Here is a 57,172-nt window from a genome sequence, read left to right on the forward strand (position 1 = left end):
GCCGGCAGTCACGGGGAGGCGGATCTGCGCCGCGGCGAGCAGCTGGTCGAGTGCGCGCTCGACGTCTTCCTTCCAGCCGTGGTCGGAATCCAGTTCCAGCCGCAGCCGGGGGAAGCGATGATGCGGGGCCACCACTTCGAAACCGACCTCGGTGAGGAAATCGGCGTCGATCATGCAGGTTTCGGGGGTGCAGTGGGTCGCGGCGGCCGGATCCCGCAGCGGCGCCGCGATCCGTTCCATCAGCCGCATCGAGGACCCGAGACCGCGGTCGGCCAGCGAGTTGCTCGCCGGACCGTTGCGAATACCGAACGCCTCGATCGCGCGCACGCCACGACGCACCAGATCGGCCACCACGGCCTGAATCAGCCGATGGGCTACATCGGCCTCCTCGTAGGGGAATTCGGCCTGCAGCGTGGTCAGCAGGACCGCGTCCGGGCTCACGGGGGAGGTGGGGAACAGGGTCGACCGCGGCACGGCACTCGGGGGCGAGTACAGCGCGCAGCCGGCGATGTTGTTGTCGACATGCGCCAGCTGACCGCACGAGCCCCATTCGAGCATCACGGTCGAGAGCCAGGCTTCCTTCTCGAAGACCGGATCGCTGAAGGCGTGGGAGTCGGCAGCGACGGCAGGATCGAGCTCCCAGAACACACACCGCCGGGTGTGCGCCGGGAGCTGATCGAGTCGATCGAGAGTCAATGCTGTGACGCTGGTCGACACCGCTCTGCTCAGCCTCCAGCTGTCCGATTCATCCACGCTCACGCCACATCACTATCCACAGTAATGCCGCCTCTTTCAATTATGTAGAAAGGCTGGGAGTGCCCCGTCACAGTGACGTTTCAGGGCCGGATTGCTCCATCAGCGCCACAATGCGCTCGAGATCTTCGACGGAACCGAACTCGACAACGATCTTGCCTTTACGCTTCCCGAGGCTGACCGTGACCCGGGTGTCGTAGGAGCCCGACAACCGTTCGGCCACTTCCTGCAAACCCGGCATGTGGATCGGCTTACGTTTCGGCGCCGGGGGAGCGACCTCCGACGGATTGCGGTTCGCGAGCGTCACCGCTTCCTCGGTGGCCCGGACCGACAGTCCCTCGGCGACGATCCGCGCCGCCAGCACTTCCTGCGCATCGGCACCGGCATCCAAACCGAGCAGCGCCCTGGCGTGGCCGGCCGAGAGAACCCCGGCGGCCACCCGACGCTGCACGGGGATCGGCAGCTTCAGCAGTCGGATCATATTCGTCACCACCGGCCGGGAGCGACCGATTCGCGTGGCCAATTCCTCGTGGGTGACGTCGAATTCCTCGAGCAGCTGCTGATAGGCGGCCGCCTCTTCGAGCGGGTTCAGCTGCACGCGGTGGATGTTCTCCAGCAGCGCGTCGCGCAGCATCGCGCCGTCGTCGGTATCCCGGATGATCGCGGGGATCGTCGCCAGTCCGGCTTCCTGGCACGCGCGCCAGCGGCGCTCACCCATGACCAACTGGAACTTGTCGACGCCCGGTTCGACGCGACGCACCACGATCGGCTGCATCAGGCCGAACTCGCGAATCGAGTGCACCAGCTCCGCCAGCGCCTCTTCCTCGAAGACCTGACGCGGCTGCTTCGGATTCGGCTCGATCTGGTCGGCAGGCACCTCGCGGTAGACCGCGCCGCCGGGGGAGACGAGGTCTTCCTCGGGCTCGGGTTCGGCATCCGGAACGCGATGCAGGAACGCCTCGGCCGGCTGCGGGCCGATCGGGTTGATCCCGATCACGCTCGCCGCGGCACTGCTGAGACCCGGCGCCGTCGCTGCCGGACCCGTCGGGATCAGTGCGGCCAAGCCGCGCCCGAGACCGCCCTTTTTCGCCTGACTCATCGGCTACCGATCCCTTCTTCGTTCCAACTCACTACGACGCGTCCTGGCGGAGCTGGGCACGGGCGGCGAGCTCGCGCCCCGCGTCCAGGTAGCTCATCGCGCCGCGGGAGCCTGGATCATAATCGAGCACGGTCATGCCGTAGCCCGGTGCCTCCGAGACCTTCACGCTGCGCGGGATCATCGACTTGAGCACGACGTCGCCGAAGTGGTTGCGCACTTCCTCGGCCACCTGGTCGGCCAGTTTGGTGCGGCCGTCGTACATCGTCAGTAGCACGGTCGAGACGTGGAGTTCGGGATTGAGGTGCGCCTGCACCAGCCCGATATTGCGGAGCAGCTGGCCGACGCCCTCCAGTGCGTAGTACTCGCACTGGATCGGGATCAGCACTTCCTTGGCCGCCACGAGCGCGTTGACGGTGAGCAGGCCGAGGGAGGGTGGGCAGTCGATCAGGACGTAATCGATGTCGTAACCGGCGATGGCCGCCTCGTGGATCGCGGTCTTCAGACGACCTTCCCTGGCGACCATCGAGACCAGTTCGATCTCGGCGCCGGCGAGGTCGATCGTCGCCGGAACGCACAGCAGCCGTTCGCTGTGCGGGCTCTGCTGGATCGCGTCCTTGACGGCGACTTCGCCGATCAACAGCTCGTAGCTGGAAGGGACCCCGGAGTGATGCGCGACGCCCAGCGCCGTGCTCGCGTTGCCCTGCGGATCGAGATCGACGACAAGCACCGTCATACCCTGGTGCGCTAGTGCCGCAGCGAGATTGACCGTCGTCGTGGTTTTACCCACGCCGCCCTTCTGGTTGGCGATGGTGATGATCCGTTGCTCGCGGGGTTTCGGCACAGTGACCTTTCCTGGATGCAGAATCTGGCTGGCGCGTTGCGCTTCCGCCGCGATCGGGGTCTCGGCCGGGGAGATATTCCCGAAAGGAGTGTTCCCGAACGTCTCCGCGTCGAAGTTGCTGGAATCCAGCATCCCCGGGACCCGCGACGCTGTTTCCCGTGAAACATTCGCCGGACCGCTCGACATAGACTGCTCCTAACCCGAGAAACTTCAGATCACGTACTCCCGACCGAGCGTCGGCGCCGTGTCATCACAAACAAGTTCGGGGGCGTCCGGCCACATCCGCGGTGGCTCCCGGCGCGCACGCCCGACTGTGAACAGCTTGCCAGCCCCGCGACAGATAGGAAAGCTGAATCGCGGCACGCCGGGAAGGACACACCCAAGTTCGCGCAAATTGGTTTCCAGAGCGATGTTTCACGGGAAACACGGGGGAGCGGTCGCGTCGAAAAGGGTGGGCGATCAGCCTTCCGACCCGACACTCGACCCGTGATACCAGCTGTCCGAACGGTCCGCGCGATCGCCACCTACCGCGAACAGATCCTCGGCGAGCCACCGGCTTTCACCACCCCGAGTCATCGGCGTGGCACGACACGTGGCCGGTGCGTCAGCGCCGCACCGCGATACTCGACGTGCCGACGGTGGTCCTGTCGCTCCTGTCGGTTCGGTGGGACCGTGACGACGATGCCGTCGGCGGCATCGTCACCTACCGCGCCCGAGGCGCTCGAACCTTCGGCCGCCGCACTGGAACCGGCGACGGTCGTCGGCGAAGCCGAACTCTCCGACCAGCATCCGCTCCGGTAGCCATGGGCCATCCCGGCGACGCTTCGGGAAGCGCGGCCTGACTCAAGGGCTACCCGCCTCCGCTCAGACCGAACGCGACATCGTCGCCTGGCTCGCCGACCCAACCCTCCAGCGAGAGTCATTGCTCGGCGGCGAGACCAAATGATCACCACTAATCTCCCCGGCACCGCGCACAGCGTCCTCGATAAGCTGCCGTCGCTCATCGGCGATCTCGAATCATGTGGGGCCACCGACGACTGTCGTCCACGGCGACTCCACCGCCGACAACTGTCATGTGGCGGCGGAGCAGCTGTCCATCCTCGACTTCGCCGATGGCCACCACGGCCATCCCGCGATAGACGGACTCCGTCCCGCGATCTTCCTGTCAGCCGATCTCACTCGCCATTCCCGTGCCGCGTGGATCGACGCGTCGCAGTATCCGATCTCGGACAGGGATCCACACCGCGCCCCGCTTTGCGTCGAGCCACTGATGCGACTCAGCCACGCGCACCGCTATCAAGATTCCTCGGCGGGATCGAGCCGAGTGAGCGGATCCATCACGAGGGCAATCCGGTCGGCGAAATTCGACGGGCGATCGCCTACGCCAACCGCCGGTGACTGCGTCCGCGTTCCACGTGAAACATCCCGGGGAGCGGTGTGCCGCACCCTGTCGGAACCTCCGAAATTCTGTCCGATTCGGGCGCAGACCAAACCCCTCGGCCAATTTCGTCACGTTACGAAAGCGGAATTACCGCTTCCGTGCCTTCTTCTCCGCGCCCGCTGCCTTCCGGCCGGCCCGACGAGTCGGGCGCTCGGCGCGGGGGAGTAGTTCGGCGCTGATCACGAGAGTCGGGACTTCGACGATCCCGGCGCCGCAGCCGACGACGCGGAGATCGGTGGCGCCGTCGCGAATCAGTTCGGCACCATCGCGTTCGAGTTCCTCGGCGGCACTGGTTCCCTTGAGGGCGAGCATCCGGCCGTGGTCACGGAGCAGGGGGAGCGACCAGTGCGCGAGCTTGGCGAGCGGGGCGACCGCGCGCGAGGTGACGACGTCCGCGCCGCCGGCTTCCTTGATGACACCGGACTGCTCGGCGCGGCCGCGAACGACGGTGACGTTCTTGATACCGATCTCGTCGATGAACTCGCTCAGGAAGACCGTGCGACGCAGCAGCGGTTCCACGAGAGTGATGCGGAGATCCGGGCGGGCAATGGCCAGCGGAATGCCGGGGAGTCCCGCGCCGCTGCCGATGTCGACCACGGCCGCGCTCTCCTCGATCAGCTCGCCAACCACGGCGCAGTTGAGGATGTGACGCTCCCAGAGACGGGGGACTTCCCGCGGACCGATGAGGCCGCGTTCCACGCCGGCGGTGGCCAGTGCCGCGCAGTAGTGGCGGGCGAGGTCCAGGCGGTCGCCGAACACCCGCGCGGCGGCGGCAGGCGGTTCCAGCTCGGCGGACAGCGCACCCAGTTCTCGTTCCACGTGAAACATCCTTCCGAGTGGTGGTCGATCGCAAGAGGGCATGAATAAGGCCCCCGGTCCGAGACCGGAGGCCCTTTCATGGTCGCGGCGGTGTCAGCCTACTCGGGCACTACCACCACATGGCGATTCGGCTCGACACCTTCGCTCTCGCTCGCCACGCCCTCGATATCGGCGACGGCGTCGTGCACGATCTTGCGCTCGAACGGAGTCATCGCGGACAGCGCCTCGGGCTTGCCCGACTCGAGCACCCGCTTCGCGGCGGCGACGCCGAGCTCGCTCAGATCGGCGCGACGCTGCGCGCGCCAGCCGGCCACATCCAGCATCAGGCGGCTGCGAACGCCGGTCGCCTGCTGCACGGCCAGCCGGGTCAGCTCCTGCAGAGCGTCGAGGACTTCACCGTTGCGTCCGACGAGCTTGGTCAGATCACGGCCGCCGTCGATGCTCACGACGGCGCGATCGCCCTCGACATCGAGGTCGATATCGCCGTCGAAGTCGAGCACGTCCAGCAGCTGCTCGAGGTAGTCGCCCGCGATCTCGCCCTCTTCGATCAACGCTTCTTCGGCGTCGTTCACGACGTCAACAGTCGTCGCCACAGTGGCGTCCCCTCCGTCGGTCTCGGTCTCAACAGTCATTGGATTCCTCTATCTGATCGCCACTCAGCGCTTACGCTTCTGGTTCGCTCGGCCACGGTTACCCGGCCGCCGCTGGCCGCCCGGCCTGCGCTGACCGCCACCCTGCTTGGCGGTCTGCTTGGCGGTGCCGTTGGAGGCGGCGGTGCCGTTGGTCGACTGTGTGTCCTCGGCCGGGGCGTCCTGCTTCTTGCGGACGTCGACCGGCTTGACGCCGGGCTTGGGCGCGTTCTGCGCGCGCAGCTCCAGCTTCTTCGCCTTCTTCTCTTCTTCTTCCTTCTCCATGCGGCCGAACACCAGGTGCTGCTGACCGTAGGTCCAGATGTTGTTGGCCACCCAGTAGATCAGGATGCCGATCATCAGGAAGGGGCCACCGACCATCACGCCGAGCGGGAAGACCCACAGCGACAGCTTGTTCATGATGGCGGCCTGCGGGTTGGCGGCGGCTTCCGGTGTCTGCCGCTGCACCGAGGCGCGGGCGTTGAAGTGGGTCGCCACACCGGCGATCACCATCAGCGGAATCGCGACGAGCGCGATGCTCAGCCTGGTCGGCGTGCCACCCCACTCGGCGAAGGCTTCGAGCTCACTCTGCGGCGCGGTGATGAAGGCAGCGATCGGCGCACCGAAGATGCGGGCGCTCAGGAACGACTGCACGTCGGTCGCGCTGAAGATGTAGTTCGGCGTGTGCGCGTTGTCGTACGCGGACATACCCAGCTGGCCGAAGCCGTGACCGGTGCGGTTGAACGAGCGCAGCACGTGGAAGAGGCCAAGGAACACCGGCACCTGCACCAGGACCGGCAGACAGCCCATCAGCGGGTTGAAGCCGTGTTCCTTCTGCAGCTTCTGCATCTCCCGCGCCATGGTCTCGCGGTCGTTCTTGTACTTCTTCTGCAGCTCCTTGATCTGGGGCTGCAGTTCCTGCATCTGCTTGGTGGTGCGCACCTGCTTGACGAACGGCTTGTACAGCACGAGCCGCAGCGTGAAGACCAGGAACACCACGGCGAGGGCCCAGGTGAGCCCGCTGTCCGCTCCGAACACAAAGCCGAAGGCTTTGTGCCAGAACCACAGAATTGCGGATACCGGCCAATAGATGATGTCGAGCACGGCTCTAGGTACTCCCGTCGTTCGTATCGCCGATCAGCGCGGGCGATGACTTTGTGCAGGCATTCGACCCGCGCTCTGGCACGGGATCCCACCCTCCAGGGTGCCAGGGCGCGCATTTCGCGAGGCGCACGGCCGTCAGTGCCGACCCGACGAGCAGCCCGCGGGTGCGCAGAGCGGTCACCGCGTACTCGCTGCAGGTGGGGGTGAACCGGCAGATCGGCATCCGGGTGGGGGAGACATAGGTCCGGTACAGCTCGATCAGGAAGATCAGCGCGTTCGCGGGGAGCCGGGTGAGAGTCCTCATCGCCGCTCACCGGCCGGGGTGCGACCGAGCGCGGGCTCCGGTGCGGTACGCAAACCGAGCTTGCGTAGGCCGGAGCGCAGCTGGCGCAGCAACTCGGCGGAGTCGGCGGTGGCCGCGCCGGGCAGCGCCCGGATCACGACATCGGTACCGGCGGGCAGTTCGTCGACGACCTGGGCGCACATATGACGCAGGCGGCGGGCCACCCGGTGGCGAACCACCGCGTTTCCCACCGCCTTGCTCACAATCAGCCCGAACCGCGGACCGCCTACCCGGATCAGGGAATCGACGTCGGCGACATCGTCGTACGTGTGCGTAAGCGCGTGTACGACGAGATCTCGCCTCCCGATTCGCTGACCGCGGCGCACCGTGCGGGAGAATTCGGCACGGTGGTGCAACCGATACGGCTCAGGCAACACCCGAGCGTCCGACTACGCGCGATCAGGCAGTCAGTTCGGAACGGCCCTTACGGCGACGCGCCGAAACGATGGCGCGACCCGCACGGGTACGCATCCGGAGGCGGAAGCCGTGCACGCGCGCCCGACGACGGTTGTTCGGCTGGAACGTCCGCTTGCCCTTGGCCACGGTCAACACTCCTCGAGTTGGTGGGCACCTTTCGGCGCCCGAAGTTCTGTTCAATGATTCGGATGTCTGCGCAGCGGACCGCGGTCTACACGCAGAAAGCCTTGGCGATCGACGTGCAGCACACAGCCGCCACCGCGCCAAGGGGTGACTGTACGAGGGTACTGATACCGCTACGCAGGGTCAAACTCGGCCCCCAAGCACGTGCGCCAGGCACTTCGTCCAGATTACCGGACCCCGATCGGCCGACCCGAGCTGGGCCGGACCTGGCGCGACACGCCCGGGACGCACTGACGCAGCCGCGGACTTTTCGTGAGTTCGTCCACACCTCTGGCCTTCTGCGGCGGGGGCGGCTAACCTCTGTAGCCGGGGGATTGCTGAAGAACCGCAGGTCCAGCCCCATTCACTGCCACACGCTGGCAGATTCACTCTATCCCCAGGTTTGTCCACATCTGTGGATAATTGTGTGGAAAGACGGCCGGAGTGGCATATTCGTAGGGCCGACGGTGCCCGCGCCGCACTCGGAGATTCTGGGACCGCACGGCGTTCGAACCGGCTTCGGTTGTACGCAGGATTACTGGATTCCACCTGTTCACAGGTGGTTTGCTTGCGTGCGCCCGGCCGTGGGCCCCAACAACCGGTCCGGGGAGGACGCTGCATGGACGACGAGCAGAATGTGCTGGCCACAGTGTGGCCAGAGGTGGTTGCCGAGCTCACCACCGGCTCGGCCGACGGCGCCATTCCCGCGGTCAGCCGCGCGCAGCAGGCCTGGCTGAAACTGGTCAAACCGCTCACCGTCGCCCAGGGCTTCGCGTTGCTGTCGGTTCCGTCTTCGCTCGCGCAGGAGGCGATCGAGCGTGATCTGCGCGAACCCATCCTGCGCTCGCTGGGCCGTAGGCTCGGTCCGCAGGTCGAAGGATTGGGCGTGCGCATCGCCGCGCCGAGCCCGGCCGCGGGGGAGCGGGCGGGCAGTTCGCCGCGGCACGCCAGGATGACGAGCCGACCGGAGCGCCCGCGTGAGCAGGTGCGCCCGCCGAGCGGCTATCCCGGCCCCGATTTCAGTGTTCCCGACTACGCCGCGCGCGGTGAGTACGGTCGTCCCCGCTACGGCGCCGGCGAGTACCCCGCGGGCAACGGCGAGTACGGCAACGAGTACCAGGGCGGACAGGAATATCCGCCGACCGGTGATTACGGCAGCAGCTACGGCGGCCGCGAGTACCCCGCGCAGCCGGGCGAGTACGGCGAGCGCCCCGACTACGCCGGTCACCGGGAGTACCAGGCCGAGCCGGAGTACCGGCAGCCCGAGCCCGAGTATCAGCCGCAGCCGGAGTACCAGCAGCAGCCCGACTACGCGCCCGCTCCGGAATACGGGCAGGCACCGGAGTTCGCGGCCGAGCGCCCCGAGTTCCCCGGCACCGACTTCGAGCCGACGGCGGCGTACCCCGTCCCCGACTTCGCCAACGGTGAGTTCGGCGGTCGTGGCGAGTTCCGTGGCGCGCGCCCGGATCAGCGCCAGGCCGACGCCGCGCCGCCCGCCCGGCGCGAGCAGTCCGGTTCGCCCCGGCGTGAGCACATCCCGCCCGGCCAGGAATCGCTGTTCACTCCCGACCCGCCGCCGCAGCGCGCGCCGAGCCGGGGCCGTGGGCCGCAGCAGGACGAGCCGATCGCCGCGCGCGCCGAGGAAACCGCTGTCGAGCCGGCGCAGGAACCGCTGCGGCCGGGTACGCCGGGCGCCGAGCCCGCCGACGACGAGCCGGTGGTCGACGCCCGCAACAACTGGCCGACCTACTTCAACAAGTCGCCCGAGGCGTCCCCGCAGGCGTCGTCCTCGGCGAGCTTGAACGCCAAGTACACCTTCGAGACGTTCGTCATCGGCGCGTCCAACCGGTTCGCGCACGCCGCGGCGGTCGCCATCGCGGAAGCGCCGGCGCGGGCCTACAACCCGCTGTTCGTCTGGGGCGCTTCGGGTTTGGGCAAGACGCACCTGTTGCACGCGGCCGGGCACTACGCCCAACGGCTTTTCCCGGGCATGCGGGTGAAGTACGTGTCCACCGAGGAATTCACCAACGACTTCATCAACAGCCTGCGCGACGACCGCAAGGTCGCGTTCAAGCGGCGCTACCGCGAGACCGACATCCTGCTGGTCGACGACATCCAGTTCATCGAGGGCAAGGAAGGCATCCAGGAGGAGTTCTTCCACACCTTCAACACCCTGCACAACGCGAACAAGCAAATCGTCGTCTCCTCCGACCGGCCGCCCAAGCAGCTGGCGACCCTGGAGGAGCGGCTGCGGACGCGCTTCGAGTGGGGCCTGATCACCGATGTGCAGCCGCCCGAACTGGAGACCCGCATCGCGATCCTCCGTAAGAAGGCGCGGATGGACCGGCTCGATGTGCCGCACGACGTGCTCGAGCTGATCGCCAGCCGGGTGGAGCGCAATATCCGCGAGCTCGAGGGCGCGCTGATCCGGGTGACGGCCTTCGCCTCGCTCAACGGTCAGCCGCTGGATCTGTCGCTGGCCGAGGTCGTGCTGCGCGATCTGATGCCCGATACCGCGGCGCTGGAGATCAACGCGGCGACGATCATGGCCGTCACCGCCGAGTACTTCAATACGACGCTCGAGGAACTGACCGGGCCGGGCAAGGCCCGGCCGCTCGCGCAGGCCCGCCAGATCGCCATGTACCTGTGCCGTGAGCTCACCGACCTGTCGCTGCCCAAGATCGGGCAGGCCTTCGGTCGCGACCACACCACGGTGATGTACGCGGAGAAAAAGGTGCGCAAGGAGATGACCGAGCGGCGCCGGGTCTACGACCAGGTGCAAGAACTCACAGCCCGAATCAAACAGCGCTCCCGCTGATTTCATCCACACCCTAGAACACCGCCCTGACCTGGGGCGGTGTTCTTTTTTGCCCTGTGGATTCCTCGAGGAATCCCTGTGGAGTCCTCGAGGAATCCACCGGTTGTGCACCGGTTGGCGCACAGGGGCTGGGGAGCGATCTGGGGGTGTTCGCTCACAGGCAGTTGTCCACATCGTCCACAGCTGGATCCACTCACACCCCCACGGTCATGCCGACCTGCGACGTTGCCGGATCGGCCCTGTGGATTCCTCGAGGAATCCGTGTGGAGTCCTCGAGGAATCCACCTGGTTGCCACCACCCTGCCCCCGCGTGTGAACAACAGGGTGAATCCGGTGGAACAACTCGAGGACTACTCGAGGATGGAATTGGGACAACTTCGAGCGTCCACAGCCGCCCCCGGTTCATCCTCGAGACACCCCACGGCCATCCCCATGCCGACGTGCGCGCTGACCTGCGGATTCGGTCGAAGTCCACAGATTCCACAGTGCCTACTACTACTTCAGTTCTATTTCTTGAAGAGATCTCTTCAAAACAAGGTGTGTGGAAAGTCGGTCGGACAGGCTCAGCTCGGTCGGTGCTCCACTCACAAGCGGCAAGGAGGAGAAGGGGTGGGGTCGGCAGCGCTCGATCGGCAGGGAGGGTCGATGCGGACTTCCCGCGATGCCCGGGTACCGTTTGGTTGTCGGCTGGTTGTGCGAGACTCAGTGCGCGGCCGACGCAGCACCTCAACTCCGCTGAACACACCCGCACACGGATTCGAAACTCGGAGAGGACAAATCGGGCCATGGAGCTTGCGAACATGAAGTTTCGGGTCGCCCGAGAGGATTTCGCCGAGTCGGTGGCCTGGGTGGCGCGCAGCCTGCCCTCCCGTCCTCCTGTGCCTGTTCTGGGTGGTGTGCTGCTGGTGGCCGACGAGAACGGCCTGACGGTCTCCGGGTTCGACTACGAGGTCTCCGCGCAGATGCGGGTGGCCGCCGAGGTCGCCGGTCCCGGCCAGGTGCTGGTCTCGGGCCGGCTGCTCGCCGACATCACCAAGGCGCTGTCGAACAAGCCGGTCGATGTCTCCGTCGACGGCACCCGCGTGCTCATCGCCTGCGGTAGCGCCAAGTTCTCCCTGCCGACCATGCCGGTCGAGGACTATCCCCAGCTTCCCGAGGTGCCGCAGCAGACCGGTGAACTCGGTGTCGACGTGTTCGCCGAGGCGGTCGGCCAGGTCGCCGTCGCCGCGGGCCGCGACGACACACTCCCGATGCTCACCGGCATCCGCGTCGAGATCGAGGGCAACGACGTGGTGCTCGCCGCCACCGACCGTTTCCGCCTCGCCGTGCGTCACCTGCAGTGGCAGCCGACCCGCTCCGACATCGAGACCGCGGTGCTCATCCCCGCGCGCACGCTGTCCGAAGCCGCCAAGACCCTCGGCGCCACCGACGCGCCCGTGCAGCTCTCGCTGGGCAGCGGTGGCGGGGCCGACGGCCTGCTCGGCATCGTCAACGCGGGCCGCCGCACCACCACCCGCCTGCTCGACGCCGAATTCCCCAAGTTCCGCCAGTTGCTCCCCAAGGAGCACACCTCCATCGCCACGCTGCCCGTCGCCGCGCTGTCCGAGGCGATCAAGCGTGTCGCCCTGGTGGCCGAGCGTGGTGCCCAGGTGCGTCTGGAGTTCTCCACCGACGGCGTGCTGCTGTCCGCGGGTGGGGACGACGCGGGCCGCGCCGAGGAATGGCTGGAAGCCGATTTCCGCGGTGAGCCGCTGACCATCGCGTTCAACCCCGGCTACCTGACCGAAGGCCTGTCGGCGCTGCACACCGACCGGGTCACCTTCGGCTTCACCACGCCCAGCCGTCCCGCCGTCCTGCTGCCCGCCTCCGACGAGGAGCCCAAGGTGCTGGAGTCCGGTGCGTTCGCGGCGCTGGAGAGCCAGTACATCTACCTGTTGATGCCGGTCCGGCTGCCCGGCTGAGCCGCCCGCACGCGTAACCCGGCATGTTCATTCGTGCGCTGTCGGTCCGTGATTTCCGGTCGTGGGAACACGCCGAGCTCGAGTTGTCCCCAGGGCGCACGGTGCTGTTGGGGGCCAACGGCAACGGCAAGACCAACCTGCTCGAGGCGATCGGCTACCTGGCGACCCTCGGCTCGCACCGGGTCTCCGCCGACGCCCCGCTGATCCGGATGGGCGCGACGCAGGCCAGGATCGGCGCGACCGTGGTCAATCTTGGCCGCGAACTGCGCGTCGACGTCGAGCTCAAGCAGGGCAGTGCCAATCGTGCCCAGATCAATCGTTCGCCGGTGCGCCGGTCGCGGGAGATCCTGGGGATTCTGCAGACCGTGCTGTTCGCGCCGGAGGATCTGGCGCTGGTGCGCGGCGACCCGGGGGAGCGCAGACGGTTCCTCGACGAGTTGTGCACAGCCCGGCTGCCCAGGCTCGCCGGCGTGCGCGCCGACTACGACAAGGTGCTGCGGCAGCGCTCGGCCCTGTTGAAAACCGCTGGGCGCCATGTGCGTTCGCGTGCGGATCTGAGCACGCTCGACGTGTGGGACGGCCACCTGGCCGAGCACGCCTCGGTGCTGCTGGCGCAGCGATTACGGCTGGTCCACGACCTGTATCCGTATCTGGCACAGTCTTATCGGTCGATCGCGCCCGAATCACGGCCCGCGGCAATCGCTTACCGGTCGGGGTACCTGCCGCCGGAACTGCTCGACCCGGCCAGGGAGCCCGCGGCCGACGATGTGGAGCAGCTGCGCGAGATCGTGTTGCGTGAGTTGTCCACAGCCAGGAGCAGGGAGCTGGAGCGCGGGGTGTGCCTGGTCGGCCCGCACCGCGACGACCTCGACCTGCTCCTCGGCAGCGCGCCCGCCAAGGGATTCGCCAGTCACGGTGAGTCCTGGTCGTTCGCGCTGGCGCTGCGGCTGGCCTCGTTCGAGTTGCTGCGCAGTGCGGGCACCGAGCCGGTGCTGCTGCTCGACGACGTGTTCGCCGAGCTGGATCGGCGCAGGCGGACCGCGCTGGCCGAGGTCGCCGCCGGCGCGGAGCAGGTGCTCATCACCGCCGCGGTGGCCGAGGACGTGCCGTCCGAGCTGGCCGCCGAACCGCTGCGCGTGCAAACCACCGGCGAAGCCGACCGGCGTACCTCGATGATCGTCACCGAACCGGCCGAACAATCCGAAGATATGCACAGATAGCGATAGTTATCAACAGCGCCTGTGGAAAACCGGCAACATGCTGGACATATGCCGGATCGGTCGCGGCGGGACTGTCGGCGCCCCGGCGTAGACTCTCCTCCGCACTCGGCCAGTATCGACACCGGAAGGCGGAACCGAGGTGACCGAAGAGCCGGAACCGGAGCTGCGCGGGATCGACCTCGCCCGGCGCGCACTGGAGGAGGCCAGGGCCGCGGCCAAGGCCAGCGGTAAGTCGGTCGGCCAGGGCAGGGCGTCGCCGGTGCGCAAGCTGCGCGCGGGCGGACGCAGGCGCACCGGGTGGTCCGGGGCTGGCCCCGATCCCCGTGATCCCCAGCTCTTGTCGGCCCTGACCGGCTCGATCGCGAAGAGTCGTGGCTGGTCGGGCAAGGTGGCCGAGGGCATGGTGTTCGGTCGCTGGGCCAGCGTGGTCGGCGAGGATATCGCCTCGCACGCCACCCCGGTGACGCTGGAGGGCGGTGTGCTCAAGATCGCCGCCGAGTCCACCGCGTGGGCGACCCAGTTGCGCATGCTGCAGGGGCAGATCCTGGCCAAGATCAATGCCGCGGTGGGCCAGGGTGTGGTCACTCAGCTGCGAATCACCGGCCCCGCCGCGCCGAGCTGGCGCAAGGGCGAGCGGCACGTCAAAGGACGCGGCCCGCGCGACACCTACGGGTAGCCGGGCGGTGACCAGGGCGAGTTGCCTTGCGGCGGCGCCGCTCTCGGGCCCCGGAGTTTTGTACATGTGGACAAAACCTGTGGATAACTTCGACCGGACACGAAAGCCGTCGACCGCGTTTCACGTGGAACCACCGAACGCAAGTCTCACGCCAGTTCTGCCGGGCGGAAATCTCCGGAAGGCGGACGCTTGTCGCGGTAGGCCGATTTCTTGCATTCACGGCGGCGTCAGGGGTGTCGTAGGTGCACTGTAAGTTGGGCTTACCAGTAGGATGGTGACGTAACCAGCGGCGAACCCTCGACGCGTGCTGTGCAGTCCGCGTGCTGCCCGATCGCTGCGACAGGGATCAGCAAGTAAGGAGAGCTACCGACAAGTGGCTGCCAACGACTCCAACGCATCGGGCAACAAGCAGGGCTACGGTGCCTCCTCCATCACGGTCCTCGAAGGCCTGGAAGCGGTGCGCAAGCGCCCTGGCATGTACATCGGTTCCACCGGTGAACGCGGTCTGCACCACCTCATCTGGGAGGTTGTGGACAACTCGGTCGACGAGGCGATGGCCGGCTACGCGACCCGGGTCGACGTCACGCTGCTGGAGGACGGCGGTGTCGAGGTCGTCGACGACGGCCGCGGTATCCCCACCGGCATGCACGCGCAGGGCATCCCGACCGTCGAGGTCGTCATGACGCAGCTACACGCGGGTGGCAAGTTCGACTCCGACTCCTACGCGGTCTCCGGTGGTCTGCACGGTGTCGGTATCTCGGTGGTCAACGCGCTGTCGAGCAAGCTGGAAGCCGAGATCGACAACGACGGCTACCACTGGACCCAGGTCTACAAGGACGCGAAGCCGGGCAAGCTGATCCAGGGCGAGCCGACCCAGCGCACCGGCACGACGATCCGGTTCTGGGCCGACCCGGAGATCTTCGAAACCACCACCTACAACTTCGAGACGGTGGCGCGCCGCCTGCAGGAGATGGCCTTCCTCAACAAGGGCCTGACCATCACGCTGACCGACCAGCGGGTCACCGACTCCGACGTCACCGACGAGGTCGTCAGCGATACCGCCGAGGCGCCCAAGCACGTCGAGGAAGGCGCGGAGAAGCCGGTCGAGCACAAGGTCAAGACCCGCACCTACCACTACCCGGGCGGCCTGGTGGACTTCGTCCGCCACATCAACCGCACCAAGTCGGCCATCCACAACTCGGTCGTCGGCTTCACCGGCAAGGGCACCGGCCACGAGCTCGAGGTCGCGATGCAGTGGAACTCGGGCTACTCCGAGTCGGTCCACACCTTCGCCAACACGATCAACACCCATGAGGGCGGTACCCACGAAGAGGGCTTCCGCGCGGCGCTGACCACGGTGGTCAACAAGTACGCCAAGGAGAAGAAGCTCCTCAAGGAGAAGGACGGCAACCTCACCGGTGACGACATCCGCGAGGGCCTGGCCGCCATCGTGAGCGTCAAGGTCGGCGAGCCGCAGTTCGAGGGCCAGACCAAGACCAAGCTGGGCAACACCGAGGTCAAGTCGTTCGTGCAGCGCGCCTGCAACGAGCACCTGCAGCACTGGTTCGAGGCCAACCCGGCCGACGCGAAGACCATCGTGCAGAAGGCGGTGTCCTCGGCGCAGGCCCGCATGGCCGCCCGTAAGGCGCGTGAGCTGGTGCGCCGCAAGTCGGCCACCGACCTGGGCGGGCTGCCGGGCAAGCTGGCCGACTGCCGCTCCAAGGATCCGGGCAAGTGCGAGATCTACATCGTCGAGGGTGACTCCGCCGGCGGCTCGGCCAAGTCCGGCCGCGACTCGATGTACCAGGCGATCCTGCCGCTGCGCGGCAAGATCATCAACGTCGAGAAGGCCCGCATCGATCGCGTCCTCAAGAACAACGAGGTCCAGTCGATCATCACCGCGTTCGGCACCGGCATCCACGACGAGTTCGACATCGCGAAGCTGCGCTACAACAAGATCATCCTGATGGCCGACGCCGACGTCGACGGCCAGCACATCGCGACGCTGCTGCTCACGCTGCTGTTCCGGTTCATGCGCCCGCTGGTCGAGCACGGTCACGTGTTCCTCGCCCAGCCGCCGCTGTACAAGCTCAAGTGGATGCGCACCGACCCGGAGTTCGCCTACTCCGACCGCGAGCGCGACGCGCTGCTCGAGGCCGGTCTGGCCGCGGGCAAGAAGATCAACAAGGACGACGGCGTCCAGCGCTACAAGGGTCTGGGCGAGATGAACGCCAAGGAGCTGTGGGAAACCACCATGGATCCCTCGGTGCGGGTGCTTCGTCAGGTGACGCTCGACGACGCGGCCGCGGCCGACGAGCTGTTCTCCGTGCTCATGGGCGAAGACGTGGAGGCACGTCGCAGCTTCATCACCCGTAATGCCAAGGACGTCCGCTTCCTCGACGTGTAACCGGTGCTGCGCCGTCAGCGCGCGCCCGTGAAGCATGTCAGGCCCTCGAAGGAGATTTGATGACTGAGACCACGCTGCCGCCCTCCGGTGGTGCGGGCGACCGGATCGAACCGGTCGACATCCAGAACGAAATGCAGAGCAGTTACATCGATTACGCGATGAGCGTGATCGTCGGCCGCGCGCTGCCCGATGTGCGCGACGGCCTCAAGCCGGTGCACCGGCGCGTGCTCTACGCGATGTACGACAACGGCTACCGGCCCGACCGCGGTTACGTGAAGTCGGCGCGTCCGGTCGCCGAGACCATGGGTAACTACCACCCGCACGGCGACGCGTCGATCTACGACACCCTCGTGCGCATGGCCCAGCCCTGGTCGCTGCGCTACCCGCTGGTCGACGGCCAGGGCAACTTCGGTTCCCGCGGCAACGACGGCGCGGCCGCCATGCGCTACACCGAGTGCCGCCTGACGCCGCTCGCGATGGAGATGCTGCGCGACATCGACAGCGAGACCGTCGATTTCGTCCCCAACTACGACGGCCGCTCGCAGGAGCCGACCGTGCTGCCAGCCCGCGTGCCCGCGCTGCTGATGAACGGCAGCAACGGCATCGCGGTCGGCATGGCGACCAACATCCCGCCGCACAACCTCAACGAGCTGGCCGAGGCCATCTACTGGGCGCTGGAGAACTACGACGCCGACGAGGAAGCCACCCTCGCCGCGTGCATGGAACGGGTCAAGGGCCCTGACTTCCCGACCCACGGCCTGATCGTCGGCAGCCAGGGCATCCACGACGCCTACACCACCGGCCGCGGTTCGATCCGCATGCGCGGTGTGGTGGAGATCGAGGAAGGCAGCCGCGGCCAGACCCAGATCGTCATCACCGAGCTGCCCTACCAGGTCAACACCGACAACTTCATCAACTCGATCGCCGAGCAGGTCAAGGACGGCAAGATCGCGGGTATCTCCGATATCCACGACGAGTCCTCCGACCGCGTCGGTATGCGCATCGTGGTGACGGTCAAGCGTGACGCGGTCGCCAAGGTCGTGCTGAACAACCTCTACAAGCACACCCAGCTGCAGACCAGCTTCGGCGCGAACATGCTCTCCATCGTCGACGGCGTGCCGCGCACGCTGCGCCTGGATCAGATGATCCGGTACTACGTCGACCACCAGTTGGAAGTCATCGTCCGGCGCACCCGCTACCTGCTGCGCAAGGCCGAGGAGCGGGCTCACATCCTGCGCGGCCTGGTCAAGGCGCTCGACCTGCTCGACGAGGTCATCGCGCTGATCCGCCGCTCGGCCAACACCGACACCGCGCGCACCGGCCTGATGCAGCTGCTCGACATCGACGAGATCCAGTCGACCGCGATCCTGGACATGCAGCTGCGCCGCCTCTCGGCCCTGGAGCGTCAGCGCATCGTCGACGATCTGGCCAAGATCGAGCTCGAGATCGCCGACTACAAGGACATTCTGGAGAAGCCGGAGCGGCAGCGCGCGATCGTGCGCGACGAGCTGGCCGAGATCGTCGAGAAGTACGGCGACGACCGCAGGACCAGGATCATCGCCAGCGACGGTGACGTCGCCGACGAGGACCTGATCGCCCGCGAGGACGTGGTCGTCACGATCACCGAGACCGGCTACGCCAAGCGCACCAAGACCGATCTGTACCGGTCGCAGAAGCGCGGCGGCAAGGGTGTGCAGGGTGCCGGCCTCAAGCAGGACGACATCGTCAAGCACTTCTTCGTCTCCTCGACCCACGACTGGCTGCTGTTCTTCACCAACAAGGGCCGGGTCTACCGGGCCAAGGCCTACGAGCTGCCCGAGGCCAACCGGACCGCGCGTGGTCAGCACGTGGCCAACCTGCTCGCGTTCCAGCCGGACGAGAAGATCGCCCAGATCATCCAGCTCAAGACCTACGAGGACGCGCCGTACCTGGTGCTGGCGACCCGCGCGGGCCTGGTGAAGAAGTCCAAGCTCACCGACTTCGACTCCAACCGCTCCGGCGGCATCGTCGCGGTGAACCTGCGCGATGACGACGAGCTGGTCGGCGCGGTGCTGTGCTCCTCCGACGACGACCTGCTGCTGGTCTCGGCGCACGGCCAGTCGATCCGGTTCTCCGCGACCGACGAGGCGCTGCGCCCGATGGGCCGCGCCACCTCCGGTGTGCAGGGCATGCGCTTCAACGCCGACGACGAACTGCTCTCGCTCAACGTGGTTCGCGAGGAGACCTACCTTTTGGTCGCGACCGCGGGTGGGTATGCGAAACGTACGGCGATCGAGGAGTACACCGCGCAGGGTCGTGGCGGAAAAGGCGTATTGACAATCCAGTACGACCCGAAGCGTGGCAGCCTGGTCGGTGCGCTCATCGTCGACGACGAGGACGAGTTGTACGCGATCACATCCAGTGGTGGCGTCATCCGCACCGCAGCCAAGCAAGTTCGCAAAGCTGGACGCCAGACCAAGGGCGTGCGATTGATGAACCTCGCGGATGGCGATACCTTGCTAGCGATCGCGCGCAACGCCGACGAGCCCGATCCCGATCAGCTCACCGGCGACGCGGCTTCGGAGCAATAACCCAATCAGCGGCGGCAACGAACGGATCTGAGGATTCCATTGACCACACCGAATCAGTCGAACGACGATCGGAACCAGACCAACGGCGTCACCGAGCGGATTGCCTCGTCTCCGATCCAGCCGCGGCCGATCCCTCGCCAGGGCGGTCCGGCCGAGAGCGCGGAGCCGGAATCCGGTGCCGCCGGGGGCGAATCGTTCGACCAGTCGACCGTGCGGATGGGTACCGAACCCACGCCGCCCGGTAACGGGAAGGGCAAATCGTCGCCCTACCAGGACGGGTGGGCGCAGCTGCCGCAGCGCGAACCGCAGTCGAACCTGTACCGGCCGGGCGAGGCGCCGAGCCAGGGTCGTCCGTCCTCCGGAGCTCCCGCGGCGTCGGGCGGGCTGAAGGGCAGCGGTTCGTCCAACGCCCGCACCACGGCCGACCTGGCGGCCAAGGCGGCCCGCAAGGAAGCGGCGATGGTGAAGTCCGTCGGCATCGACGGCCCGACCCGCAGCATCGCGCGCCCGGAACTGGTCAAGGACATGCCCGACCTGTCCGAGGTACGGCACCCGACGCCCGACGCGCCGCCTGCCCAGCCCGGCTTGCCGATGGCGCATATCCCGCCGCAGCCGGGTCCGGCTGCCAGGGCCGCCGCTCCCGTGTCGGTCTCGCCCGCGGTGCCGGTGGCCATCGCCGCCGCCGCGTCGGGTGAGCCGCTACGCGCGACGGTGCAGATCCGCCGAATCGATCCGTGGTCGACGTTGAAGATCACTCTGGTGATCAGCGTCGCGCTGTTCTTCGTGTGGATGCTGGCCGTCGGCCTGCTCTACATCGTGCTCGCCGGCATGGGCGTGTGGGACAACCTGGACAACTCGCTGGGCGAGATGCTGAACCAGGAGGGCAGCTCGTCGAGCCTGATCGACGCGGGCACGGTGTTCGGCTACGCGGGCGTCATCGGCCTGATCAACGTGGTGCTGTTCACCGCGCTGGCGACGGTCGGTGTGTTCATCTACAACCAGTGCTGCGATCTGGTCGGTGGCATCCAGGTGACCCTGGCCGATCCGGACTAGAAACCGGCTCTGCCTCGACGGCCGGTCAGCCCCGCAAAAAGGGGTCTGACCGGCCGTTTTGGCTATCGGCGGCCGGGTAGGGTAACCTCGTTCCTCGTTGCGGTTCACTGCTCCGGCAGGGGGCCGAAAACGAGTACGGGCCTATAGCTCAGGCGGTTAGAGCGCTTCGCTGATAACGAAGAGGTCGGAGGTTCAAGTCCTCCTAGGCCCACTCCCGTACATCACAGTAGGGTGGGAATCATGAAGATTGTCCTCACGGTCGGTGTCGTGATCGCGGTTCTCATCGGTATCACCAAATTCCGCAAGCGCGATGACGCAGACCTCTGGCGCGAGGTCACCACCCGCTGATTCGGGTTGCCAACTGGTTTCACCAAGCCAGCAAGGGGCCTTAGCTCAATTGGCAGAGCACTGCCTTTGCAAGGCAGGGGTTAGGGGTTCGATTCCCCTAGGCTCCACTTCTGTGAATTCCTCGGTTTTCGATTTTCTGCTCACCGCAGCTCCTGTCGAGTCGACCTCGACCGATATCGCCGCGATCGCGGGACAGCATCGCGCCCGCAGCGCCGCCTTCGCGAGTTCGATCGATCGCGCGGCCGTCGCCGGATTCGACAGTGCCGGAACAGGTACCGCCTTTCTCGGCGGCTATCAGGAAGCGCTGCACGCGCTGGTTCCCACGCTCGGGTTCGAGGGGCTGACCTCCATGTGCGCGACGGAGGCGAACGGTGCCAAGCCGTCGGCCATGACCACCACCGTGACCGCCGACGGCGCTGTCACCGGCACCAAATCCTTCGCCACGCTCGGCGAGTTCGCCACCAGCTTCCTGGTGATCGCCCGTGCGGGTGAGCAGGCCGACGGTCGCGCCGAGTTGCGTGCGGTGGTCGTGCAGGCCGGACCGGGCACCGTGGTGACGCCGCTGCCCGCGCTGCCGTTCGCCCCGGAGATCCCGCACGCCACCGTCACTTTCGATGCCGCGCCCGGCGAGCTGCTGCCCGGTGACGGCTACGCCGACTACCTCAAGCCCTTCCGCACCGTCGAAGATCTGCATGTGGTCGCCGCTGTGCTCGGACAGCTCGTCCGGGTGGCCCGGCAAGCACCATGGCCCGCCGAGGCCGTAGAACAGCTGCTGGCCCTGTTTGCGGCCGTGCGTGGCGTGAGTACCGAGGATCCGGGTTCGGTGGGCGTGCACATCGCGCTGGGTGGCGTCTTCGCGCGGCTGACGCGACTGCGGGCCGAGCTCGCGCCGCTGTGGGAGCTGGCCGACCCCGCGACCAGGAGCCGGTGGGAGCGCGACGAGCCGCTGCTCGGGGTGGCGGGCAAGGTCAGGGCGTTGCGGCTCGCTGCGGCGTGGCGCGCGGTCACCGGGTGAATTTCCCGAGGCCGTTCTCGTCGAAGTAGTCGAGGGTGAGCGTGCCGTTGTCGAAGATCGCCGAGGAGACGCTGCCGGGCGGCGCGTTCTCGCCGCTCAGCTCGAAGGCGAAGGTGTCGCCGTCCCAGTGCCGCAGCGGATATCGCCGCTGGGCCGGGCCGAGGGTGAGGACCAGGGCGCCGTCGTCCTCGGAGATCGTCGCCGGGCCCCAGTACTCGTTGGCGTAGGTGCCCGCGTAGCTCGGGAGCGGCTTGGCCGCCGCCGGATTCGCCGGTGCCGACTTGCCGGACAGGTCGCCCACCGGATCGTTGATGGGGGCGATCGCGGCCTGGTAGATGCCGCGCCAGTCCTCGCGGATCTCGCCGAACTGCACGAGGTCGCCGAACTCGGCGGTCAGCGCCTCCGGCACACCGATCGGCGCGGCGTTGGTGAGGGCGACGATCGCGACGTCGGCGGACGGGATCGCCAGGAAGTTCGTCGCGGCGCCGAGCGCGAACGCGCCGGAATGGCTGTAGGCGGTCCGGCCCGCGGACGAGGTCGAGGAGTTGAAGCCGTACCCGTAGAAGCCCGCCCGTGCTTCCGGCGAGGACGCGGGGGAGGAGATCACCTGCGGGCTGATCGCGGGCAGCAGCGCGTCCGGCTCGGCGATGGTCGTGCCGTTCGACGCACCGTTGCCGAGCACCATCGCCAGCCAGCGGGCCATGTCGTTCACCGAGGAGCTGACCCCGCCCGCGGGGGACTGGGGGTCGGGATTGCGGACCTCCCCGGCGACCCAGTTGCCGTCGACGTTGACGTGGCCGACGGCGCGGTTCGGGCGCGACTGGAAGTCGACGAAGCGGGAACTGGTGGAGGACATGCCCAACGGGGTGAACAGGGTGTCGGCGCTGAGCCGATCCCACGCGGTGCCCGCCGCGGCGGCGACGGCTTCGGCGCCTGCCGTGAGACCGAAGTTGGTGTAGTGGTAGGTGATCCGGAACGGGTCGAGGGGCTCCAGCCGGAGCTTGTCGAGGATCGTGGCCTGGTCGTAGCCGAGGTCCTCCAGCCGGTCGCCCGCGTGGTCGGGCAGGCCGCTGCGGTGCGCGAACAGGTCGCCGATGGTGAGCTGGGCGGTGGTGGCCGGGTCGGCCAGCGCGAACGAGGGCAGCTTCGACACCACGGGTGTTTCCCACTCGACCGTGCCCTTGCCGACCTGGTGGGCGACGACGGTGGCCGACACCGATTTCGACACCGAGGCCAGCTGGAAGACGGTGTCGGCGTCGACCTTGTCCTGGCCGCCTGCCTCGCGGACGCCGAAGCCCTTGGCATAGACGGTCTTTCCACCGTGTACGACGGCGACGGCCATGCCGGGGATGCGGGTGCTGTCCATGAGCGAGGTGGCCAGCTCGTCGAGTTTCGCGACGGCATCGTCGACCGCGTTGTCGGGGAGCGGGACCGCGGCGACCTGGTTCGGTGGCAGCTGTTCGGTGGGGGTCGCGACGGTGTGCTCGTCGCCGGGCTCACCACTACAGCCGACTACGACAGCCATCGACACCACCAGCGCTGCGATCGCACCCTTGGCAGGCACCATGGGGCGACGATAGACCTGGTTGCGGTGCGATCGCGGGAACGTGGCTGGACTGTGACGGTCCGGCTACCGGGTGTACTCACCGGTAGCTCGAGCTGCACCTTGCCGGAAAATGGGGAGCGGGCCTCGGCGAAGGGGGGGAGTTAGCCGAGGCCCGCGTAGGGTCGGCCCGGGGGGGAGGGGCCGACGTGAACGATCCTACGCGATGCGGGCGGAATTCGTGTACGCGCAACGAACCAGTTTCCGAAAATTTTCGGCGATCGTGGGCGGGGTGGAGGTCCGCATCAGGCGCGGGGGGCGGCGGATCCACTGGTCGCGCACCCGACAGTTGTCTTACGTCGCGTGGAAAATGCTGGTACGCAAGGGTTTACGAAAAAATGCCGGTGAACAGGTTCTCGTCGCACCGGCGGCCGTGCCCCGGATACCGGGGGCTTGCCTTTCGCGGCACGGCCGGAAAATCGGTCCGATTCGCCGCGTGTCGCAACAGTTCGGCATGTCGAACAAATCTGTACATCGGGGGTGCCGGACCCGGCCAAAAGGGGATGCGACTTGTCGGTGGGTACCGCAATACTGAGGCAACAGCGTTGAACTACGACATCAGGAGAATCATGCCCGACGCAATCGTCGCCGAGGGTCTGGTCAAACGGTACGGGCAGCTCGTCGCCCTGGACGGGCTGGATCTGGCCGTTCCCGAAGGTACCGTCACCGCACTTCTCGGCCCCAATGGCGCGGGAAAGACCACGACTGTCCGCGTACTCACCACGTTGCTCATCCCCGACGAGGGCAGTGCCACCGTCGCGGGGATCGACGTGCTCCGCGATCCCCAGGCCCTGCGTTCCCGGATCGGTGCATCCGGGCAGTACGCCGCGGTCGACGAATACCTCACCGGATTCGAGAATCTCGAAATGGTGGGCAGGCTCTACCACCTCGGCACCCAGCGCAGTAAGGAACGCGCGCGCGAACTGCTCGACCGTTTCCGGCTCTCCGACGCCGCCGACCGACCGGTGAAGGGCTATTCCGGCGGTATGCGCAGGCGCCTCGATCTGGCGGGCGCGCTGGTGGCCAACCCACCGGTGTTGTTCCTGGACGAGCCGACCACCGGTCTGGACCCGCGGGCCCGCCTCGATCTCTGGGACGTCATCGAGGAACTCGTGGCCGGCGGCACCACGCTGCTGCTCACCACCCAGTACATGGACGAGGCCGATCGGCTGGCCGACTCGATCGCCGTCATCGACCACGGCAAGGTGATCGCCCGCGGCACCGCCGACGAACTCAAGGCCATCGTCGGCGGCGACCGCATCGAACTCACCGTCGCCACCGCCGATCAGCTCGGGCCTGCCCAGCAGGCGCTGGCCGGACTGGCCGACGGCGAGATCCACCTCGAACCCGGCCTGCGCCGGGTCACCGTTCCGGTGGCCAACGGCTCGCAGGACCTGGTCACCGCGATCGGACTGCTCAGCGAGCAGAAGGTGCAGATCAACGACGTCGCGCTGCGCAGGCCGTCGCTCGACGACGTCTTCCTCACCCTCACCGGGCACGAGGCCGAGGAACTCGTCAACGGCGACGCCGAGGCACAGACCGTCGGCGCCACGGAAGGACAGAAGCGATGAGCACCACGCTGAACAAGGCGGCGGACGTGCAGAGCCCCGGGCTCGGTGAACGGCTCTCGATGGTTGTCAGCGACAGCGTGACCATCGCCAAGCGCAATGTCATCAAGATCAAGCGCGTGCCCGACGTGCTGGTCTTCACGACGCTGTCGCCGATCATGTTCGTGCTGCTGTTCGCCTACATCTTCGGCTCGGCGATCCAGATCGAGGGCGTCGCGGGCGGCTATCGCGAATTCCTGATCGCGGGCATTTTCGCGCAGACCGTGGTCTTCGGCGCCACCTTCACCGGAGCCGGCCTGGCCGAGGACATGCAGAAGGGCATCATCGACCGGTTCCGGTCACTGCCGATGGCGCCGTCGGCAGTGCTCGTCGGCCGCACGATCAGCGACGTCGTGATCAACATCGTCAGCCTGGTCGTCATGTCGCTGACCGGCCTGATCGTCGGCTGGCGGATCCGCGGGTCGTTCCTGGACGCGGTGCTGGCCTACGTGCTGATGTTGCTGTTCGCGTACGCGCTGTCGTGGATCATGGCGGTCGTCGGACTTCTCGTACGCGCGCCCGAGGTGTTCAACAACGCCAGCTTCATGGTGATCTTCCCGCTGACGTTCATCTCGAACGCGTTCGTGCCGCTGGAAAGCCTGCCGGGGCCGCTGCGCGTCTTCGCCGAATGGAACCCGGTATCCGCGCTCACCCAGGCCGTGCGCGACCTGTTCGGCAACACCAACCCGTTGGGTCCGCCCTCGGAGGCCTGGCCGATGCAGAACCCGGTGGCCACGACGCTGATGTGGATCGTGGTGATCCTGATCGTGTTCGTGCCGCTGGCTCAGGTGCAGTACAAGAAGTCCGTCAGCCGCTGACGGTTCAGTGCGCGCCGGTCTCCGAGACGGGGGCCGGCGCGGCACCGTTGCGGGAGTAGCCGAGGCGCGGCGGCTCGGCGGCGGGCTCGGGAAGTTGCGGACGCTTGCTGCGGGCCAGCAGGGCCAGGGCGCCTGCCCCGGCGATCGCGAGGGACGCGATGAGCGGGTTACGAAGCTTCATGCGACCACTCTACGAGACGCTCCCCTCAGGTTCGGAGGCCTCGAGCTGCGCCCGTGGCACCATAAGCGCGTGACCTCACCCAACCAGACGGCCGTGGCGACGCTGCACACCAACCACGGCGATATCAAGATCGCGCTTTTCGGTAACCACGCCCCGAAGACAGTGCGCAACTTCGTCGGTCTCGCCGACGGCAGCGCGCCGTACACCACCGCCAACGCCGGTGGCACCGAGGATGGCCCGTTCTACGACGGCGCCGTCTTCCACCGGGTGATCCCGGGGTTCATGATTCAGGGCGGCGACCCGACGGGCACCGGTCGCGGCGGGCCTGGCTACGAATTCGGCGACGAGTTCCACCCCGAATTGCGCTTCGACCGCGGCTACCTGCTGGCCATGGCCAATGCGGGGCCGGGCACCAACGGTTCGCAGTTCTTCATCACCGTCGGCGCGCAGCCGCACCTGAATCGCAAGCACACCATCTTCGGCGAGGTGGTCGATCCCGATTCGCGCAAGGTCGTCGACGCGATCGCCGCGGTGAAGACCGATCGCAACGATCGCCCGGAAGAGCCGGTCGTGATCTCCTCGATCACCATCGGCTGATCGAGCCGTACACAGCAGAACTCCCCGCCGCGACAGTCGCGACGGGGAGTTCTTTGCTTCACGTGAAACGTTGCGGAATCAGTCGGCCACCGAGGCGAAGCCGTTGACGACCAGCGCGTCGTAGACATCGTGCGGGTTGGTGCCGAGATCCCAGCGGCCGAAGATCAGCAGCCGCTCCGAGCCCTCGTGCTGGACGTCGATCTCGAGCATCGCCGACTTCCGGCCGAGGCGGCGGTAGGAGACCATCCGGATCCGGTCGATCCGATCCAGCGGGTACTCCTTCGGCCCGGTGAGTGTGCCGACCACCAGGCGCGGCGCGGGGCCGGACACCATGGTCAACCGGGGGCGCTGCCGGAAACCGAGCACGGCCATCCCCAGGACGGCGACCGCGGCCAGGCCGACGAGCAGCCTGCTGGGTCCGTCCTGGGCAAGCACGGCGGCCACGACCAGGATCAGACCGCCGCCGGACACCGCGACGAGACCGGCGGTGGGAGTTGTCCACGAGGTGCTGCCTGCGGAATCCACAGCGTTCACGCGGCGTCGTCCCCCATTGCTCCTCGAGTTGTCCACAGCTTCATCCACAGGTGTGCATGAATAACACCGGTGTAATCCGGCGCGTACCGGCTGGTCAGCGCCATCGCATGGTCATGATCAGGCCGATGACCATCAGGCCGAACCCGATCAGGAAGTTCCACGCGTTGAGATCGTTCATCCAGCCGATCTGCTCGGCGGCCAGGTAATACACCAGCAGCCAGACGAGGCCTGCCAGCATGAAACCAAGCATGATCGCGACGTACCAAGCCGGCGACGGGCCCGCCTTCACCTTCACCGGGGTGCGGCTGGCAGGGCTCGGGGTGTAGTCGGCCTTCTTACGGACCTTGGACTTGGGCATGACGTCCTCGAATTCGGAATACAGGTAACTCCTAGGCTATCCCACCAGGTATTGGATGCGACGACCTACGGGGTCGCCACGTACTCTCGACGCATGCGTGTTCTGGTCGTCGACAACTACGACAGCTTCGTGTTCAACCTGGTGCAATACCTCGGCCAGCTTGGTGCCGAGGCCGTGGTCTGGCGCAACGACGACCAGCGCCTCGCCGACCTGGACACCCTGCTCACCCGCGGCGACGAGGGCGGGACCTTCGACGGCGTGCTCGTCAGCCCGGGGCCGGGCAGCCCCGACCGGGCGGGCGCCAGCATCCCGCTGGTCCACGCGGCGGCCAAGCACGAGGTGCCGTTGCTCGGCGTGTGCCTCGGACACCAGGCCATCGGCGAGGCGTTCGGCGGGACCGTGGACCGGGCGCCGGAGCTGCTGCACGGCAAGACCAGCCAGGTATTCCACCTCGGCTCGGGCGTGTTGGCCGGCCTTCCCGACCCGTTCACCGCGACCCGCTACCACTCGCTGACCGTGCTCCCCGAGACGATCCCGGACGAGCTGGAGGTTGTCGGCCACACCGAGAGCGGGATCGTGATGGCCATGCGCCACCGCACCCTGCCGATCCACGGCGTGCAGTTCCATCCCGAGTCGGTGCTCACCCAGGGCGGGCACCGAATGCTGGCCAACTGGCTCGAAGTGTGTGGGCAGCGTCCCGCCGAGGCCCTGGTATCGGCGCTCGAAGCGGAGGTCGCCGCGCTGGTGACCCAGTGAGGCCCTGGGTACTGCTGTCGGTGGCGGCCAGCCTGGACGGCTATATCGACGACGCGAGCGCCCAGCGGCTGCTGCTGTCCAACAGCGCGGACTTCGACCGGGTCGATCAGGTGCGGGCCGAGTCCGACGCGATCCTGATCGGCGCGCAGACGCTGCGTGCCGACAATCCCCGGCTGCTGGTCAACAGCGCCGAACGCAGGGCCGACCGGGTGTCGGCGGGCAAACCGGAGTATCCGGTCAAGATCACCGTCACCGCCTCCGGTGAGCTCGATCCCGAGCTGCGTTTCTGGCACACCGGTGGCGACAAGCTGGTCTACACCTCCGATGCGGGCGCGGCGACGCTGGGTGACCGGCTGGCCGGGCTGGCCGAAGTCATCGCGCTCGGCCCCGAACTCGCCCTGTCCGCGCTGCTCGACGATCTGGGCGAGCGCGGTATCCACAGGCTGATGGTCGAGGGCGGCACCGGGATGCACACCGGTTTCCTCGCCGCCGACCTGGTCGACGAGATCCGGCTCGCGATCGCGCCGATCCTGGTCGGCGACCCGGCCGCGCCGCGCTTCGTCGGCCCGGCCCAGTTCCCCGGCGGTGCACAACGCCGGCTGCGCTTGGCGGGTGTGGAACAACTTGGGGATGTCGCTGTGCTGAAGTACCTGGTCGGCGATGCGGACGAGCCCGTTCGCTAACCGTCCCTGTGTTCGAAATCATGGGACCGACCTGCGGAAATATCACTGTCCACAGTTTGTCGAACGAATCGCTGCACACCTGAACATGACCGACTCCACATCATGCGACAGTTGTGGATAACTCCCGACCAGCAGGGGAATTCGATGAGCGCAGACAGTGCCGACAGCACCGACCACCGATTCATGCACAGGGCGATCGACCTGGCCAGGAACTGTCCGCCCAGCACAACGGCCTACTCCGTCGGCGCGGTGATCGTCGCCGACGGGGTGGAGATCGCGACCGGCTGGTCGCGCGAGACCGACGAGAAGGTGCACGCGGAGGAATCGGCGCTGAACAAGCTCGACCCCGACGACCCACGGCTGACCAGGGCGACGATCTACACCACGCTCGAACCGTGCTCGACCCGCGCCACGGCGAGCCGACCGCCGTGTACCGACCGGATCCTGGCCGCCGGTATCCCGACCGTCGTCATCGCCTGGCGCGAGCCGAGCCTGTTCGTCGCCGCGTGCGAGGGTGTGGACAAACTCCGCAGGCACGGCGTGCGCGTGGTCGAACTCACCGACCTGGCCGCCGAGGCCATGTCGATGAACACTCATCTAGATCTGGGCTGAGGCTCAGGGCCGCCCGTAGATGGCGGTCACGAACTCGCCGAGCTGATTGTCGTCGAGGTGCCTGGCCAGATCGGCCTCGCTGATCATGCCGACCAGCCGTTTGTTGTCGATCACCGGCATCCGCTTGACCCGATGGCTCTCCATCTGGTCGAGCACGTCTTCCACATCCGCGTCCGCGCTGACCCAGCGCGGGGTCGACTCGCACAGTTCGGCCGCGGTCGTCGTTTCGGGGGACAGGCCGAGCGCGATGCACTTCACGACGATGTCGCGGTCGGTGATGATGCCGCACATGCGCTCGTCGTCATCGGCGACGACAAGCGATCCGACACCGAGATCGGCCATCGCCGTCGCGGCGGTCGATACGGTGTCGCCGCGGGTGATCCACTGCGCACCGGGCTTCATGATGTCCCTGGCCGTGGTCATAGGGCTACCTCCTCGTTCAGCGTTGCTGGTTGGGATGAAGCAGCCTCATTCTGCGCCCGCCGCGCCGCGGCAGGTAGGTTCTCCACGCAATCGAGACCTCAGCGCGGAATCGGTGAAGCACCTACCTGCAGCACGACGTTGCTGGTCATGGTGACCGAGGACCCCGCCGCCGGACTCTGGCCGACGACCTTGCCCGACGCACTGCCGTCGAGCGTGATCACCGTGGTCTGGCTGAGCTGACCGGTCCAGCCGAGCGCGCGCAGCTGTTCCTGCGCCTGGGTCGGGGTGAGCCCGCTCAGGTCGGGAACGGTGATCCGGTCACCGGCCGAGACCTGCACGGTGATGGTCGAGCCCTTCTCCGCGGTGCTGCCGCCCGCCGGGTTGGTGGAGAGCACCTGGCCCCTCGGCGCGGTGGACTTCACCTCCTGGATCTCGACCTTGAAGCCGGCGCTGTCGGCCAGATTCGGCTGGGCGACACCGATGTCCTGGCCGACCACCGTCGGCACCCTGACCTGCTCCGGCCCGGAACCGATGGTGATGACGATCGGCTGATCGATGTCGACCCGCACGCCCGCGCTCGGCTCCTGCGAGATCACCTTGTCGGTCTCGGCGGTGCTCGACGCCTTGCGCGCCACGTTCGGATTCAGCTGCAGCCCGATCGAATTCAGCTTCTGCTCGGCCTCGGCCTGCGTGAGACCCGCCAGCCGCGGCACCTGGACCTGCGAAGGACCGGTCGAGACCTGCAGGGTGACGGTGCTGCCCTCGTCGATCCGGGAACCGCCGAGCGGCTGGGTCGCGATGACATTGCCCGGCGTCACCTTGCCGTCCGGTTTCTGCAGCACGGCGACGTGGAACCCGGCGTTCTGCAGCGCGGTCTGCGCCTGCTGGGAGGGCTGGCCCGACACATCGGGCACGGCGACCTGGTCCGGCTTGCTCCCCGGCCCGACCAGCACCCAGAACAATCCGAAGGCCACCGCGAGTGCGGCGGCGACACCGAGCGCGATCAGACCGGTGCGGTTGCGGCCCTCGGCGGGCGGCGCGATCGCGGCCTGCTCGGAGGTGTCGTCGCGGCGATCACGGAACGACCGCGGAGCGGGCTCGTCCTCGTAATCCATGATGGTGGTGCGATCTTCGTCGTTCATCACCATCGGCGCGCTCGGCTTCTGCCCGCCGAGCACCCGGATCAGGTCGGCGCGCATCTCCGCGGCCGTCTGGTACCGGTTGGCCGGGTTCTTGGCCATCGCCTTGAGAATCACCGAATCCAGCTCGCGCGGCACGCCCGGATTGACCGACGACGGCAGCGGCGGATCCTCCTTGACGTGCTGATACGCGACCGCGACCGGCGAGTCGCCGGTGAACGGCGGCTGCCCGGTGAGGATCTCGAACAGCACACAGCCGACCGAGTACACATCGGAGCGGGCGTCGACGGTCTCGCCGCGCGCCTGCTCCGGCGAGAGGTACTGGGCGGTGCCGATCACCGCGGCGGTCTGGGTCATCGGGTTGGAGCTGTCGGCGATCGCGCGGGCGATGCCGAAGTCCATCACCTTCACCGCACCGGCGCGGTTGATCATGATGTTGGCCGGCTTCATGTCGCGGTGCACGATCCCGGCCTTGTGGCTGAAATCGAGCGCGGCGCATACGTCGGCCACGACTTCCATCGCCTTGCGCGGCGCCAGCGGGCCCTTGCCGCGGACGATGTCGCGCAGGGTGTCGCCCTCGACGTACTCCATGACGATGTAGGGCAGCGGGCCGCCGTCGACGGTGGCCTCGCCGGTGTCGTACACAGCGACGATGGCCGGATGGTTCAGCGCGGCCGCGTTCTGCGCCTCCCGCTTGAACCGCAGGTAGAACGTGGGATCGCGGGCCAGATCCGCGCGCAGCACCTTGATCGCGACATCGCGCGACAGGCGCACGTCGCGTGCCTTGTGCACCTCCGACATGCCGCCGAACCCGATGATCTCGCCCAGCTCGTACCGCGAGGAGAGATTCTTCGGGGTGGTCATGGTTGTCCTTGTGACGGAGTGTTGTCGACGGTGATCTTCGGGCCCATCGCGTTCGGGGCGTCGGGGAACGGCAGGTCGAGCGTGGGCAGCCGCGGACGTCCGTTGACCGTCGTCGTACCCTCCACCGGTTTGGTGGTGGTCGGTTTGGTGGTCTTGGCCGTGGTGGTCGGCTCGGGCTTGGTCGTCTTGGTCGGCGGCTGCGTCGTCGTCACCGGCGGTTCCGTCGTGGTGGGCGCAGGCTCCTCGGTGGTGGTTGTCGGCCGCGGCGGCTGCGTGGTCGTCGGCGCCTCGCTCGGCGGCTCGATCGGCGGCGGCAGCTGCTTGGTGGTGGTCACCGGCGGCGGCAGCGGTTTGGTGGTCTGCACGGTGGTGGTCGGCGTGCCGGAGTCGCGATTCGGCTCACCGCCGAACAGCAGCCACAGCACACCGCCACCGAGCACCAGCGCGCCGATGCCGAGCGCGATCAGCCACTTCTGGTTGTTGTTCCTGGTCTCGGGCGTGACGGCGGCCGGAGCCGCGGCCTGCGTCGCCGGGCCGGTGTAACCGCCGCCGGGGGTGATCGGCTGCGGCGCCTGGTGACCGAAGCGCATGGTCGCGCCGTCGTAGTCCGCGGCGGCCGGGATCACCGTCGTCGGGCCGGGCGGCAGGACCCGGGTCGCGCCGGTCATCGACGGGCCGACACCCGCGGGCGGGGGCGGCATGTGACCGGCCCGCACCGCCGCGACCGCGTCGGCGAACTCGCCCCCGCTGCTGTAGCGCTGGCTCGGGTCCTTGGCCATCGTGATCGCGATCAGCTCGTGCACGTTGGCGGGCAGATCGGCGGGCATCGGCGGGGGCGCGTCACGGACGTGCTTCATCGCGACGGTGATGGCGCCGTCACCGGTGAACGGGCGCACGCCCGCCAGCGCTTCGTAGCCGACGATGCCGAGGGAGTACACGTCGCTGGCCGCGGTGGCGTCCTCGCCGACGGCCTGCTCGGGCGCGATGTACTGGGCGGTGCCCATCACCATGCCGGTCTTGGTCACCGGCGAGGCGTCGACCGCCTTGGCGATGCCGAAGTCGGTGATCTTCACCTGGCCGGTGGGGGTCACCAGGATGTTTCCGGGCTTCACGTCACGGTGCACGACGCCGGCGGCGTGCGCGACCTCGAGTGCGCGGCCGGTCTGCTCGAGCATGTCCAGACCCTGGACGACCGAGAGCCTGCCCATCCGGTTCAGGACCGCGTTGAGCGGTTCGCCCTGCACGAGCTCCATCACCAGGTAGGCGGTCTCGCCGCCGGAGGGGTCGGTGGTCTCGCCGTAGTCGTAGATGCCCGCGATCCCGGGGTGGTTGAGCTGCGCGGTGGTGCGCGCCTCGGTCCGGAACCGCTGACGGAACGTCGGGTCGGCGGAGAACTCGGTCTTGAGGACCTTGACCGCGACCCGCCGGTCGAGACGGGTGTCCATCGCTTCCCACACCTGGCCCATACCGCCGGTGGCGATCAGCCGCTGCAGGCGGTAGCGGTCGGCGATCATGGCGCCGTTGTTCAGCATCGGGGCCCCCGTGTTGTCACTCGCACACTCATTTCGTTCAGCCCCCTGCCAGGCCCGCGTCCAGCACCGACCTGGCGATCGGAGCGGCCACCGAACCACCGGTGGCCGCCAGTGCCCGGTCGCCGCCGTTCTCGACGATCACCGCGATGGCGATCTTCGGGTTCTGCGCGGGCGCGAACGCCATATACCACGCATGCGGCGGGGTGTTACGGGGATTGCTGCCGTGTTCGGCCGTGCCGGTCTTGGACGCGATCTGGTACGGGGACCGGCCACCGCCCGCGGTATTGCTCTCCGAGGCGACCATCAGATTCGTCAGGGTCGACGCTACCTGGGGACTCACGGCTTGTCCGACCGAGACCGCCTTGGTCTTGCTGAGCTCGGACAGGTCCGGCGCCTGGGTCTGGTCGACCAGATACGGCTGCATCCTGGTCCCACCGTTGGCGATCGTGGCGGCCACCACCGCGATGTCGAGCGGGGTGACCGCGACATCGCGCTGACCGATGCTCGACTGGCCGAGGGCGGCGTTGTCGGGGATCGGGCCGACGGTCGACTCGGCGACCGGAATCGGCACGCCGCGGTGCGGGCCGATGCCGAACGCGGCGGCCTCGTCCTTGATCGCGCTCGCGCCGACCTTCACGCCGAGTTCGACGAACGCGGTGTTGCAGGAGCGCCGGAACGCCTCGTAGAGGCTGGCGGTCGGCCCGTCACCACAGGTGCTGCCGTTGTAGTTCTCCAGCGTGGTGCTGGTGCCGGGCAGGGTGATGTTGGGCGCCGCGGTGAACTGATCGTCGGGACCGGCGACGCCGTTGGAGAGCGCGGCCGCGGTCACGATGGTCTTGAAGGTCGACCCGGGCGGGTAGGTCTGCGAGACGGCGCGATTGAGCATCGGCTGGCTCTGATCGGTGCTGAGCCGCTCCCACGCGGCCCGGCCCGCGGCGCCGTCGTGGCCCGACAGCTCGTTGGGGTCGTAGCTGGGGGTCGAGACCATCGTCAGGATCTTGCCGGTGCTCGGCTCGATCGCGACAACGGCGCCGGTGTAGCCCTTCGAGGTCATCTGGTCGTAGGCGACCTGCTGCATCATCGGGTTCAGCGTGGTGAGCACGTTGGCGCCGCGCGGGTCGCGCCCGGAGAACATGTCGATGAGACGGCGGCCGAACAGGCTCGAGTCGTTGCCCGACAGCAGTGGGTCCTCGGCCAGTTCGAGGCCGGTCTTGCCGTACTGCATCGAGTAGAAACCGGTGACCGGCGCGTACGCGGGCGGGGTGCTCGGGTACTGGCGCAGATACTTGTACCGGTCGTCGGTGGCGACCGAGCTGGCGAGCACGGTGCCGCCCGCGGAGATCTGACCGCGCTGGCGCGAGTACTCGTCGAGCAGCACGCGCACATTGCGCGGATCGCTGCGCAGATCGTCGGCCTTGATCACCTGCAGGTAGGTCGCGTTCATCAGCAACGCGACCACCATCACCATCACGGCGACGGCGACGCGACGTAGTGGAGTGTTCATTCGCTCGCCCTGCCTTCCGACCTGCGGAACATCTCGGTCGGCGCCTCGGCGATCGGCGCCGGGCCGCGCTTGCGCGCCGGTGCGGGCGCGCGGGCGGCATCGGAGATCTTGATCAGCAGCCCGAGCAGCGCGTAGTTCGCCAGCAGCGACGAACCGCCGTAGGAGATGAACGGCGTGGTCAGGCCGGTGAGCGGGATCAGCTTGGTGACGCCGCCGACGACGACGAAGATCTGGATCGCGATCGTGAACGACAGGCCGGCCGCGAGCAGCTTGCCGAAGCTGTCGCGCACGGCCAGCGCGGTGCGCAGCCCACGTACGATGAAGATCAGGAACAGCATCAGCACCGCGGTGAGCCCGATCAGGCCGAGCTCCTCACCGATGGTGGTGACGACGAAGTCGGTCTTGGCGAAGGGCACCTGGTTGGGCCGTCCGCTGCCGAGCCCGGTGCCGGCCAGCCCGCCGGTCGCGAAACCGAACAGCGACTGCGAGATCTGATACCCGGTGTTGTGGTAGTCGTCGAACGGGTGCAGCCAGGTGTCGACGCGCACCCGCACGTGCCCGAAAAGCTGGTAGGCGAAGACGAATCCGAGCACGAGCAGGCCGCCGCCGATGACCAGCCAGCCCACCCGCTCGGTGGCGATGTAGATCATCACCAGCACCGTGCCGAAGATGAGCAGTGAAGTGCCGAGGTCCTTTTCGAGGACGAGCACACCGATGCAGACGACCCAGACGATCAGGATCGGGCCCATGTCCCGCGGCCGCGGGAACTCCATCCCGAGGAAGTGCTTGCCCGCCGCGGTGAACAGATCGCGCTTGGCAACGAGCACACCGGCGAAGAACACGATCAGCAGGATCTTGGCGAATTCACCCGGCTGCACACTGAATCCAGGCAGCCGGATCCAGATCTTGGCGCCGTTGACTTCGGAGAACCGGCTCGGCAGCAGTGCCGGAATCGCCAGCGCGACCAGGCCGACCAGGCCTAGGGTGTAGGTGTAGCGCGCGAGCGTGCGGTAGTCCCGCAAGACGATGAGCAGGGTGATGAACACCACGATGCCCAGGCCGGTCCACATGATCTGCTGGTTGGCGTCGGGGGAGGGGATCGGGCTCGAGTCGTACGCGGCTTTTTGCGCGTCCGCGAGATCGAGCCGGTGGATCAGCACCAGGCCCAAACCGTTGAGCAGCGCGATGATCGGTAGCAGCAGTGGGTCGGCGAACGGCGCGAACCGTCGCACGGCCAGATGCGCGATCCCGAACAGCGCGAGGAACGCCAGCCCGTACTTGGCGATGTCCCAGGTGATCGACTGTTCCTGGCTCGCCTCGACGATGAACAACGACACCGTCGTGATCCCCGCCGCCCCCGCCAGCAACAGCAACTCCTGGTTGCGTCGCGTCGACGGGGGTGGTGCTGGCGCGAATCCGCCAGGGGGGCTGGGGAAAGCCCCAGCCGACGGCGGTGCCGGTGCGGACATCAGTCCGTCACCCGGCAGTTCTCCCCTGAGATCTGCGGAGTTGTCGTGGGGACGGTCGTCGTCGGCGGAGCCGGTGTGGTCGGCGTCGCGGGCTGATCAGGGCCGGGGGTCGGTGCGCCACCGGGGATCACGGGCGGCTGCTCGGTGGGCAGCACGCCGGGCTGCGGCACCGATTCCTTCTTCGGGCAGGGCGGCAGCAGTTCGTTGCGCGCCAGCATCTTCATGCTGTCGCGCGCCTTGTCCAGCGAGTCCGGCGGCAGGCCCTTCTGGACCTGGTCGCGGCCGGTCTGCTTGAGGTCGCTGACCATCAGTTTCTTGCAGCCGTTCGGCGCCGTCTTGCCCGCTTCGACCAGCGTCAGCTCGCCCTTGCTGTTGACGCAGCCGGTGAGCTCGACATCGTGGATCGAGTAGCCGAGGATCGAGCCGGGCAGACCGCGCATCACGACCACCTGGTCGTTGTCGGCGCCCACGTAGTAGTTGCTGCGAATCATCTTGTAGCCGACCACGAGTCCGACCACGACGGCGGCGATCAGTGCCAGCGAGAGCAGCAGCCAGCGCAGCTTGTGCGACTTGGGCTCCGGCGGCGGCGGTGCGGTGGCGGCCCGGCGCGGTTGCGCGCGCGGCGGGCGCATCGCGGCGGCCCGGCCTGCCGCGGTGTTCGGCGGCGGGCTGTCTTCTTCCTCCTCGGTGGAGGCGGCGCCTGCGACGATCGGGTGGCTCTGGCCGTAGTCGAGATCGATCACGTCGGCGACGACGACGGTGACGTTGTCGGGCCCGCCGCTGCGCAGCGCCAGCTCGATGAGCCGGTCGGCGCACTCGTCGGTGTTGCCCTCGCGCATGGTGTTGCCGATGGTCTCGTCGCTCACCACGTCCGAAAGGCCGTCGGAGCACAGCAGATACCGGTCCCCGGCGCGGGCTTCGCGCATGATCAGCGTCGGCTCGATCTCGTTGCCGGTGAGAGCGCGCATGATCAGCGACCGCTGCGGATGGGTGTGCGCCTGCTCGGGCGTGATGCGGCCCTCGTCGACCAGCGACTGCACGAAGGTGTCGTCGCGGGTGATCTGGGTGAGTTCGCCGTCGCGCAGCAGGTACGCGCGCGAGTCGCCGATGTGCACCATGCCGAGCTTGCGGCCCGCGAACAGGATGGCGGTGAGCGTGGTGCCCATGCCGTCGAGTTCGGGTTCGGCCTCGACGTGATCGGCGATGGCGGCGTTGCCGGAGCGGGTGGCGCGGTCGAGCTTGTTGAGGATGTCCTCGCCGGGCTCGTCGTCGTCGAGATGCGCCAGGGCGGCAATCATCAACTGGGAGGCGACTTCACCGGCGGCGTGGCCACCCATGCCGTCGGCGAGGGCCAGCAGGCGCGCGCCCGCGTAGACCGAATCCTCGTTGTTGCCTCGGACGAGGCCCCGGTCGCTTCGCGCGGTGTAGCGCAGAACAAGTGTCACGATCGCAGCTCGATCACAGTTTTGCCGACCCGGACAGGAGTACCGAGCGGAACGCGGACGGCGGTGGTGACTTTCGCGCGGTCTAGATAAGTGCCGTTGGTGGAGCCGAGGTCCTCCACGTACCAGTCGTCACCACGCTGAGAGAGTCGCGCGTGCCTGGTCGAGGCATAGTCGTCGGTGAGTACCAGCGTCGAATCGTCGGCGCGGCCGATGAGGACCGGCTGCGTGCCGAGGGTGATTCGAGTGCCGGCGAGTGAACCGTGAGTCACCACTAGATACTTGGCGCCCTTCTGGCCTCGGCTGAAGGAAGGCAGCACCGCGGAACCGCGTGCGGCCCTGGGCTGTATCCGGATGCCGGATGCCGCGTAGATATCGCTGCGCAAGGTCCGCAGGACGGCCCAGACGAACAACCAGAGCAGCAGCAGGAACCCCGCGCGGGTCAATTGCAGGATCAATCCCTGCACGGCGTTCCACCTCCTGTTCGCCCGGGTACGTCGGTACGGCAGGTGCGGGGCGAACCACCCCCACCAGCGTGCTGGCTTGCGGGCCCCGAGGTCGGGGCCGTGCGTGTGATGGCAGCATCATAGGGCCGACAGCGTCGACTCGTGACGTGCACCGCGCAGCTTACGGGATCAGACGATCCGGATCAGGATCTCGGAATGTCCGGCCCGGATGACGTCGCCGTCGGCGAGCTGCCAATCCTGTACGGGCGAGCCGTTGACCAGGGTTCCGTTGGTGGAACCGAGGTCCGACAGCATCGCGGTCTGGCCGTCCCAGCGCACCTCGATGTGGCGGCGCGACACACCGGTGTCGGGCAGCCGGAAGTGCGCGTCCTGGCCGCGGCCGATGATGTTGCTGCCCTCGCGGAGCTGGTAGGTGCGGCCGCTGCCGTCGTCGAGCTGCAGCGTTGCCGAGTAGCTGGACTGCGCCGCGCCGTAGCCGGCACCGGCGGCCTGGCCGTAGCCCTGCTGGGCGCCGTAGCCGCCCTGCTGGCCGTAGCCCGCCTGCTCCGGCTCGGCGTAACCGGGCTCGGCGTAACCGGGCTGGGCGCCGTAGCCGCCCTGCTGGCCGTAACCGGGCTCGGCGTAACCGGGCTGGGCGTAGCCGCCCTGCTGGTCGTAACCGGGTTCGGCGTAGCCCTGCTGGCCGTAGCCGGCCTGCTGGCCGTAGCCCGGCTGCTGCTCGGCGTAACCCTGCTGGCCGTAGCCGCCCTGCTGGTCGTAGCCGGGCTCGGCGTAACCGGGCTGGGCGCCGTAGCCGCCCTGCTGGCTGTAGGCCTGCTGGCCGTAGCCGCCCTGCTGGTCGTAACCCTGCTCGCCGTAGCCGGGCTGGGCGCCGTAGCCGCCCTGCTGGCCGTAGCCGGGCTGCGCGCCGCCCTGCTGGTCGTATCCGTTCTGGTATTCGCCACCCTGCTGGCCGTACGCGGCATCGCCGTAGCCGGGCTGGGCGCCGTAGCCGCCCTGCTGGCCGTACTCGTCGGGGTACGCGCCGGGAGCGGCACCACGTCCGGCGGGCGGCGGTGCGTACCCGCGGTTGCGTGGATCGGACTCCGCGGGCTCTCGGCTTGGCTCGTAGCCTGAGTTGTGCGTCATGGGGCCAGCTCCTGGTTGCGGGTGTGCGGGTCGTTGTGGCGGTTCGGGGCGAGGTGGGGCGGTCCCGCGTCCGGCGTCGGGGTCGACGCGGCCGCTCGCTCTGAACATTCCGGTGTGCAGCGTAGGTGATGCCTCGAACGCCACGTGCACTTCGCCGTAGGTCTGCCAGCCCTGCTCGCGGATGTAATCCTGCAGATGTTTGGCGAACGCCTTGGTCGTGAGGTCGTGATCGGCGTCGAGCTTTCCGTGATCGGATTCGTTGATCGTGATCACGTAACTGTTCGGCGCGAGCTTGTGCCCGCCGCCGAGATCTTGCACCTGATCTGCGGCTTCGCGCTGCAGCGCGGCCTCCACCTCCTGGGGAACGACGCTGCCGCCGAACACCCTCGCGAACACGTCACCGACGGCGCCCTGTAAGCGACGCTCGAATCTCGACACGATGCCCATCACAGCCCTCCCTTCGGTGCGCGTGTCCGACCAGGTCGACACGCTGGTTACGGCGTGTCCGGACCCGACCACGTTCCTTGCATGATATCCACGATCCTCCAACCCTGTAACTCCCGGCGGAGCGCCCCGGTTCCCGAGCCGAATCCGTCCGCATCATCGCAGGTCAGAGGACCGATTTTATTTTCGGCCGCGGGGCATGTTAGATTTTTCCAGTCGCTCGGGCGAGTGGCGGAATGGCAGACGCGCTGGCTTCAGGTGCCAGTGTCCGTAAGGACGTGGGGGTTCAAGTCCCCCTTCGCCCACCAAGACTAGAGGCTCGATCCACCCGGATCGGGCCTCTAGTCGTTTCTGCGGTCGACCAGGCGGACGAGCGCTTCACGCAGGTCGGGGCGCGGGCCTGGCGCGTCCAGTTCCTGGAGGGCGGTTTCGGCGATCGCGGCGACGAGCAGGACGGCGACGGGCTCCGGGTCGGGCCAGCCGACGGCGACGAGGTCGGTGGTGAGCAGGGCGGCGGCGGTGGCGTTGCGGGCCGCCACTTCGGTGCCGAGGCCGGCGTCGGTGCGCGCCTGAACCAGCAGGCCCTTGGTCGCTGGGTCGGCGAGGCAGCCGTCGAGATAGGCGGTGATCCCCGCGGTGAGGCGGGCCAGGCCGGGCGCGAGGTCGGCGATGGCGGCGGACACCAGGTCGTCGAGGTGGTCGTGGAAGGCGCGGTGCAGGGCGACGAAGTAGGCCTCGCGGCTCGGCCAATGTTGATAGAAGCTGCCCTTCGCCATCTTCGCCTGCGCGGCGATCGCGTTGACCGACAGCCTGGTCAGGTCCTCGGTGGACAGCAGGGTGCGGCCTGCCTCCAGCAGCGCGCGCCGTCCTGGCTCGGCGGATCTCATGGTCGCATTCCAGCACTGGCCGTCAGGAAATCCCGCACCGTCTCGAGGAACAGGCCGGGGGCCTCGGCGAACGGCTCGTGCCGGGTGGAGATGACCTGCACCTCCGCGCGCGGCAGTACGGCGGCGATGCCGCGACGGTTGATCAGCCACGGATTCGATGGGTCGTTGCGCCCCCACACCACCAGAACGGGCACATCGGGCAGCACCGGCCCGCCTGCGGGCAGATCGAAACGTGGATCGTCGAAGCTGCGCCAGAGCCTGCGATAGACGGCGAGGCGGACCGGATCCCCTGGTATCGCCCGCGCCCGGTCGAAGATGGCGCGCACACCGCCGCGGTCGAGTGGACCCAGATACATCCGCGCGTTCGGCACGACGTATCGACGGGCGACGACAGGGTTCGCGACGAAGCGGAAGAACGCCCTGGTCAACACATTTCGCGGCGCGAACCCCGCCGGTTGTACGAGCACGAGCCCGCGCACCCGCCCCGGCGCGCGCTCGGCCAAGCGCACGGCGGCATACCCACCCGCGCTGTTACCGATCACCGTGAACGCACCGAATCCACACCGGGACAACGCTTCGACGACCTGAACAGTCACACCGGCGAGCGCATCGATGCTGATCAGCTCCGGATCGCGGACGGTCGACGCGCCGTAGCCGGGCCAGTCGACCGCGGCGATCGCCCAGTCGGGAGCCAGCGCGGGCACGATCTCGTCGAAGTCGCGATGGTCGCCCGGATTCGCGTGCAGCAGCAGCAATCCCGGCGCCTCGTCCGGCGACCGGCCGCGCAGATGAACCGCGATGTCGCCGTGGGGAGTCGGGACGGTCAGCTTCTCGGGAAGTCCCATGCACCGACGCTAGCTATGACCGACCGGTCGGTCAAGGTTCTGGGCAGGCGATAGCGCGATCGTTGTGCGAGGGAGATCAGCCCTTGCGGGCGATCAGCAGGTGGTGCGGAATCGGCGGGTTCGGCAGCGTGCGCTGCTCGACGGTCAGACCGGCGCCGGACAGCGCTGCGACGACATCGGCGACCGGACGCAAGGTGAATCCATAAGGGGTGAACGGCATCTTGGCCATCGCCTCGGGGTCGCCGATGCCGATCACCGCGATGCCGCCCTGGCGCAGCACGCGGGCCAGCTCGGCGCAGGCGGCGGGCAGGTCGTCGAGGAAGTAGATGGTGTTGACGGTGATCGCGGCGTCCAGGCTCGCATCGGGCAGCGGGAGCGCGGCCAGGGTGCCGTCGGCCAGGACGACGCGGCCGGCCGCGACCTCTATGGCGACACCGGAGCGGGCGCGCGCGAGCATGTCGGGGGAGGGTTCGACGCCGTGCACCACACCGGCGGGACCGACCCGGTCGAGCAGCAGCCTGAGCCCGACACCGCCGCCGAAGCCGATATCGGCGACCGTCGCGCCCGCGCTCGGTGCCGCCGCGTCGACCGCAGCCGCGATGGCGCGCCTGTTACCGCGATTGAGGACGAAAGCCACTGCCTTGCCAAGCGTTCCGTGCGGATTACCGAGCTGATCGGCGATGGTCGTGAGCAGGCGATCCTTGACCCCGGGCATACGGCAATCGTAGGCGTTCACGATCGGCGCCAAGGCACTGTGACCTAGGTCATTCGCGGCGACTGACCTACCCGCGGACGACGCTCGAAAGTCGCTCGTGAGGCGAAGATCACACCGCGCGGTACGCGCTGCGTTCCGAGTGTTCTCCTGCCGATTCCGAGCCGTTCGGCGGATCGTTCGCAACCGGTCATTCGGCCAAATGAAGGCCTCGTGACAGGTGCTACAGCCCGATTGCTAGGTGCTGATCTTGTTTGCAGCGTTGTAAACAAACTTGAAGTCTCTTTTAAAGCGTTTCATGTCCGGCAAATCGAAATTCCGTTGCCGAATCCCCAGGTGATCGGCTATGCGAGGGGTCCTGTTCACCCTTCGGCAATCAGCGGGAACATTCCCGCGCGAGCACCCCGGCGCTCGGGTGACTCGTTGTCGAAGGTTTGCCGAAGGTGAATTTCCGGTGCCGGCGAGCGCCCGTCGAGAGAGCCGCCGGAAGTTAGCTGCGGCGGTGAAAATCAGTGGATCGGCAGATGTTTGCTGGTTCGCAATCTGTACCCCGGACCTGCGCGTTGGGGGTTGCATGGGCATAACGATTGTGTACAGTTGACGGTAACGCTGGCCGCAGCTCGAGCCCGACTCGCTGCGGCCAGCGGAACTCAAATGGGGGAGTTCGACACCTTCTCGTTACCTCGCGTAGCTGCCGGTTGTCCGGAGCTGTCTCGGCGTGGGTGTGCTCGTAGTTGCCTGCCTCGCAAATGCACGTGCATCTGCGAGTTCAGGCCCGGTCCAGCGACTTTGGCGCGGAAGGCAACCAGCGATCCGCCGGGTCCGGCAGGGCCGCGGGCGCGGCGGCCGTGGCGTCCTGCTCCTCGGCGACCCGGCGGCCGAGGCCGAAAACGTAGAAGAGGAACGCCGCTTCGGCGGCGAACCCGAAGGCGATGCGCACCGGGGCCGGCAGCGGACTCGGCGTCACGAAACCTTCGATCAGACCGCACACCAACAGAACGACGACCAGGCCGAGCGCCACCGTCGCCGTCACCCTGCCCTGTCGGGCGACAGCGGCCGCCCTGCTGCGCCGGCCAGGGTCGACCAGCGTCCAGCCCAGTTTCAGCCCGACCCCACCCGCGACGAACAGCGCCGTCAGCTCCAGCGTGCCGTGCGGCAGGATGAATCCGAAGAACGACTCCAGCCGTCCCGCGTCGGCCATCAATCCACCGGTTATCCCCAGATTCAGCGCATTCATGAACAGCGCATACACAGCCGGCAGGATCAGCACACCGGTGAACAGGGCGATCGCCGACACCCACGAGTTGTGTGTCCACACCTGCGCGGCGAAGGCGTCGTTCGGGTGCTCCGAGTAGTAGGTCTCGAACGCACCACCAGGTCCGGTGATGATCGAGGTGTCACCCTCGGGTATCCCCAGCGCTTTTCGCGCCGCCGACGAGTTGTCCACAAGGACGGCGATCACGGCGGAGACGGCGAGGAAGATCGCGGTCACCGCAACCCACCACGGCCAGGCGCGATACACCGCAGCGGGAAAGTGCCGCGTGAAGAACCGGCCCACTTCGCGCCACGGCTGCGAGCGCGCGGCCAGCACCCGTCCCCTCGCCCTGGCCAGCAGGGCGCTGAGCCCGGACACCAGCTCCGGATCGGGGTGGTGGCCTTGCAGCTTCGCCAGCTGCTGGGAGGCGGCGCGGTACAGCCGGACCAGTTCGTCGGCCTCGGCCCCGGAGAGTTTGCGCTGGCGGACCAGCTGATCCAACCGATGCCACGACCGTTGATGCGCCCAGCTGTAGGCATCGGTGTCCATATCGGGAATGCTAGCCACATGGCCGAATTCACCACCGGCGAAGCGGTGGCGCTCGAACTCCCGATCGCGCGCATTCCCAGCCGTGCGGGCGCCTTTCTGCTCGACCTGCTCATCCAGCTGGGGCTGGCGGCCACCCTCGCCTACGGCGGGCTGATGCTGTTGCTCGCGGCCGACGCCGATTCGGCATGGTGGAGCGTCATGTCCGTGGTCACCCTGGTGACCGTGCTTGTCGCGTACCCGGTGACCAGCGAAACCGTCTCACGCGGGCGCTCACTGGGGAAGCTGGCGTTCGGGCTGCGCGTCGTGCGTGCCGATGCCGGGCCGATCGACTTCCGGCACGCGCTCACCCGCGGGCTGGCCGGCGCGATTGTGGATTTCTGGATGCTCGGCGCGTTCGGCGCGATCGCGGTGATCAGCTCGCTGTGCTCGCGCGACGGCAAGCGGGTCGGTGACGTGCTCGCCGGGACCGTGGTTGTGCACACCCGGCAGAACCTGCCGATGCCCGCGCTGGCCGTCGCGCCGCCCTGGCTGACCGGCTGGGCGGCACAACTCGATCCGAGCGGGATGTCCGACGAGCTGGCCGGGGCGGTACGTCAGTATCTGACCAGGTTGCGCACGTTGACACCGGCCGCCCAGCACCACCTCGGTACCCAGCTCGTCGCGGCGGTATGTGCCGCTGTCGGCCGCCCGGTGCCGACGGAATACCCGCCGTATCACGTCCTCGGCGCGGTTCTGGCTCGGCGACAGCAGCTTTCACGCGGCTGAGAGCTGTGGATGAAATCTCCCTGTGCACAACATGTTGGCGAGACGGTGGATGGACTGTGAGTGGCGGTGGACAACTTCGGCTGTCCACAACTCACAGGGATCCCGACTGCTTCAATTCCAGGTATTCGTCGGCCAGTGCCTCGGGCAGCTGGTCCGGTGCGGCGGCAACCACCTGCACCCCACGTCGACGCAGTGATTCCTGCACAAGAGCCCGCTCGGCCAGCACGGTTTCGGCCGCCGCCGCGGTATAGACGGCATCAGCGGTGGACCGGTCACGGGCGGCCGCGGCGATATCCGGGTCGGTGACCGAGACGATCAACACCCGGTGCCGCCGGGTGAGCGTGGGCAACGCGGGCAGCAGATGCTCGGTGACCGTCGGACCGTCCAGACTGGTGAACCACACGATGAGTGCCCGCCTGCGCACCCGGGAGATCACTGTCCGCACCAGGCCGGTGGTGTCGGTATCCACAAGCTGTGGCGTCACGCCGGCGAGGGTGTGCATAAGTTTGAGTGGGAGCTGATTTCCGCTCGCACCGGTCGCCTCGGCGCGCACGCGGCGGTCGTAAGCCAGGAGGTCGACGGTGTCGCCCGCGGCCGCGGCCAGCCCACCGAGCAGCAGCGCCGCCTCGATCGAGGAATCCAGTCGGGTGCCCTCGCCGACCCGCCCCGCACTGGCCCGCCCGGTGTCGAGCACCATCAGCATGTGCCGGTTGCGTTCCGGCCGCCAGGTGCGCACGAGGACATCGGCGGCGCGGGCGGTGGCCCGCCAATCGATGCTGCGGACATCGTCGCCTGCCACGTACTCGCGGAACGAATCGAACTCGGTGCCCTGCCCGCGGGTATTCGCGACATTGCGGCCCTCGAGATGATGCAGCCGCTTCACCTTCGACCGCAGCAGCCGTTCGCTGCGGAACGCGGGCAGCGCGCGCACCCTGGCGGGCACGTCGAGGCGGGTCTGGCGACCGGTCAGCCCCAGCGGACCGAGCAGCCGCACCGTCACCGGGCCCGCCACCCGGTCGCCGCGATAGGTGGGAGTAAGGCTGGTGCGCAACCGGATCCGGGTGCGCGGCGCCAGCGCGAGGTGATGGGTGCGGTGATCGGCGTGGGTGCTGTCGGGCCAGGCGTCCCACAGCATGCCGCGCACCATCGCGGTGCCGGTATTGGTCACCACGAGTTCGATCTCGGTGCTCCGGCCCAGCCGCACGACGGTCAGCGGATCGCGGGTCAGAGTGAGCGAGCCGGCCCGCGCGGTGAGCGCGACATCGAACAGCCCGAGCGCCAGCAGCGCGACGCACGCGCCGAGCACGCCGACCCACGACGGCACGAGAAACATCACCAGCGCCGCCGCGATCGTGGCGAGCAGCGCGAACCGGCCTGTGACGACCACGCCGCTACACCGGAACCGGCACCGAGACCAGCAACGACGAGAGCACGCCCTCGGTGCTCACCCCGTCCAGCTCGGCCTCCGGCCGCAGTTGCAGCCGGTGCCGCAGCACGGCCACGGCCACGGTCTTCACATCGTCGGGCGTCACGTAGGCGCGCCCGTTGAGCCAGGCGAAGGCGCGCGCGGCCGCCAGCAGCGCGGTCGCGCCGCGGGTCGACGCGCCGTGCGCGACGGCGGGCGAGCTGCGCGTGGCGCGGCACAGGTCGACGATGTAGGCCAGCACCTCGGGACTCACCGTCACCTGGGCGATCGCGGCGCGGGCCGCGGCGATGTGCTCGGGCCCGGCCACCGGACGCAACCCGGCGGCGCCGAGATCGCGCGGATCGAAACCGTTCGCGTGCCGCTGCAGGATGCGGAACTCGTCGTCGCGGTCGGGCAGCCGGATGTCGACCTTGAACAGGAACCGGTCGAGCTGGGCCTCGGGCAGCGGATAGGTGCCCTCCTGCTCGATCGGGTTCTGGGTGGCGACGACGACGAACGGATCGGGCAGCGGCTTGGGCTGACCGTCCACCGATACCTGCCGCTCCTCCATCGACTCCAACAGCGAGGACTGCGTCTTCGGCGGGGTGCGGTTGATCTCGTCGGCCAGCAGCAGGTTGGTGAACACCGGGCCGTGGCGGAAGGTGAACTCGGCCGAATGCGGGTCGTAGATCTGCGAGCCGGTGACATCGCCGGGCATCAGATCGGGCGTGAACTGCACCCGGGCATGGTCGAGCGCCAGCGAGGTGGCCAGCGCGCGGACCAGCAGCGTCTTCGCCACACCCGGCACGCCTTCGAGCAGCACGTGGCCGCGGCACAGCAGCGCGAGCACCAGGTACAGCACGGCCTGGTCGTTCCCGACCACGGCCTTGCCGATCTCGGTGCGCAGGGCAGCCAGCGCCGCACCGGCCTCCGCGGCGCTCGGCGTTTTCTGCAGGACGGTGTTGTCGGTCATCAGAGCTCCGTCTCGATCCATTCGAGGTGTGCGGCAACGTAATACAGGGTCGTCTCGTCCGGCACCGGGCCGAACAAGACCGTGCCGATCTGCTGGGCGGGCACGCCGAGGCGGGTGGCGGCCGTCTCGACGAGCTGGTCGTCGGTGAGGTCGCGCGCGCCAAGGCGCGGGCGGATCCGGCGCAGGGTCGCCGTGCGCAGGGTCTGCGCGACGTGGGCGACGTCGCCGGAGCGACGGTACAGACCCGCCTGGCCCGCGAGCAGTTCGTTCGCGGCGACTTCGACCGGTCGCGGTTCGCCGACCAGCGCGCCGCGTCTGCGCCCGCGCCACCACATCAGTGCGACGAAGGCGATCAGGAACTGCAGGCCGCCGAAGGCCAGCCAGCCGGGGAGGCGGGTGAAGATCGAGTCCTTGCCCTCGCCGAAATCGGGGTCGAAGTCGTCCTCGGGCCGGTCAGGCGGTGCCGGCGGGTCGGGCGCGTCGGGTGCGTTGGGCGCACCGCACGACTGCAAGGTGGCATACAGCAGCAGGGCCAGTGCCAGTCCGGCGGCCAGCGCTGCCCAGAACCGGGGATTGCGGAGCAGCCCCGGCAGCGGCGGAAGTTGCCTGCGGCGCTTGGATTCCCGTTCGACGATCTCGAGTTCGACCGGCTCGTCGACCGGTGGGGGAGCCGACTGCGAGTACCGGTCGGCGTATTCGAGCCTGCGGTATTCGTCCTCGGTCGCGGCGCGGCCGCCGTAGACGACCTCGTCGAAACTGCGTGCCGCCGGGTGCAATTCGGTGGACTGCTCCAGCGGTAGCGCGGTCGTCGCGTCGTCGGCGGTCTCCTGCGCGGTGCGTGATCGGCGGACCGGGAGAGTGCCGCCCTGTTCGAGGGCGCGCAGGACGGCACGGAAGCGTTCCCGCAGTGCGCGGTCGTAGTCGCGGCGACCCGCCGCGTTCTCGGCGGCGGCGCGGTGGTCGGCGGCCGCACCGAGACGCGGTTGCGGTGGTGCGCCGCCGGGGCCGGGTTGCGGTGGTGCGGCCCCGGGGATGTCCGGGAAGTTGTTGTCGCTCATCGGGTACCACCGGGGATCCGGATGTCCATGCCTTCGCGGGTGCACCGGCGGTCGATGTAGCAGAGGACCCGGCTGGTCGCCTCGATGATCTCGCCGACCGTCACCACCAACAGCAGCCCGCCGACCAGCAGCGTGATGAAGGCCCAGCGGTGCGTGCCGGAGAAGTCGGACAGGAAGAAAGGAATGCCGAACGCGGGCACCGCGAGTACCGCGAAGATGAGCCGCTGGGTGAGCCACAGGCCGGCGACGGACCAGTCCGCGCCCTGCACCAGGTCCTTCGAGCGGGCAACGGCGAGACCTAAACCCGCCTGCTCGGCGAGGATCACCGGTTCGACGACGAACCGGCGCGCCCGCACGTACGACAGCCAGATCAACGCCAGGGGATAGGTGACGATCAGCAGACTGCCGACCAGCAGCACCCCGATTCCGGTGAGCGAGAAAATGACCTGCGCGAGAACCAGCGGCCCCGCCCGTCGCCCGGCAGCCCGCAACCCGCCGCCTACGCCGTACCGAACCCCGCCGAAGTCGGCGAGCGCGATGGCGACGGTCGTGCCACGCAGCACCAGCCGCAGCAGCCACACCCCGGCCGCGGTCGCCAGGACCGCGGCCCACGCGGTGCCGTCGTCGGAGCCGTCGGTCAGGTGCGAGACCAGTCCGGTGACACCGAGCACCCCGAGCACGGTCAGCACGAGCGCGCCACCACCGAGCGCCGCGAACGCCCGGATATGGGCCTGGATCAGGGCGAACGGCTCGTCGAGCAATTCGCGGAAACGCAGGGGCCGGATCGGTACCGTCGGCGGAGATGGCGGCGGTGGCGCAGGCGCTCGTGCCGGATCGATTCCCGCCCCGACGGCGCCGACCGCTTCGACGGCGGGACGCACGCGGCCGAGTCTAGCTCTGTTCTTGGAGCGCTGGCGCGCTCGAGTTCGCGGCCGCTGTGCGGCGGACCCTGCTCGAGGTCGGGTCGTGCGGGGGCTGGGAGTGTCGGCTGCGGGATCCAGGTTTCGCGCTGAGAGCCGGCGGGCCGAGTGTCAGTGGGTCTCGGATGCCTTCGAGTTCGAGGTGGCTGGGTTCAAGGTGGGCCCAGACAGCCGGGGTAGGGCCAATCGGGTTGGCTTCAATCTGCCGCGGAGGGTGACTGTCTCGCCGAGAGTCCAGTGCGCTGACTCGGTGTCGGCTGCGGCGGCCAGGGTTGTCGCGGAGCTGAGGAGGCGTTCTTCGTAGTTCTTCGACAGCTCGCACAGGCGGGCCGCCTCGTTGACCGCGTCGCCGATGACGGTGAACTCGTAGCGGTTGTGGGTGCCGACATTGCCCGCGACGACCCGGCCCGCGGCGACGCCGATGCCTGCGTTCAGGTCGGAGGCTTCGCGGAGTCTGCGCTGAATGGCGCGGCCGCAGGAGAGGGCCGAGCCTGCCAGGTCTTCCAGCGGAGCGGGGGTGCCGAATACGGCTAGAGCGGCGTCGCCTTCGAACTTGTTGAGCAGGCCGCCGTGGCGTTCCACCTCGTCGACGACGATGTCGAAGAACCGGTTGAGGATGCCGACGATCTCGGGGGCGGGCAGGGTGGCGGCCATCGTCGTCGAGCCGATGATGTCGATGAACAGGGCCGCGGCCTCGGTTTCGGTACCGCCGAGCACCGGCTGGGAGGCGATCGCCGCTATCGCGACATCGTGGCCGACGTGCTTGCCGAACAGGTCCTCGATCATGGCGCGCTCGCGCAGGCCGTGCACCATCCGGTTGAAGCCGCTCTGCAGGTCACCGAGCTCGGTGCCGTCGTAGAGGGTGACCTCGGTGTCGAGCTCGCCGTCCTCCACGCGGCGCAGCGCCTGGCGAACGCCCTTGATCGGGGCGACCGTCGCCGCGACCACCTGGGCCATCAACAGCATCCCGAACAGCAGAGCCGAGCCGCCGAGGCTGAGCATGCACACGGCCAGCCTGGCCTTGCTCACCGCGGGATCGGCCAGCGCCCACACCGCGACGGTCATCGACAGCGCCACCGGAACCCCGACCCCGACCAGCCACGACAGCATGGTCCGGCCGAACACGCCGATGCCGCGGCGGCGATTCGGGTCGGCCTGCAGCACGCGCGCGGTCACCGGCCGCAGAGCGAATTCCACGATCAGATAGCTGTTGGCGCACACCACGATTCCCGCGGCGCCGATGGACAGCACGACCTTGGGGATCAGCGCGGGATCGGCGACGCCGTAGGCGATCGTCAGCGTGACCAGCGCCAGCGTCCACAGCACCGCCTGTTGCAGCACCATCCAGCGCGGCGCCGACACCGCGACCCGCTGTTCGGGCGGCGTCGGTATGTGGTCGGGGTCGGTGGCCCAGCGCATGGTGCGCAGGCCGGCCACGGTTCCCCACACGGTGCCGATCGCCAGCGCCGCGACCGCGCACAGCGGAGTGAACACGGCGTTGATCAGCAGGAGTTGCCTGGTGAAGACGGTCGGGCCGGGCAGCACGAACCCGGCGAGCACCACGATCATCGTGATGCCGATCAAGTTGGCGACGAGCAACGGCAGGGTCAGCAGCAGCTGCACCCGGACGCGCCGGATGGACGACTTCTCCTCGACCGGTCCGAGCAGCGGCGAGCCCCACGGCGCGGAGCTCGCCGTGCCCTTCGGTCCGTCGCTGTGGATCACCATCGCACTGTAAACCGAGCATCGAGATGTGCCCCAATGTGTAGCCCAGGTCACCATTGCGGCCGTGCTGCTATATGACCAGTCAGTGATCCGTTTTCCGGCGCTGGACGTCGGTCTGGGCGCGCGGGCCGGCGCGGTGTCGGTTCGGAGTACAGATGTCCACTGAAATTGTTGTGCTCAGCGCTCGAGCAGCCGGTCGACGACGGCGCGATAGCGCGCGGGCTCGATCTGCGGCAGGCCGAGCAGTGCGCGCAGGTAGACCCCGTCGCCCACCAGGCGGATGGTGTCGGCGCGGACGGGGTCGTCCACCTCGGCGTCGAGGCCGTCCGACCAGGCCGTCATCACCCCGTCGAGGGCGAGCTGCACCTCGTCGGGTTCGCTGCCCGAGGCGTCGATGGTGCGCATGGTCGCCAGTAGGGAGCGGTACAGCGCGAGTTCGACGGCGTCGGCCTGCGTGGTGGGGTCCGGGGTTTGCAGGTACCACTCGGCGATCGAGGTCCCGCTCGCCCGCGTCTCGTCGAGCTGGGCGCGGGCGCGTTCACCGAGTCGATGGACCAGCCCGACGAGCAGGGCGTCCTTGCTCTTGAAGTGATAGAGCAGCCCGCCCTTGGACACGCCCGCGGCCGCGGCGACGTTGTCGAGGGTCATCTGGGCCGCGCCGCGTTCGAGCAGCAGGGTCTCCAGGGCGTCGAGGATGCGATCGCGGGTGCCAGGGCTCACGTCGATCACTGTACCGTCTGGACGGTTTTCCTGTTACTGTACCGGCTGGACGGTTTACCAAACCCCGAAAGTCGAGAGACCGATGAACACCCCCGTCACCACTCCGCCGCACGCCACCCCGCGCGAATGGGCAGGCCTTGGCGTACTCGCCCTTGCCCTGCTGCTGCTCGCCGTCGACGCGACCGTGCTCGACCTGGCCGTGCCCGCGATCAGCGCCGACCTCGCCCCGAGCACTCCCCAGCTGCTCTGGATCATCGACGTGTACTCGTTCGTGCTCGCCGGCCTGCTGGTCGTGATGGGCAACCTCGGCGACCGGATCGGCAGGCGCAGGCTCCTGCTGATCGGCGCCGTCGGCTTCGGCATCGCCTCGGCGCTGGCCGCCTGGGCGGTCTCGCCCGAGATGCTGATCGCGGCGCGCGTGTTGCAGGGCGTCGCCGGTGCCACGCTCATGCCCGCCACCCTGGGCCTGATCCGCTCGATGTTCCAGGACGCGCGACAGCGCACCCTGGCGATCGGTGTGTGGAGCGCGATGGCCGGTGGTGGCGCCGCGGCCGGTCCGCTGGTCGGCGGCTGGCTGCTCGAGCACTTCTGGTGGGGCTCGGTGTTCCTGGTGAACCTGCCGGTCATGCTGGTGCTGCTGGCGCTCGCGCCGCTGCTCATCCCCGAATCGCGTGACCCCAACCCCGGCCGGTTCGACGCGCTCAGCGCACTGCTGTCGATGCTCGCGCTGGTCCCGGTGGTCTACGCGGTGAAGGAGACCGCGGCACACGGCCCGACGACCGGCGCGCTGCTGGTCGGCCTGGCCGGTGTGCTCGCCGCCGTGCTGTTCGTGCGCAGGCAGCGTCGCCTGACCGATCCGATGCTCGACCTGCGGCTGTTCGCGCTGCCGAGGTTCCGCGTCGCGGTGTTCACCAACCTGCTCGCGGTGTTCGCGCTGGCGGGCGTGCTGTTCTTCGGCTCGCAGTATCTGCAGCTGGTGCTCGGCCGCTCGCCGCTCGAGGCGGGTCTGCTGATGCTGCCCGGCCTCGCGGCCAGCGTGTTCGGCTCGCTCGCGGCGGCCTGGCTCGTCCGGCGCTGGCGCGCGGCGGTCGTGCTGGCCGGTGCGCTGGTCGTCACGGCGGTCGGCGCGGCGGCCTTCCTCGCGGTCGACGCGACCACCGGCGCCGAGGCCTTCGTCCTCGGTTTCGTCGGCATCGGCCTCGGCGCGGGCGTGGCCATGACCGTGGCCGCCGACCTGGTCGTCGGCTCGGCACCCGAGGAACGCGCCGGTGCGGCGGCCGCCATTTCGGAGACCGCCTACGAAACCGGCCTCGCCCTCGGCGTCGCCCTGCTCGGCAGCACCGTGATGGCGATCTTCCGGCGCGGCTTGGACCTGTCGCTGCTGCCGGACGACGCGGTGGCGACCGCATCGGGCTCGCTCAGCGGCGCGATCGAGGTCGCGAGCGAGCTACCGACCGCGGTGGCCGAGGAGTTCCTGTCCTCGGCGAACCAGGCATTCGTCAGCGGCATCCACCTGACGGTGCTCGGCATCGTCGCGGTGCTGTTGTTCGCGGCGTTCAGCGCGGTGCGCACCAAGCTGTGTTGATTGGAGCGCTGGCGCGCTCGAGTTCGCGGCCCCTGGTGTCCCGCCGGTCAGGCACCGTTGCTTGCTCCTTCGTCGCCTACGCAACGGTGCCTGACCGGCGGGACGGCCGCGAACCGGCCGCTGCGCGGCCGTCCCCTCCTCGAGGTCGGGGAGTACGGGGCTGGGTTTCGGCGGACGAGAACGGCACGTTCGGGTCCCGCCGCCCGGTGATCAGCGGGCGGGGGGCAGCTGACGCTGGTTTCCGCCGGGCAGTTCGTTGGCGTTGCCACCGGCGAGCTCGCCGTAGCCGTCCGCCTCGGGCAGGCCGTTGCCCTGGCCCGCGGGCAGCGCGGTGTAGTTCGGCGCGGCCTGGTACTGGCGCGGGTCCGGGTGGTAGCGGGTCGACGGTGCGTCGACGACGGTCGAGGCGATCTGCTGTGCGTACGGGTACTGCGGCTGCGGGTACTGCGGCGCCTGCTGCTGGTAGCCGCCCGCGGGCAGGTAGCCCTGCACCGGCTGACCGCCCTGCAGCTGGTAGCCCGCGGGCACCATCTGCTGCTGCTGTGCCTGCGAATCCTGGGTGTCGACGGTGACCTTGCGGGTGCGGCGCAAGGTGAAGGTGACCTCCTCGACCTCCTCGAAGGCCTGGCGCGCGGTGCGCAGCGGGTGGGTCGCCGAGTCGATCGCGTTGGCGACGAAGGAGGGCACCAGCGGGCGGATCCAGCGGGCGGCGGTGTCGGTGAACGGCACCGTGCCGATGATCGGCAGCTCGAGGCCACCGCCACCGGTCGGGGCCTGCGCGGGCGCTGCGGGCGCGCTCACCGGCTGCTGCACGGGCACCAGGGCGCCTGCCTGCGGCGCGGCGGCGGGCAGCGCGTTCGGGAGGTACCCGGCGGGCAGCTGCGGTGTCACGTTCGGCTCCAGAGCCACGGAGTCGTCCTTTCGATGCGGCTCGGTGAACCCGAGCTCGAAACCGCCGATCGCGGCGATGATCCTGGTGCGCTGACGTTCTCGATCGATGACGGTATCGGCTTCGATCGCCAGCCGTGCTGCGGTGAGTTCGTGGTCGGCGCGCAGGGCGGCCGCCTCGGCGCGGACCTCGGCCCGCTTGACCGCGATGGCGGCGTCGGCCTCGCGCTGGGCGCGGTCGGCGATCTCCGCGGCGTCGACCGTGCGGTCGAGCGAGGTCTCGCCGCGCCACCAGCGCAGCAGCAGCGGCAGCAGGGCAAGCAGGACACCGGCGAGCAGGATGAGCACCCGCAGCGCGGCGGCGCCCGCGTGGGCGGCGGTGTAGCCGTTCATGGCCAGCCAGCGGGCGCCGAGCCCACGGTCGGCCTCGGCGATCGCGGTCGCGCGGGCCGCGGCGAGTTCGGCGGTCTCGGTGCGAACCTGCTGGTCGAGCTGCTCGGTGCGGGCCTGGGCGGCGGCGAGCTGCTTGCGCGCGTCGTCGAGCATGTCGTTGGCGGTCTGGGTCTCCGGCCCGCGGCCGGGCACGCCGGTGATCCGCGTCTGCGGGCACTCCGGCGTCGGGTTGTATTCGCAGCGGGCGATGACCAGCGCGCGGTCGATATCGGCCTGCGCCTTGGCGATCGACACGTCGAGGGCGGCCCGGTCGGCGGCCGCCCGGTCGAATTCGGTGCGCGCGGCGACGACACCCGGCGCGTTCTCGGCGCTCGCCTGCGCCCGCACATCGAGTTCCCGCTCGACGGTGCCGCCGAGCAGCACGGTCGAGGCCAGCTCGGCGACGAGGACGCCCGCCAGCACACCGACGCCGATCCTGGCCGCGAGGCCGACCCGATCGGCGCTCGCGCCGGGCCGGGTGGTGGCCAGCGCGCGACCGAGCGCACCGGCGGCTACCCCGGCGACGAGCGCGAGCGCGACGACGGCGAAAGCACCGATTCCCGCGGCGGCGGCGAGGGCGGCGGCGGTGACGATCCCGGCGATCGCGGCGAACAGCGCGACGGCGGCGCCGGTGACGACATAGCCGCCCTGTTCATGGTTGAAGGCCAGGTCGGCGCCCGTTTCGGGGTCCTGGCGCCGAGGCGAGGCGAGGCCTCCGCCGAGCCAGGTGAGTATGCGGGTCATCTGTTCTCCCCGGTTCTTGCGCTCCACTGGGCATGGCGTAACTGTCATGGATTCGTTGTGCCAGCGTGACAGGCGCGGAGCCGACACACCGAGCTTCGCGGCCTCTCGTGTGGTCAGCCTCACAGTCGAGCGAACCCGGCATCGGCGCGACGCGGCCGGGTGGGCGGGCACTGCCACCCACCTCGGCGTGTCGTCCCCGGCGATCCGTACCTACTGGTCGGTGGAGGCCATTTTGTGGCGAACGACACTGTTCCACAATTTGCCGGAAATGTGCTGTGCCGCACAATCGGCCTACAGACCGTACGGTTGGATCGCTACCAAGGCACGTCGGAGCCGCTGTCGGGAATATCTCACCGTTCCCACCCCGGTTAGCGGAGCAAGCAGGTTTGACCTGCGCATTGTCTGGGAATTCTGCTGCGGTGCAGGTGAGTTCAGCTTTCGGCGCCATGCCGGCGGCTGATTCCAGCTTGCTCGTTCACAGTGTTCGCGCAGGTCGGCGCGGGTTGTTCGGGATCGATCCCGTGCCAGCTCTGCTTTACACTGGACGACGCGCGCGACGAAGCATGCCGCCGTTACAAACCCCAGCTAGACAGGTTTCTTAGCCCGACCTTAGTTGGTTGGGTCTGCGGTCTGACTTATCGTTTGCTCTTACGCCGGACGCACCCCTGTTCGGCACAACCACCTGTTTCGGGGTCCGGTGAAACCGGACCAAGAGTAGCGGGTGAAACCCCGCGCGGAGGTATGGGATGCGTAAGCGTTCCGTTACCTCTGAGCACCCACTACGTCAACGAAGCGGGTGGACAACTGGAGACGTGACTGCACGCCGCAAACCATCACCGCCGCTGGTTTCGGATCGTACGGACGCAGTCTTGACGGAGGCGAAACGACGAAGGGCCCAACTCAGCTCGCTGAGCGGCCGATCTCATCGACAGCCGACTTTCTTGAAGGCAGAGGCATGACGCAACTTCCTGGCCACAGGTCACCCGGTGCCACCGGGCTCTACGATCCGGCATTCGAGCACGACGCCTGCGGCGTCGCATTCGTCGCCGACATGCACGGACGACGCAGTCGAGACATCGTCGACAAGGCCATCACGGCCCTCCTGAACCTGGAGCACCGCGGTGCCGCGGGCGCCGAGCCGAACTCCGGCGACGGTGCTGGCATCCTGATCCAGCTTCCGGACAAGTTCTTCCGCGCCGTCGTGGACTTCGAGTTGCCGCCGGTCGGCTCCTACGCCACCGGTATCGCCTTCCTGCCGCAGGCCCGTCGCGAGGCCGCACGCGCTGCCTACGGCGTGGACAAGATCGTCAGCGAAGAGGGCCTGGCCGTGCTCGGCTGGCGCGAGGTGCCGATCGACGAGTCCTCGCTCGGTGCGCTGGCCCGTGACGCCATGCCGACCTTCCGGCAGATCTTCATCGGCTCGCCCAAGAACTCCGCCGAGCAGTTGTCCGGCATGGAGCTGGAGCGTCGCGCCTACGTCATCCGCAAGCGGATCGAGCACGAGCTCGGCAAGGCAGGCCCCGGCGAGGGCACCGTCGGCAAGGAATCGGTGTACTTCCCGAGCCTGTCCGGCGAGACCTTCATCTACAAGGGCATGTTCACCACGCCGCAGCTGCGCGCGTTCTACCTGGACCTGCAGGACGAGCGCGTCGAGTCGGCCATCGGCATCGTGCACTCGCGCTTCTCCACCAACACCTTCCCCTCGTGGCCGCTGGCGCACCCGTTCCGCCGGGTCGCCCACAACGGTGAGATCAACACCGTCACCGGTAACGAGAACTGGATGCGCGCGCGTGAGGCGCTGCTGCGTTCGGACGTGTTCGGCAAGGACGAGGCGGGCAAGAACCGACTACAGAAGATCTTCCCCGTCTGTAC

Annotated in this window: 51 protein-coding genes and 3 tRNA genes (2 of these 54 running past the window's edge); 22 read left to right on the plus strand and 32 right to left on the minus strand. The window is 68.3% G+C overall.

Annotated elements, in window-relative coordinates; all coding sequences use genetic code 11:
• From IEY60_RS22470 to IEY60_RS22480, 3 genes are all read right to left on the minus strand, one after another.
• Window positions 1-717: the 5' portion of a GNAT family N-acetyltransferase gene (locus tag IEY60_RS22470; protein ID WP_189031748.1), read on the minus strand. 9 nt of this gene lie to the left of the window's left edge; the window shows 717 of its 726 coding nt (coding positions 1-717); its start codon is at window positions 715-717; its stop codon lies beyond the left edge, outside the window.
• A gap of 106 nt (window positions 718-823) precedes the next feature.
• The gene (locus tag IEY60_RS22475) at window positions 824-1,852 is read right to left on the minus strand and encodes a ParB/RepB/Spo0J family partition protein (RefSeq protein WP_189031750.1); all 1,029 of its coding nucleotides are present in this window, start codon (window positions 1,850-1,852) and stop codon (window positions 824-826) included.
• Between the two features lie 31 nt (window positions 1,853-1,883).
• On the minus strand, window positions 1,884-2,825 hold the full coding sequence (locus IEY60_RS22480; protein WP_229740037.1) for a ParA family protein: 942 nt from the start codon (window positions 2,823-2,825) through the stop codon (window positions 1,884-1,886).
• A gap of 540 nt (window positions 2,826-3,365) precedes the next feature.
• Here IEY60_RS22480 and IEY60_RS36260 point away from each other — a divergent pair.
• Window positions 3,366-3,494: a hypothetical protein gene (locus IEY60_RS36260; protein ID WP_268241488.1), complete on the plus strand. Its 129-nt coding sequence runs from the start codon at window positions 3,366-3,368 to the stop codon at window positions 3,492-3,494.
• 727 nt (window positions 3,495-4,221) lie between these two features.
• Here IEY60_RS36260 and rsmG read toward each other — a convergent pair.
• The 6 genes from rsmG to rpmH form a co-directional block, all read right to left on the minus strand.
• Window positions 4,222-4,962 carry a 16S rRNA (guanine(527)-N(7))-methyltransferase RsmG gene (gene rsmG / locus IEY60_RS22485; protein WP_189031752.1) on the minus strand — a complete coding sequence of 247 codons (741 nt, stop codon included), beginning with the start codon at window positions 4,960-4,962 and terminating at the stop codon, window positions 4,222-4,224.
• An 89-nt stretch (window positions 4,963-5,051) separates the two neighbouring features.
• Window positions 5,052-5,585 (minus strand): Jag family protein, encoded by a 534-nt coding sequence (locus IEY60_RS22490; protein ID WP_189031754.1) that lies wholly within the window; start codon window positions 5,583-5,585, stop codon window positions 5,052-5,054.
• A 24-nt stretch (window positions 5,586-5,609) separates the two neighbouring features.
• Entirely contained in the window at window positions 5,610-6,686 is a 1,077-nt protein-coding gene (gene yidC, locus IEY60_RS22495; RefSeq protein WP_189031756.1) for a membrane protein insertase YidC, read from the minus strand.
• Between the two features lie 4 nt (window positions 6,687-6,690).
• Window positions 6,691-6,990 carry a membrane protein insertion efficiency factor YidD gene (gene yidD, locus IEY60_RS22500; protein WP_189031758.1) on the minus strand — a complete coding sequence of 100 codons (300 nt, stop codon included), beginning with the start codon at window positions 6,988-6,990 and terminating at the stop codon, window positions 6,691-6,693.
• Window positions 6,987-7,406, minus strand: coding sequence for a ribonuclease P protein component (gene rnpA, locus IEY60_RS22505; protein ID WP_189031760.1), 420 nt, complete (start codon window positions 7,404-7,406; stop codon window positions 6,987-6,989). The genes yidD and rnpA overlap by 4 nt, the downstream gene beginning before the upstream one ends.
• Window positions 7,407-7,428: 22 nt before the next feature.
• On the minus strand, window positions 7,429-7,572 hold the full coding sequence (gene rpmH / locus IEY60_RS22510) for a 50S ribosomal protein L34 (protein ID WP_071932098.1): 144 nt from the start codon (window positions 7,570-7,572) through the stop codon (window positions 7,429-7,431).
• A 655-nt stretch (window positions 7,573-8,227) separates the two neighbouring features.
• Between rpmH and dnaA the strand changes: the two genes are divergently transcribed.
• The 11 genes from dnaA (at window position 8,228) to IEY60_RS22560 (ending at window position 21,676) form a co-directional block, all read left to right on the plus strand.
• On the plus strand, window positions 8,228-10,426 hold the full coding sequence (gene dnaA / locus IEY60_RS22515) for a chromosomal replication initiator protein DnaA (protein ID WP_189031762.1): 2,199 nt from the start codon (window positions 8,228-8,230) through the stop codon (window positions 10,424-10,426).
• Window positions 10,427-11,211: 785 nt separating this feature from the next.
• Window positions 11,212-12,387 (plus strand): DNA polymerase III subunit beta, encoded by a 1,176-nt coding sequence (gene dnaN / locus IEY60_RS22520; protein WP_189031764.1) that lies wholly within the window; start codon window positions 11,212-11,214, stop codon window positions 12,385-12,387.
• A 23-nt stretch (window positions 12,388-12,410) separates the two neighbouring features.
• Window positions 12,411-13,607 (plus strand): DNA replication/repair protein RecF, encoded by a 1,197-nt coding sequence (gene recF, locus IEY60_RS22525; RefSeq protein WP_189031766.1) that lies wholly within the window; start codon window positions 12,411-12,413, stop codon window positions 13,605-13,607.
• A 139-nt stretch (window positions 13,608-13,746) separates the two neighbouring features.
• The gene (locus tag IEY60_RS22530; RefSeq protein WP_189031768.1) at window positions 13,747-14,283 is read left to right on the plus strand and encodes a DUF721 family protein; all 537 of its coding nucleotides are present in this window, start codon (window positions 13,747-13,749) and stop codon (window positions 14,281-14,283) included.
• Window positions 14,284-14,656: 373 nt separating this feature from the next.
• Complete coding sequence (gene gyrB / locus IEY60_RS22535) at window positions 14,657-16,690, plus strand: DNA topoisomerase (ATP-hydrolyzing) subunit B (RefSeq protein ID WP_189031771.1); 2,034 nt, start codon at window positions 14,657-14,659, stop codon at window positions 16,688-16,690.
• 59 nt (window positions 16,691-16,749) lie between these two features.
• Window positions 16,750-19,260: a DNA gyrase subunit A gene (gene gyrA / locus IEY60_RS22540; RefSeq protein ID WP_189031773.1), complete on the plus strand. Its 2,511-nt coding sequence runs from the start codon at window positions 16,750-16,752 to the stop codon at window positions 19,258-19,260.
• A 39-nt stretch (window positions 19,261-19,299) separates the two neighbouring features.
• A complete protein-coding gene (locus IEY60_RS22545) occupies window positions 19,300-20,313 on the plus strand; it encodes a DUF3566 domain-containing protein (RefSeq protein ID WP_189031775.1) in 1,014 nt (337 codons plus the stop codon).
• A gap of 137 nt (window positions 20,314-20,450) precedes the next feature.
• Window positions 20,451-20,524: transfer RNA gene (locus IEY60_RS22550), tRNA-Ile, on the plus strand.
• Between the two features lie 29 nt (window positions 20,525-20,553).
• Complete coding sequence (locus IEY60_RS35905) at window positions 20,554-20,661, plus strand: DLW-39 family protein (protein ID WP_211359241.1); 108 nt, start codon at window positions 20,554-20,556, stop codon at window positions 20,659-20,661.
• A gap of 34 nt (window positions 20,662-20,695) precedes the next feature.
• A tRNA-Ala gene (locus IEY60_RS22555) sits at window positions 20,696-20,768 on the plus strand.
• Window positions 20,769-20,773: 5 nt separating this feature from the next.
• Window positions 20,774-21,676 carry an acyl-CoA dehydrogenase middle domain-containing protein gene (locus tag IEY60_RS22560; RefSeq protein WP_189031777.1) on the plus strand — a complete coding sequence of 301 codons (903 nt, stop codon included), beginning with the start codon at window positions 20,774-20,776 and terminating at the stop codon, window positions 21,674-21,676.
• Here the strand turns inward: IEY60_RS22560 and IEY60_RS22565 are convergent.
• Window positions 21,666-23,243, minus strand: coding sequence for a serine hydrolase (locus tag IEY60_RS22565; RefSeq protein WP_189031779.1), 1,578 nt, complete (start codon window positions 23,241-23,243; stop codon window positions 21,666-21,668). The two genes, IEY60_RS22560 and IEY60_RS22565, sit on opposite strands and share 11 nt — an antisense overlap.
• 605 nt (window positions 23,244-23,848) lie before the next feature.
• Here IEY60_RS22565 and IEY60_RS22570 point away from each other — a divergent pair.
• Window positions 23,849-24,850, plus strand: coding sequence for an ATP-binding cassette domain-containing protein (locus IEY60_RS22570; protein WP_189031788.1), 1,002 nt, complete (start codon window positions 23,849-23,851; stop codon window positions 24,848-24,850).
• 59 nt (window positions 24,851-24,909) lie between these two features.
• The gene (locus tag IEY60_RS22575) at window positions 24,910-25,704 is read left to right on the plus strand and encodes an ABC transporter permease (RefSeq protein WP_189032489.1); all 795 of its coding nucleotides are present in this window, start codon (window positions 24,910-24,912) and stop codon (window positions 25,702-25,704) included.
• A 4-nt stretch (window positions 25,705-25,708) separates the two neighbouring features.
• Here IEY60_RS22575 and IEY60_RS22580 read toward each other — a convergent pair whose 3' ends face one another.
• Entirely contained in the window at window positions 25,709-25,885 is a 177-nt protein-coding gene (locus IEY60_RS22580) for a hypothetical protein (RefSeq protein ID WP_189031790.1), read from the minus strand.
• Between the two features lie 69 nt (window positions 25,886-25,954).
• Here IEY60_RS22580 and IEY60_RS22585 point away from each other — a divergent pair, with 69 nt between their 5' ends.
• Window positions 25,955-26,482, plus strand: coding sequence for a peptidylprolyl isomerase (locus tag IEY60_RS22585; RefSeq protein ID WP_189031792.1), 528 nt, complete (start codon window positions 25,955-25,957; stop codon window positions 26,480-26,482).
• A 78-nt stretch (window positions 26,483-26,560) separates the two neighbouring features.
• Here IEY60_RS22585 and IEY60_RS22590 read toward each other — a convergent pair whose 3' ends face one another.
• Complete coding sequence (locus tag IEY60_RS22590) at window positions 26,561-27,007, minus strand: PH domain-containing protein (RefSeq protein ID WP_189032491.1); 447 nt, start codon at window positions 27,005-27,007, stop codon at window positions 26,561-26,563.
• Window positions 27,008-27,110: 103 nt separating this feature from the next.
• Window positions 27,111-27,374 (minus strand): cell division protein CrgA, encoded by a 264-nt coding sequence (gene crgA / locus IEY60_RS22595; RefSeq protein WP_189031801.1) that lies wholly within the window; start codon window positions 27,372-27,374, stop codon window positions 27,111-27,113.
• Between the two features lie 93 nt (window positions 27,375-27,467).
• On the opposite strand from crgA, the gene IEY60_RS22600 reads away from it, so the two are divergent.
• From IEY60_RS22600 to IEY60_RS22610, 3 genes are all read left to right on the plus strand, one after another.
• Window positions 27,468-28,130 (plus strand): aminodeoxychorismate/anthranilate synthase component II, encoded by a 663-nt coding sequence (locus IEY60_RS22600; protein WP_189031804.1) that lies wholly within the window; start codon window positions 27,468-27,470, stop codon window positions 28,128-28,130.
• Window positions 28,127-28,813 (plus strand): RibD family protein, encoded by a 687-nt coding sequence (locus IEY60_RS22605; RefSeq protein ID WP_189031806.1) that lies wholly within the window; start codon window positions 28,127-28,129, stop codon window positions 28,811-28,813. Before IEY60_RS22600 ends, IEY60_RS22605 begins: the two co-directional genes overlap by 4 nt.
• 144 nt (window positions 28,814-28,957) lie before the next feature.
• A complete protein-coding gene (locus IEY60_RS22610; protein ID WP_189031808.1) occupies window positions 28,958-29,425 on the plus strand; it encodes a deaminase in 468 nt (155 codons plus the stop codon).
• 3 nt (window positions 29,426-29,428) lie between these two features.
• On the opposite strand, the gene IEY60_RS22615 is transcribed toward IEY60_RS22610, so the two are convergent.
• The 8 genes from IEY60_RS22615 to IEY60_RS22650 all read right to left on the minus strand — a co-directional run bounded on the left by IEY60_RS22615 (window position 29,429) and on the right by IEY60_RS22650 (window position 39,840).
• Window positions 29,429-29,848 (minus strand): CBS domain-containing protein, encoded by a 420-nt coding sequence (locus tag IEY60_RS22615; RefSeq protein WP_189031810.1) that lies wholly within the window; start codon window positions 29,846-29,848, stop codon window positions 29,429-29,431.
• A 98-nt stretch (window positions 29,849-29,946) separates the two neighbouring features.
• Window positions 29,947-31,851 carry a Stk1 family PASTA domain-containing Ser/Thr kinase gene (gene pknB, locus IEY60_RS22620; RefSeq protein WP_189031812.1) on the minus strand — a complete coding sequence of 635 codons (1,905 nt, stop codon included), beginning with the start codon at window positions 31,849-31,851 and terminating at the stop codon, window positions 29,947-29,949.
• Window positions 31,848-33,383, minus strand: coding sequence for a protein kinase domain-containing protein (locus IEY60_RS22625; RefSeq protein ID WP_189031814.1), 1,536 nt, complete (start codon window positions 33,381-33,383; stop codon window positions 31,848-31,850). The genes pknB and IEY60_RS22625 overlap by 4 nt, the downstream gene beginning before the upstream one ends.
• Window positions 33,384-33,420: 37 nt before the next feature.
• A complete protein-coding gene (locus IEY60_RS22630; RefSeq protein ID WP_189031816.1) occupies window positions 33,421-34,887 on the minus strand; it encodes a peptidoglycan D,D-transpeptidase FtsI family protein in 1,467 nt (488 codons plus the stop codon).
• The gene (locus IEY60_RS22635; RefSeq protein WP_189031818.1) at window positions 34,884-36,356 is read right to left on the minus strand and encodes an FtsW/RodA/SpoVE family cell cycle protein; all 1,473 of its coding nucleotides are present in this window, start codon (window positions 36,354-36,356) and stop codon (window positions 34,884-34,886) included. The genes IEY60_RS22630 and IEY60_RS22635 overlap by 4 nt, the downstream gene beginning before the upstream one ends.
• A complete protein-coding gene (locus tag IEY60_RS22640) occupies window positions 36,356-37,801 on the minus strand; it encodes a PP2C family protein-serine/threonine phosphatase (RefSeq protein ID WP_189031820.1) in 1,446 nt (481 codons plus the stop codon). The genes IEY60_RS22635 and IEY60_RS22640 overlap by 1 nt, the downstream gene beginning before the upstream one ends.
• Window positions 37,798-38,265 carry an FHA domain-containing protein FhaB/FipA gene (locus IEY60_RS22645; RefSeq protein ID WP_189031822.1) on the minus strand — a complete coding sequence of 156 codons (468 nt, stop codon included), beginning with the start codon at window positions 38,263-38,265 and terminating at the stop codon, window positions 37,798-37,800. Before IEY60_RS22645 ends, IEY60_RS22640 begins: the two co-directional genes overlap by 4 nt.
• Window positions 38,266-38,433: 168 nt before the next feature.
• Window positions 38,434-39,840 (minus strand): FHA domain-containing protein, encoded by a 1,407-nt coding sequence (locus IEY60_RS22650; RefSeq protein WP_189031824.1) that lies wholly within the window; start codon window positions 39,838-39,840, stop codon window positions 38,434-38,436.
• Between the two features lie 219 nt (window positions 39,841-40,059).
• Here IEY60_RS22650 and IEY60_RS22655 point away from each other — a divergent pair.
• Window positions 40,060-40,145 (plus strand) — tRNA-Leu (locus IEY60_RS22655).
• 33 nt (window positions 40,146-40,178) lie between these two features.
• On the opposite strand, the gene IEY60_RS22660 is transcribed toward IEY60_RS22655, so the two are convergent.
• The 4 genes from IEY60_RS22660 to IEY60_RS22675 form a co-directional block, all read right to left on the minus strand.
• Entirely contained in the window at window positions 40,179-40,724 is a 546-nt protein-coding gene (locus tag IEY60_RS22660) for a TetR/AcrR family transcriptional regulator (protein WP_189031826.1), read from the minus strand.
• Window positions 40,721-41,569: an alpha/beta fold hydrolase gene (locus IEY60_RS22665; RefSeq protein ID WP_189031828.1), complete on the minus strand. Its 849-nt coding sequence runs from the start codon at window positions 41,567-41,569 to the stop codon at window positions 40,721-40,723. The genes IEY60_RS22660 and IEY60_RS22665 overlap by 4 nt, the downstream gene beginning before the upstream one ends.
• A 76-nt stretch (window positions 41,570-41,645) precedes the next feature.
• The gene (locus IEY60_RS22670) at window positions 41,646-42,284 is read right to left on the minus strand and encodes a methyltransferase domain-containing protein (RefSeq protein WP_189031830.1); all 639 of its coding nucleotides are present in this window, start codon (window positions 42,282-42,284) and stop codon (window positions 41,646-41,648) included.
• A gap of 766 nt (window positions 42,285-43,050) precedes the next feature.
• Complete coding sequence (locus IEY60_RS22675; protein ID WP_189031832.1) at window positions 43,051-44,085, minus strand: stage II sporulation protein M; 1,035 nt, start codon at window positions 44,083-44,085, stop codon at window positions 43,051-43,053.
• Window positions 44,086-44,103: 18 nt separating this feature from the next.
• On the opposite strand from IEY60_RS22675, the gene IEY60_RS22680 reads away from it, so the two are divergent.
• Window positions 44,104-44,850 carry an RDD family protein gene (locus IEY60_RS22680; protein ID WP_189031834.1) on the plus strand — a complete coding sequence of 249 codons (747 nt, stop codon included), beginning with the start codon at window positions 44,104-44,106 and terminating at the stop codon, window positions 44,848-44,850.
• 91 nt (window positions 44,851-44,941) lie between these two features.
• On the opposite strand, the gene IEY60_RS22685 is transcribed toward IEY60_RS22680, so the two are convergent.
• From IEY60_RS22685 to IEY60_RS22710, 6 genes are all read right to left on the minus strand, one after another.
• Window positions 44,942-46,237 carry a DUF58 domain-containing protein gene (locus IEY60_RS22685; protein WP_189031835.1) on the minus strand — a complete coding sequence of 432 codons (1,296 nt, stop codon included), beginning with the start codon at window positions 46,235-46,237 and terminating at the stop codon, window positions 44,942-44,944.
• Window positions 46,238-46,241: 4 nt separating this feature from the next.
• Window positions 46,242-47,228, minus strand: a complete 987-nt coding sequence (locus IEY60_RS22690; RefSeq protein WP_189031837.1) for an AAA family ATPase — start codon at window positions 47,226-47,228, stop codon at window positions 46,242-46,244.
• Window positions 47,228-48,286 (minus strand): DUF4129 domain-containing protein, encoded by a 1,059-nt coding sequence (locus tag IEY60_RS22695; RefSeq protein WP_189031839.1) that lies wholly within the window; start codon window positions 48,284-48,286, stop codon window positions 47,228-47,230. The genes IEY60_RS22690 and IEY60_RS22695 overlap by 1 nt, the downstream gene beginning before the upstream one ends.
• Window positions 48,283-49,167 (minus strand): hypothetical protein, encoded by an 885-nt coding sequence (locus tag IEY60_RS22700; protein WP_189031841.1) that lies wholly within the window; start codon window positions 49,165-49,167, stop codon window positions 48,283-48,285. The genes IEY60_RS22695 and IEY60_RS22700 overlap by 4 nt, the downstream gene beginning before the upstream one ends.
• A 150-nt stretch (window positions 49,168-49,317) precedes the next feature.
• Complete coding sequence (locus tag IEY60_RS22705) at window positions 49,318-50,931, minus strand: adenylate/guanylate cyclase domain-containing protein (RefSeq protein WP_229740038.1); 1,614 nt, start codon at window positions 50,929-50,931, stop codon at window positions 49,318-49,320.
• 177 nt (window positions 50,932-51,108) lie between these two features.
• A complete protein-coding gene (locus IEY60_RS22710; protein ID WP_189031846.1) occupies window positions 51,109-51,651 on the minus strand; it encodes a TetR/AcrR family transcriptional regulator in 543 nt (180 codons plus the stop codon).
• Between the two features lie 82 nt (window positions 51,652-51,733).
• On the opposite strand from IEY60_RS22710, the gene IEY60_RS22715 reads away from it, so the two are divergent.
• The gene (locus tag IEY60_RS22715) at window positions 51,734-53,236 is read left to right on the plus strand and encodes an MFS transporter (RefSeq protein WP_189031848.1); all 1,503 of its coding nucleotides are present in this window, start codon (window positions 51,734-51,736) and stop codon (window positions 53,234-53,236) included.
• Window positions 53,237-53,446: 210 nt separating this feature from the next.
• Here IEY60_RS22715 and IEY60_RS22720 read toward each other — a convergent pair whose 3' ends face one another.
• The gene (locus tag IEY60_RS22720) at window positions 53,447-55,300 is read right to left on the minus strand and encodes a DUF4407 domain-containing protein (protein WP_189031850.1); all 1,854 of its coding nucleotides are present in this window, start codon (window positions 55,298-55,300) and stop codon (window positions 53,447-53,449) included.
• Window positions 55,301-56,255: 955 nt separating this feature from the next.
• On the opposite strand from IEY60_RS22720, the gene gltB reads away from it, so the two are divergent.
• Window positions 56,256-57,172, plus strand: the 5' end (the start) of a protein-coding gene (gltB, locus tag IEY60_RS22725; RefSeq protein ID WP_189031867.1) for a glutamate synthase large subunit. The gene runs 3,736 nt beyond the window's last position; 917 of the gene's 4,653 nt are visible here — the first part of the coding sequence; it begins with the start codon at window positions 56,256-56,258; its stop codon lies beyond the right edge, outside the window.

It is taken from the genome of Nocardia rhizosphaerihabitans (genome assembly GCF_014646295.1).
In the GTDB taxonomy this organism is placed as follows: domain Bacteria; phylum Actinomycetota; class Actinomycetes; order Mycobacteriales; family Mycobacteriaceae; genus Nocardia; species Nocardia rhizosphaerihabitans.

Bases quoted from the DNA above. Each gene is read 5' to 3' on its own strand.
- IEY60_RS22680 (WP_189031834.1), top strand. From the start codon at position 44,104: ATGGCCGAATTCACCACCGGCGAAGCGGTGGCGCTCGAACTCCCGATC.
- dnaA (WP_189031762.1), top strand. From the start codon at position 8,228: ATGGACGACGAGCAGAATGTGCTGGCCACAGTGTGGCCAGAGGTGGTT.
- recF (WP_189031766.1), top strand. From the start codon at position 12,411: ATGTTCATTCGTGCGCTGTCGGTCCGTGATTTCCGGTCGTGGGAACAC.
- IEY60_RS22580 (WP_189031790.1), bottom strand. From the start codon at position 25,885: ATGAAGCTTCGTAACCCGCTCATCGCGTCCCTCGCGATCGCCGGGGCA.
- IEY60_RS22660 (WP_189031826.1), bottom strand. From the start codon at position 40,724: ATGAGATCCGCCGAGCCAGGACGGCGCGCGCTGCTGGAGGCAGGCCGC.
- IEY60_RS22575 (WP_189032489.1), top strand. From the start codon at position 24,910: ATGGTTGTCAGCGACAGCGTGACCATCGCCAAGCGCAATGTCATCAAG.
- IEY60_RS22615 (WP_189031810.1), bottom strand. From the start codon at position 29,848: ATGACCACGGCCAGGGACATCATGAAGCCCGGTGCGCAGTGGATCACC.
- pknB (WP_189031812.1), bottom strand. From the start codon at position 31,851: ATGACCACCCCGAAGAATCTCTCCTCGCGGTACGAGCTGGGCGAGATC.
- rsmG (WP_189031752.1), bottom strand. From the start codon at position 4,962: ATGTTTCACGTGGAACGAGAACTGGGTGCGCTGTCCGCCGAGCTGGAA.
- IEY60_RS22610 (WP_189031808.1), top strand. From the start codon at position 28,958: ATGAGCGCAGACAGTGCCGACAGCACCGACCACCGATTCATGCACAGG.
- IEY60_RS22490 (WP_189031754.1), bottom strand. From the start codon at position 5,585: ATGACTGTTGAGACCGAGACCGACGGAGGGGACGCCACTGTGGCGACG.
- IEY60_RS22570 (WP_189031788.1), top strand. From the start codon at position 23,849: ATGCCCGACGCAATCGTCGCCGAGGGTCTGGTCAAACGGTACGGGCAG.
- IEY60_RS35905 (WP_211359241.1), top strand. From the start codon at position 20,554: ATGAAGATTGTCCTCACGGTCGGTGTCGTGATCGCGGTTCTCATCGGT.
- IEY60_RS22475 (WP_189031750.1), bottom strand. From the start codon at position 1,852: ATGAGTCAGGCGAAAAAGGGCGGTCTCGGGCGCGGCTTGGCCGCACTG.
- IEY60_RS22695 (WP_189031839.1), bottom strand. From the start codon at position 48,286: ATGAGCGACAACAACTTCCCGGACATCCCCGGGGCCGCACCACCGCAA.
- crgA (WP_189031801.1), bottom strand. From the start codon at position 27,374: ATGCCCAAGTCCAAGGTCCGTAAGAAGGCCGACTACACCCCGAGCCCT.
- IEY60_RS22690 (WP_189031837.1), bottom strand. From the start codon at position 47,228: ATGACCGACAACACCGTCCTGCAGAAAACGCCGAGCGCCGCGGAGGCC.
- IEY60_RS22565 (WP_189031779.1), bottom strand. From the start codon at position 23,243: ATGGTGCCTGCCAAGGGTGCGATCGCAGCGCTGGTGGTGTCGATGGCT.
- IEY60_RS22715 (WP_189031848.1), top strand. From the start codon at position 51,734: ATGAACACCCCCGTCACCACTCCGCCGCACGCCACCCCGCGCGAATGG.
- IEY60_RS22650 (WP_189031824.1), bottom strand. From the start codon at position 39,840: ATGGGCATCGTGTCGAGATTCGAGCGTCGCTTACAGGGCGCCGTCGGT.
- yidD (WP_189031758.1), bottom strand. From the start codon at position 6,990: ATGAGGACTCTCACCCGGCTCCCCGCGAACGCGCTGATCTTCCTGATC.
- IEY60_RS22600 (WP_189031804.1), top strand. From the start codon at position 27,468: ATGCGTGTTCTGGTCGTCGACAACTACGACAGCTTCGTGTTCAACCTG.
- IEY60_RS22720 (WP_189031850.1), bottom strand. From the start codon at position 55,300: ATGACCCGCATACTCACCTGGCTCGGCGGAGGCCTCGCCTCGCCTCGG.
- IEY60_RS22625 (WP_189031814.1), bottom strand. From the start codon at position 33,383: ATGCTGAACAACGGCGCCATGATCGCCGACCGCTACCGCCTGCAGCGG.
- IEY60_RS22480 (WP_229740037.1), bottom strand. From the start codon at position 2,825: ATGCTGGATTCCAGCAACTTCGACGCGGAGACGTTCGGGAACACTCCT.
- dnaN (WP_189031764.1), top strand. From the start codon at position 11,212: ATGGAGCTTGCGAACATGAAGTTTCGGGTCGCCCGAGAGGATTTCGCC.
- IEY60_RS22630 (WP_189031816.1), bottom strand. From the start codon at position 34,887: ATGAACACTCCACTACGTCGCGTCGCCGTCGCCGTGATGGTGATGGTG.
- IEY60_RS22675 (WP_189031832.1), bottom strand. From the start codon at position 44,085: ATGGACACCGATGCCTACAGCTGGGCGCATCAACGGTCGTGGCATCGG.
- gyrA (WP_189031773.1), top strand. From the start codon at position 16,750: ATGACTGAGACCACGCTGCCGCCCTCCGGTGGTGCGGGCGACCGGATC.
- IEY60_RS22665 (WP_189031828.1), bottom strand. From the start codon at position 41,569: ATGGGACTTCCCGAGAAGCTGACCGTCCCGACTCCCCACGGCGACATC.
- IEY60_RS22670 (WP_189031830.1), bottom strand. From the start codon at position 42,284: ATGCCCGGGGTCAAGGATCGCCTGCTCACGACCATCGCCGATCAGCTC.
- IEY60_RS22635 (WP_189031818.1), bottom strand. From the start codon at position 36,356: ATGTCCGCACCGGCACCGCCGTCGGCTGGGGCTTTCCCCAGCCCCCCT.